Origin of the sequence: Acinetobacter lwoffii, from assembly GCF_024129735.1 — a bacterium.
GTDB lineage: Bacteria > Pseudomonadota > Gammaproteobacteria > Pseudomonadales > Moraxellaceae > Acinetobacter > Acinetobacter lwoffii_H.
In genome coordinates, this window is the sequence record NZ_JAMXXK010000022.1 from 1 (window position 1) to 50,948 (window position 50,948).

General features: G+C 45.1%; 41 protein-coding genes and 5 tRNA genes. 26 read left to right on the forward strand and 20 right to left on the reverse strand.

Annotated features, from left to right (window positions below; translation table 11 throughout):
• The first annotated feature begins 228 nt into the window (after positions 1 to 228).
• Complete coding sequence (locus NI469_RS07900) at positions 229 to 741, forward strand: hypothetical protein (RefSeq protein ID WP_004281611.1); 513 nt, start codon at positions 229 to 231, stop codon at positions 739 to 741.
• Positions 742 to 790: 49 nt separating this feature from the next.
• Here NI469_RS07900 and dusA read toward each other — a convergent pair whose 3' ends face one another.
• Positions 791 to 1,816 (reverse strand): tRNA dihydrouridine(20/20a) synthase DusA, encoded by a 1,026-nt coding sequence (gene dusA / locus NI469_RS07905; protein WP_420909177.1) that lies wholly within the window; start codon positions 1,814 to 1,816, stop codon positions 791 to 793.
• Between the two features lie 274 nt (positions 1,817 to 2,090).
• Here dusA and NI469_RS07910 point away from each other — a divergent pair, with 274 nt between their 5' ends.
• Positions 2,091 to 2,735 carry a hypothetical protein gene (locus NI469_RS07910; RefSeq protein WP_253174791.1) on the forward strand — a complete coding sequence of 215 codons (645 nt, stop codon included), beginning with the start codon at positions 2,091 to 2,093 and terminating at the stop codon, positions 2,733 to 2,735.
• Positions 2,736 to 2,750: 15 nt separating this feature from the next.
• Here NI469_RS07910 and NI469_RS07915 read toward each other — a convergent pair whose 3' ends face one another.
• Positions 2,751 to 3,938 (reverse strand): MFS transporter, encoded by a 1,188-nt coding sequence (locus NI469_RS07915; protein WP_253114066.1) that lies wholly within the window; start codon positions 3,936 to 3,938, stop codon positions 2,751 to 2,753.
• Between the two features lie 982 nt (positions 3,939 to 4,920).
• On the opposite strand from NI469_RS07915, the gene NI469_RS07920 reads away from it, so the two are divergent.
• The 3 genes from NI469_RS07920 to NI469_RS07930 are packed head-to-tail and all read left to right on the forward strand — an operon-like array spanning position 4,921 to position 7,832.
• Positions 4,921 to 6,048 (forward strand): Re/Si-specific NAD(P)(+) transhydrogenase subunit alpha, encoded by a 1,128-nt coding sequence (locus tag NI469_RS07920; RefSeq protein WP_004645141.1) that lies wholly within the window; start codon positions 4,921 to 4,923, stop codon positions 6,046 to 6,048.
• Positions 6,049 to 6,059: 11 nt separating this feature from the next.
• Positions 6,060 to 6,383 carry a proton-translocating transhydrogenase family protein gene (locus NI469_RS07925; RefSeq protein WP_004281642.1) on the forward strand — a complete coding sequence of 108 codons (324 nt, stop codon included), beginning with the start codon at positions 6,060 to 6,062 and terminating at the stop codon, positions 6,381 to 6,383.
• A 3-nt stretch (positions 6,384 to 6,386) separates the two neighbouring features.
• The gene (locus NI469_RS07930; protein WP_253174793.1) at positions 6,387 to 7,832 is read left to right on the forward strand and encodes an NAD(P)(+) transhydrogenase (Re/Si-specific) subunit beta; all 1,446 of its coding nucleotides are present in this window, start codon (positions 6,387 to 6,389) and stop codon (positions 7,830 to 7,832) included.
• A 270-nt stretch (positions 7,833 to 8,102) separates the two neighbouring features.
• Here NI469_RS07930 and rsfS read toward each other — a convergent pair whose 3' ends face one another.
• From rsfS to NI469_RS07955, 5 genes are all read right to left on the reverse strand, one after another.
• Entirely contained in the window at positions 8,103 to 8,510 is a 408-nt protein-coding gene (gene rsfS, locus NI469_RS07935) for a ribosome silencing factor (RefSeq protein ID WP_004733726.1), read from the reverse strand.
• 81 nt (positions 8,511 to 8,591) lie between these two features.
• The gene (locus NI469_RS07940) at positions 8,592 to 9,380 is read right to left on the reverse strand and encodes a hydroxypyruvate isomerase family protein (protein WP_253174795.1); all 789 of its coding nucleotides are present in this window, start codon (positions 9,378 to 9,380) and stop codon (positions 8,592 to 8,594) included.
• 39 nt (positions 9,381 to 9,419) lie between these two features.
• A complete protein-coding gene (locus NI469_RS07945) occupies positions 9,420 to 10,289 on the reverse strand; it encodes an NAD(P)-dependent oxidoreductase (RefSeq protein WP_253174797.1) in 870 nt (289 codons plus the stop codon).
• Between the two features lie 36 nt (positions 10,290 to 10,325).
• Entirely contained in the window at positions 10,326 to 11,114 is a 789-nt protein-coding gene (locus NI469_RS07950; protein WP_004645147.1) for a crotonase/enoyl-CoA hydratase family protein, read from the reverse strand.
• A gap of 106 nt (positions 11,115 to 11,220) precedes the next feature.
• Positions 11,221 to 14,028 carry a GacS-like sensor histidine kinase gene (locus tag NI469_RS07955; RefSeq protein ID WP_004645149.1) on the reverse strand — a complete coding sequence of 936 codons (2,808 nt, stop codon included), beginning with the start codon at positions 14,026 to 14,028 and terminating at the stop codon, positions 11,221 to 11,223.
• A gap of 362 nt (positions 14,029 to 14,390) precedes the next feature.
• Here NI469_RS07955 and cysM point away from each other — a divergent pair, with 362 nt between their 5' ends.
• From cysM to NI469_RS07980, 5 genes are all read left to right on the forward strand, one after another.
• Positions 14,391 to 15,320 carry a cysteine synthase CysM gene (gene cysM / locus NI469_RS07960; RefSeq protein ID WP_004281649.1) on the forward strand — a complete coding sequence of 310 codons (930 nt, stop codon included), beginning with the start codon at positions 14,391 to 14,393 and terminating at the stop codon, positions 15,318 to 15,320.
• 18 nt (positions 15,321 to 15,338) lie between these two features.
• Entirely contained in the window at positions 15,339 to 16,157 is an 819-nt protein-coding gene (locus NI469_RS07965) for a 3'-5' exonuclease (protein WP_005101819.1), read from the forward strand.
• Positions 16,158 to 16,163: 6 nt separating this feature from the next.
• The gene (gene rlmD, locus NI469_RS07970; RefSeq protein ID WP_253174804.1) at positions 16,164 to 17,552 is read left to right on the forward strand and encodes a 23S rRNA (uracil(1939)-C(5))-methyltransferase RlmD; all 1,389 of its coding nucleotides are present in this window, start codon (positions 16,164 to 16,166) and stop codon (positions 17,550 to 17,552) included.
• A gap of 32 nt (positions 17,553 to 17,584) precedes the next feature.
• A complete protein-coding gene (locus tag NI469_RS07975) occupies positions 17,585 to 19,894 on the forward strand; it encodes a RelA/SpoT family protein (RefSeq protein ID WP_004733739.1) in 2,310 nt (769 codons plus the stop codon).
• Between the two features lie 100 nt (positions 19,895 to 19,994).
• Positions 19,995 to 20,678 (forward strand): S24 family peptidase, encoded by a 684-nt coding sequence (locus NI469_RS07980; RefSeq protein WP_216986292.1) that lies wholly within the window; start codon positions 19,995 to 19,997, stop codon positions 20,676 to 20,678.
• Between the two features lie 24 nt (positions 20,679 to 20,702).
• Here the strand turns inward: NI469_RS07980 and secF are convergent, their stop codons facing one another.
• From secF to queA, 8 genes are all read right to left on the reverse strand, one after another.
• Entirely contained in the window at positions 20,703 to 21,677 is a 975-nt protein-coding gene (gene secF / locus NI469_RS07985; RefSeq protein ID WP_171260795.1) for a protein translocase subunit SecF, read from the reverse strand.
• Positions 21,678 to 21,685: 8 nt separating this feature from the next.
• The gene (gene secD, locus NI469_RS07990) at positions 21,686 to 23,584 is read right to left on the reverse strand and encodes a protein translocase subunit SecD (protein ID WP_064095204.1); all 1,899 of its coding nucleotides are present in this window, start codon (positions 23,582 to 23,584) and stop codon (positions 21,686 to 21,688) included.
• A gap of 51 nt (positions 23,585 to 23,635) precedes the next feature.
• A complete protein-coding gene (yajC, locus tag NI469_RS07995) occupies positions 23,636 to 23,965 on the reverse strand; it encodes a preprotein translocase subunit YajC (protein WP_004645158.1) in 330 nt (109 codons plus the stop codon).
• A gap of 100 nt (positions 23,966 to 24,065) precedes the next feature.
• Positions 24,066 to 25,196 carry a tRNA guanosine(34) transglycosylase Tgt gene (tgt, locus tag NI469_RS08000; protein WP_005252828.1) on the reverse strand — a complete coding sequence of 377 codons (1,131 nt, stop codon included), beginning with the start codon at positions 25,194 to 25,196 and terminating at the stop codon, positions 24,066 to 24,068.
• Between the two features lie 118 nt (positions 25,197 to 25,314).
• Positions 25,315 to 26,169: a DUF4303 domain-containing protein gene (locus NI469_RS08005; RefSeq protein WP_195725605.1), complete on the reverse strand. Its 855-nt coding sequence runs from the start codon at positions 26,167 to 26,169 to the stop codon at positions 25,315 to 25,317.
• A 113-nt stretch (positions 26,170 to 26,282) separates the two neighbouring features.
• Positions 26,283 to 26,852, reverse strand: a complete 570-nt coding sequence (locus tag NI469_RS08010; protein WP_004645163.1) for a LemA family protein — start codon at positions 26,850 to 26,852, stop codon at positions 26,283 to 26,285.
• Between the two features lie 49 nt (positions 26,853 to 26,901).
• Positions 26,902 to 27,930: a hypothetical protein gene (locus NI469_RS08015; protein WP_253174806.1), complete on the reverse strand. Its 1,029-nt coding sequence runs from the start codon at positions 27,928 to 27,930 to the stop codon at positions 26,902 to 26,904.
• 16 nt (positions 27,931 to 27,946) lie between these two features.
• A complete protein-coding gene (gene queA, locus NI469_RS08020; RefSeq protein WP_153566544.1) occupies positions 27,947 to 28,981 on the reverse strand; it encodes a tRNA preQ1(34) S-adenosylmethionine ribosyltransferase-isomerase QueA in 1,035 nt (344 codons plus the stop codon).
• A gap of 168 nt (positions 28,982 to 29,149) precedes the next feature.
• Here queA and NI469_RS08025 point away from each other — a divergent pair.
• Positions 29,150 to 29,236, forward strand: a tRNA-Leu gene (locus NI469_RS08025).
• A gap of 256 nt (positions 29,237 to 29,492) precedes the next feature.
• Here the strand turns inward: NI469_RS08025 and NI469_RS08030 are convergent.
• Positions 29,493 to 31,724 carry an NADP-dependent isocitrate dehydrogenase gene (locus NI469_RS08030; RefSeq protein ID WP_253174808.1) on the reverse strand — a complete coding sequence of 744 codons (2,232 nt, stop codon included), beginning with the start codon at positions 31,722 to 31,724 and terminating at the stop codon, positions 29,493 to 29,495.
• Positions 31,725 to 32,208: 484 nt separating this feature from the next.
• Here NI469_RS08030 and NI469_RS08035 point away from each other — a divergent pair, with 484 nt between their 5' ends.
• Together NI469_RS08035 and NI469_RS08040 are read left to right on the forward strand one after the other, a co-directional pair.
• Positions 32,209 to 32,718: a DUF1543 domain-containing protein gene (locus NI469_RS08035; protein WP_253174810.1), complete on the forward strand. Its 510-nt coding sequence runs from the start codon at positions 32,209 to 32,211 to the stop codon at positions 32,716 to 32,718.
• 138 nt (positions 32,719 to 32,856) lie between these two features.
• Complete coding sequence (locus NI469_RS08040; RefSeq protein WP_253174819.1) at positions 32,857 to 33,849, forward strand: DUF2804 domain-containing protein; 993 nt, start codon at positions 32,857 to 32,859, stop codon at positions 33,847 to 33,849.
• Between the two features lie 62 nt (positions 33,850 to 33,911).
• On the opposite strand, the gene NI469_RS08045 is transcribed toward NI469_RS08040, so the two are convergent.
• Positions 33,912 to 34,790: a metal-dependent hydrolase gene (locus NI469_RS08045; protein ID WP_004281665.1), complete on the reverse strand. Its 879-nt coding sequence runs from the start codon at positions 34,788 to 34,790 to the stop codon at positions 33,912 to 33,914.
• 142 nt (positions 34,791 to 34,932) lie between these two features.
• Here NI469_RS08045 and NI469_RS08050 point away from each other — a divergent pair, with 142 nt between their 5' ends.
• Positions 34,933 to 35,970: an AraC family transcriptional regulator gene (locus NI469_RS08050; RefSeq protein WP_195725612.1), complete on the forward strand. Its 1,038-nt coding sequence runs from the start codon at positions 34,933 to 34,935 to the stop codon at positions 35,968 to 35,970.
• Positions 35,971 to 36,018: 48 nt separating this feature from the next.
• Here NI469_RS08050 and NI469_RS08055 read toward each other — a convergent pair whose 3' ends face one another.
• Complete coding sequence (locus NI469_RS08055) at positions 36,019 to 37,353, reverse strand: Na+/H+ antiporter NhaC family protein (protein WP_253174821.1); 1,335 nt, start codon at positions 37,351 to 37,353, stop codon at positions 36,019 to 36,021.
• Positions 37,354 to 37,718: 365 nt separating this feature from the next.
• On the opposite strand from NI469_RS08055, the gene trpA reads away from it, so the two are divergent.
• The 4 genes from trpA to NI469_RS08075 are packed head-to-tail and all read left to right on the forward strand — an operon-like array spanning position 37,719 to position 41,735.
• Positions 37,719 to 38,522, forward strand: a complete 804-nt coding sequence (gene trpA, locus NI469_RS08060) for a tryptophan synthase subunit alpha (RefSeq protein WP_253174822.1) — start codon at positions 37,719 to 37,721, stop codon at positions 38,520 to 38,522.
• The gene (gene accD, locus NI469_RS08065; RefSeq protein WP_004645174.1) at positions 38,519 to 39,415 is read left to right on the forward strand and encodes an acetyl-CoA carboxylase, carboxyltransferase subunit beta; all 897 of its coding nucleotides are present in this window, start codon (positions 38,519 to 38,521) and stop codon (positions 39,413 to 39,415) included. Before trpA ends, accD begins: the two co-directional genes overlap by 4 nt.
• The gene (gene folC / locus NI469_RS08070) at positions 39,412 to 40,695 is read left to right on the forward strand and encodes a bifunctional tetrahydrofolate synthase/dihydrofolate synthase (protein ID WP_253174824.1); all 1,284 of its coding nucleotides are present in this window, start codon (positions 39,412 to 39,414) and stop codon (positions 40,693 to 40,695) included. The genes accD and folC overlap by 4 nt, the downstream gene beginning before the upstream one ends.
• On the forward strand, positions 40,692 to 41,735 hold the full coding sequence (locus tag NI469_RS08075; protein WP_004281671.1) for an SPOR domain-containing protein: 1,044 nt from the start codon (positions 40,692 to 40,694) through the stop codon (positions 41,733 to 41,735). Before folC ends, NI469_RS08075 begins: the two co-directional genes overlap by 4 nt.
• On the opposite strand, the gene NI469_RS08080 is transcribed toward NI469_RS08075, so the two are convergent.
• Both NI469_RS08080 and NI469_RS08085 read right to left on the reverse strand, forming a co-directional pair.
• On the reverse strand, positions 41,732 to 42,340 hold the full coding sequence (locus tag NI469_RS08080) for a dual specificity protein phosphatase family protein (protein ID WP_253174825.1): 609 nt from the start codon (positions 42,338 to 42,340) through the stop codon (positions 41,732 to 41,734). The genes NI469_RS08075 and NI469_RS08080 overlap by 4 nt on opposite strands.
• Positions 42,341 to 42,782: 442 nt before the next feature.
• Positions 42,783 to 43,424 carry a peroxiredoxin gene (locus NI469_RS08085; protein ID WP_253174826.1) on the reverse strand — a complete coding sequence of 214 codons (642 nt, stop codon included), beginning with the start codon at positions 43,422 to 43,424 and terminating at the stop codon, positions 42,783 to 42,785.
• A 332-nt stretch (positions 43,425 to 43,756) separates the two neighbouring features.
• Between NI469_RS08085 and secA the strand changes: the two genes are divergently transcribed.
• The 8 genes from secA to NI469_RS08125 all read left to right on the forward strand — a co-directional run bounded on the left by secA (position 43,757) and on the right by NI469_RS08125 (position 50,120).
• Positions 43,757 to 46,483 (forward strand): preprotein translocase subunit SecA, encoded by a 2,727-nt coding sequence (secA, locus tag NI469_RS08090; RefSeq protein WP_004645180.1) that lies wholly within the window; start codon positions 43,757 to 43,759, stop codon positions 46,481 to 46,483.
• 141 nt (positions 46,484 to 46,624) lie between these two features.
• Complete coding sequence (locus NI469_RS08095) at positions 46,625 to 46,978, forward strand: hypothetical protein (protein ID WP_004733779.1); 354 nt, start codon at positions 46,625 to 46,627, stop codon at positions 46,976 to 46,978.
• Between the two features lie 158 nt (positions 46,979 to 47,136).
• Positions 47,137 to 48,357 carry a bifunctional glutamate N-acetyltransferase/amino-acid acetyltransferase ArgJ gene (gene argJ, locus NI469_RS08100; protein ID WP_004645182.1) on the forward strand — a complete coding sequence of 407 codons (1,221 nt, stop codon included), beginning with the start codon at positions 47,137 to 47,139 and terminating at the stop codon, positions 48,355 to 48,357.
• 153 nt (positions 48,358 to 48,510) lie between these two features.
• Positions 48,511 to 49,578 (forward strand): quinolinate synthase NadA, encoded by a 1,068-nt coding sequence (gene nadA / locus NI469_RS08105; protein ID WP_191112616.1) that lies wholly within the window; start codon positions 48,511 to 48,513, stop codon positions 49,576 to 49,578.
• Positions 49,579 to 49,729: 151 nt separating this feature from the next.
• Positions 49,730 to 49,806, forward strand: a tRNA-Pro gene (locus NI469_RS08110).
• 34 nt (positions 49,807 to 49,840) lie between these two features.
• Positions 49,841 to 49,917 (forward strand) — tRNA-Arg (locus tag NI469_RS08115).
• A 33-nt stretch (positions 49,918 to 49,950) separates the two neighbouring features.
• Positions 49,951 to 50,026: transfer RNA gene (locus NI469_RS08120), tRNA-His, on the forward strand.
• Positions 50,027 to 50,043: 17 nt separating this feature from the next.
• Positions 50,044 to 50,120, forward strand: a tRNA-Pro gene (locus NI469_RS08125).
• The last annotated feature ends 828 nt before the right edge of the window (positions 50,121 to 50,948 follow it).

A 50,948-nucleotide genomic window follows, 5' to 3' on the forward strand; every position in this document is an offset into this window, starting at 1 on the left:
GAAGCCTTGTTTTATAACATTTTGTCTTGAGAACCAATATGTTATAAATTCAGGGCTTTTTTTCTACTCTTTTTTATATCGAACTCAGGTTATTTAGTCTTAATCGAAGCGCTGTTTGTTTATTGTTTTTGCAAAAAAGCATAAAATGGGTCACAGAATAAACAAAGATAAAAATACTGCATATATCGACTATAAGCAGGAAGTGGAAAGAAAAAAGAAGGGGGCGCTATGAAAAAAATCATGATGTTATGGATGGTCGCCTGTCTGGCTGGATGCAGTTATTTTGTCTCGATGGATGAACTGGCCAGAAATATTCAAACGCAGATGCAACGTGAATTTAATTCCAATCGAGATTATCAACACTATCGTTTTACCGTGAAAAAGGTCAAAATTGTCCAGCGTCAGGGGAATGAGTTTCAGGCCATTTCTCATCTGAATTATCAGGGTGAAGAATATCCCATTCATGTAAAAGTCTTTAAGGTGGATGGGGGATATAGTTGGTCGATTGAAGATGATGCCTTTGCTTTTATTGATGAAATTGAAATTGAAAAATATCGTCAGCAACTGGATCGGGAATTACAGCAACTGGCCTCAGCCTTGGATGATCTGGAACCTGTAGATGAACCAAACCAGAATGTCTCCGGCTCGCTGATCACACCAGTGGCTGAACCCGCATTACAAGATGTTTCTTATCAAGAAGAGCCGATTCCGGTGGGTAATATTACGGCGTATACGCAATAACTCATGCGCAATCGCTATAAAAAAGCACCGATGATCGGTGCTTTTCTGTTTAGGATTCAACCTGTTGATGTTCACGTACATAATCTTCAGTACGCTGCATCGCTTCCTGAATATTAAAGAGTGCAGTTTCTACATCTTTCAAGGTTTTGGCATTACCACCGCTTAAAGCCTGACGCCATTTACGTGCACCCGGCAAGTTCTGGAATAGTCCCAAAATATGACGGGTAATAATGGATAAAGGTGCACCTTCGGCGATGCGATGAGCAATATAAGGTAGCATCTGTTGCATGATGTCAAAACGGTCTGGTGCATCCAGATTCCACAGTTGGCCCAGTTCAGCCAGTAAGTAAGGATTATGATAGGCTTCGCGGCCAATCATCACCCCATCCACATGTTTGAGATGTTCCAGCGTTTCGGCATAGGTTTTAATTCCGCCGTTGATCTCGATGAGCAGATCAGGACGATCCTGTTTTAAACGGTAGACATCTTCATAACGTAGGGGTGGCACGTCGCGGTTTTCTTTAGGTGATAGACCTTTTAATAAGGCAATCCGCGCATGCACGATAAAATTATTGCAGCCGGTTTTGGCCACGGTATCGACAAAATGCAGCATCTCTTCATAAGATTGCATATCATCAATTCCGATCCGGTGTTTTACGGTCACTGGAATATCCACCGCATGACGCATTTCAGCAATACATTCTGCGACTAGATCAGGCTCCGCCATCAGACAGGCCCCAATTTTATTATTTTGTACCCGGTCACTTGGGCAGCCTACATTTAAATTGACTTCGTTATAGCCCCAGTCCTGTGCCATCTTGGTACAAGTGGCGAGATCTTTTGGATTTGAGCCACCGAGTTGCAACACGATTGGCTGTTCTTCCGTATTAAAGTCCAAATGACGTTTGGCATCACCGTAAATGATTGCACCCGTAGTAACCATTTCGGTGTACATAATCACATTCGGGTTAAAAAGACGTGCAAAGAAACGATAGTCTTTGGTAGTCCAATCCATCATCGGGGCAACACTGATTCGCGGTTGAAGTTTATTTTCAATGGTGGTCAGATCAGTCATTCAAAATCACGCCTTAACGAAATGGAAGAAAGAAGAAGCAATCCATGCGATCACTCAGCTATTGGTTCTTGGCTAAAACCGGAACGGCTGACGTTGCAAAAAGAGGGCGTAATACTAGCATAAAATCAGAAAAACCACCCGGCGAACTTGAGCTAGCCCAGTAAATCCAGGGAATGAAACAAGAAATAAAATTGGAATTCCCAGTCAGGTTGGAATGGTATATTTTGATAGGAGAAAGATGAAGATAAAAATTTTAGAAATAAGGAGAATAATCATGTTGTTATTGGAGGAAATTTATAAAAGCCATAAAGCACAAAATTCGGCACATTTTAATTTAAGAATTCATCGTGGCTTAGGCTGGTTTAAAAAATCGCTAGACCTTGATCAAGATCTAGATTTTAAGTTTATCAGCCTGTGGATCAGCTTTCAGGCGATTTATGCAGATGAGCGTGATCTAGTTCAAGATCAAAGCAAGCTACAGCAGTTTCTGGAAATACTCTGCCAAAAGGATCTGGATCAGAAAATTAATCATATTCTTTGGGAAAAATATAACCAGCCGATCTGCTCATTCTTGGCCAATCCCTATGTGGAACAAAGCTTTTGGGATTATCGCCATCAGAAAATTAGTCTGGAAAGCTGTCAAGCTGATCTGGAAGCACAGAAACAGAATATAGAGAATGCTTTAAAAGAACGAAATTCTGTTGAAATTTTAGCTGGAATATTTCAGCGTTTATCTACCTTGCACCATCAGATAATACAGGGTGGCGCCACGTATCACAGCTCGCTGAATTATAAATCATTAGAGGAGAGCTGCCGAATTCTGGCAGCCTTATTGCCGGTTTTTATCTGTATTTTATTAGAAAACTCACAAACTCTTGATCTGAATAAGCCTTATTATCCGGCGGCGCAAGTCAGCTAGATATAGTCAAAATACTTATGCAGTTATGCGGGCCTGATGCCATTGATCCAGCAGGGCGAACAAGGTAGCGCACAAAGCTAGCCCAAGTCCTGTCATACAGGTCATGCTCCAGCCCCCGTGATGCCAAGCATAAACCCCTAAGGCTGAACCACAGGCACCGCCTATAAAATACAAGGTCATATACAGTGAATTGACCCGTGATTTGGCATCCGGGCGCAGGCGGAAAATCACGTTCTGGTTACAGCTGTGCGTAATCGCGAGCCCCAGATTTATCAGTCCATAACCCAGAATATAACTGAGCAAGGATACCGCACCAAAATATAAAAACAGCCAGCTTCCCATCAGGATAGAACAACCGATCCAGCTCAGTGTTTTGATATGGCCACGATCGGCCCATTTGCCAATGAACTGCGTGGAAAGTGCGCCAAATACACCCACCAGCGTGACCAGTCCGACCATGACATCAGAAAGCTGAAAAGGTTCCTGCGTCAACAGTAGAGCTATGGTGGAGAACAACATACTCATGGCAGCAAAAGCACAGGCGCCTGTAAGTGAACGCAAAACCAGTCGTGGTTCCTGCTTGAGTAATATCCCCATAGATTTAAAAATCGCTGTATAGCTGATTCTCAGACGTGGCAGGCTCGGTAGTTTTCCTCTCAAATAAAAACTTAAGGCCAACATGCTTATGCCACTGAGGATATAAATCATTTTCCAGTGAAACAGGTCGGAAAGTAATCCGGCAATACTGGTCGAAAGTAGAATGCCAACCAGTAATCCGCTCATCAGGAAGCCCACCACTTCTCCAGTTTTTTCCGGTTTGACCGCCATGGTGGCCAAGGGAATCAGAATCTGTGCAGCTACGGAAAACAGTCCGGCAATGATAGTGCCGACCCAGAGCATTGGCAGATTCACTGCACTGGCACAAATAAATAAACCTGCTGCTGCACCCAGCATGAGGAAAGGGATCAGTTTGGTTTTATTCAGCATGTCCCCTAAAGGCACAATAAACAGCAGGCCCAGGGCATAAGAGATTTGAGCAAAAGTGACAGTAAGTGCCACTTGTGATTCAGGTACCTGATAATACTGCTGAATCGATGAAATCAACGGCTGGCAATAATAGTTCGCGCCGGCACATAAACCGCATGCAATCGCCATCAGCCATAATAAGGGCTTATTTTGACTAATATCGAGAGGCGTGTGCATAGGGCTAACCTTGTATTCAGACCGGAAGAATTGAAATGAGGAATAAGAATAATGTTCAAATTGAGGGCACTATAGGCCAGAAGTTCTCGCTTTAAAAGTAGAGAAATATTGCCAGCATTGAAAATCGTTAGAACTCAGGCAGCTTAAAGAAAGAAGTGCAATTTTAAATAGAAAATATGAGTGAATGTTTGCAGAATTTTTTATCTTTTGATAATGGGGTTGCTTCATTAAAGCGCAGCTTGATCTAGAAACAATAAAAAAGAAGCACTCAGCCAAAAAAGTGGAATATTTACTCTATTTTGTTGCGCAAATTTGGTGCAAAAATGGGATTTCCCATTTTGAATCAAGTTCAGTACATTAATATAATAAATAGTACGCAAGGTTTTTTCTACCCTTTATCTGACTGTTTGAGACTTGGGTCTTATAAAATTTTGGCGATTATTTTTTTGTCAGATGTATCAATTATGTCTGATGAAGATCTGCTCAAAACAAATTCTATCATTTCATAAAATACGATTTTAACATCTAAAAACAGTGCTCTTGCTTGAGTACTAAATCTGTCAAAAAAGTCAAAACTAAAAAAACGACGCAGCTAAAGTGCCGCTATCTATAGGGACTAGAGAAATTGAAAGTCTGCTTCTGAATCAAGAAATACAGCAATCATTGTCAGAATCATCAATGTAACAAAATAAATCAGAAAGTCGCGCTTATTTACGCCAGCAAAATCTAGATATTTCATTTAGTGGAATGAATATCGTTTATAAAATCATCGAATATAAATAGCCCTTGAATTAAATAAATGTGCTATTGCAGCATCATTTTTATGAATCATCAGTTCAAAATATAGGTATTTATTAAATAAATAGTAGGTGGTAATTTCAAACAGTTTGATTAGAATCCAAAAATTCAACAAGAACACATCCTGAGGGGAAGCATCGTTTAGGCGATGTTTACTTAAGAAAAATTAGCTTGAGGAACGCTCATGCAGATCGGAATTCCAGCCGAAACTGTTGTCGGTGAAAATCGCGTCGCTGCGACGCCAGAGACAGTAAAGAAATTGATCAGCGCAGGACATAGCGTGATTATCGAACGTGGTGCAGGTGTTAAAGCTGCCTATATCGATAGTGCCTATGAACAAGTTGGTGCCAAAATTACGGATGATGCCTATACCGGCAGTCAGTTGATTTTAAAAGTTCGTGCACCGAAAGGTGAGGAAATTCAAAAACTCAACCCGAATACCACTATCGTGGCAATGTTTGATCCTTACCGTAATACTGAGCTTGACCAATTCGCGGCACAAAACGTGTCTGCATTTGCATTGGAACTTTTGCCACGAACCTTATCTCGTGCGCAGAACATGGATGTCTTGTCTTCTCAAGCCAACCTTGCAGGTTACAAGTCGGTGCTTTTGGCTGCGGCTGAATACCAGCGCATGTTCCCGATGCTGATGACTGCTGCGGGTACGGTTAAACCGGCTCGTGTGGTGATTATGGGTGTCGGCGTAGCGGGTCTGCAAGCGATTGCCACTGCAAAACGTTTAGGTGCCATCGTTGAAGCCACGGACTTGCGTCCAACTGCCAAAGATCAGGTTGAATCTCTGGGCGGTAAATGGCTAGACGTGCCGATGTCTGCTGAAGAGCAGCAAAAAGCTGCAGATGCTGCCAAAAATGGTTATGGCTGGATGCCGGGTGAAGAATACATCCGCGATCAGGCTGCAATTGTTGATAAAGCGGTATCAAATGCTGACATCGTGATTACCACAGCGCTTTTACCGGGCCGTGATGCACCGCGTTTAATCCGTGCTGAAACAGTTGCGAAAATGAAACCAGGTTCAGTAATTTTGGACATGGCAGTAGAGTCTGGCGGCAACGTCGAAGGTTCGAAATGTGGCGAAACAGTCCATACCGACAATGGCGTCAAAATTCTCGGCATTCCAAATATTCCGTCGACTGTATCAACTGAAGCCTCTGCTTTATACGCTCGTAACGTATTTAACTTCGTTGAAACACTATTTGATGCAGATAAGAATTTTGTCCTGAATCAAGAAGAAGAAATTCAAAAAGCCCTACTCGTCACTCATGGCGGCCAAGTGCTGCTGAAACGTGGTTAAGGAGAAGACTCATGGTTGAAACAATTACGATTTTTGTCCTTGCCATTTTCGTAGGTTACTACGTGGTGTGGGGTGTAACACCAGCATTGCATACGCCGTTGATGGCGGTCACCAATGCCTTGTCATCGATCATTATTGTCGGTGCAATGATTCAGACTGTTGGCCTGCCGGTGATTGGCGTTGAAGGTAGCGTGGATTTCCAGACCATTAACGTGGTGAGCGTACTTGGCGCGATTGCAGTATTCCTGGCGAGCATTAATATTTTCGGTGGCTTTGCCGTGACTGCTCGTATGCTGGAAATGTTTAAACCTAAGCAAAAGAAAAAAGAGGGTTAATCCATGGAAATGATTCGAGAGTATGCGGATTGGTTCTACCTGATTGGTGCCGTTCTTTTTATCCTGACGCTACGTGGTTTATCAGGTCCTAAAACTGCGATTGCCGGTAACCGTTACGGAATGATCGCGATGGCCATTGCGGTCATGACCACCTTCTTTGTAGCTGAGAATCCAGTGGTCTGGATGATCATTGGTGCAATGGTGCTGGGTGCAATCGTGGGTATTGCCCGTGCACGTACAGTTCCAATGACGCAGATGCCTGAAACTGTGGCGCTAATGCACTCATTGGTGGGTCTGGCTGCGGTCCTGATTGCTGTCGCTGCCATTATTCACAACAACAAATTGATTGAACTAGGTCCAGACCTGTTGGCTGCCAATGGTGTCAATTTCCATGAAATGAGTCGTGTTCATTTATTTGAACTGTTTGTGGGCTGTTTCGTAGGTGCGATTACTTTTACAGCATCAGTCTTTGCTTACGGCAAACTGGCTGCAAAGAAATGGGCGAAAACCATTTCAGGTGTGTGGGTGAAACCAGTTCAGGCAATCATCTTTATTGCAATGTTAGGTTTTGGGGTTCACTTCTTCCTGACTGGCAATATGACATCGTTCTGGGCGATGACAGGCCTTGCGCTGGCATTCGGCTGGGTATGGATTGCACCAGTCGGTGGTGGTGATATGCCAGTGGTGGTATCGCTACTCAACTCATTCTCGGGTTGGGCAGCAGCTGGTATTGGTTTTACCCTAGAAAACAACATGTTGATCGTTGCAGGCTCACTGGTGGGTTCTTCAGGTGCCATTCTGTCTTACATCATGTGTAAAGCGATGAACCGTTCAATCATCAACGTTTTGTTTGGTGGTGCGATGGGCGGTGCAGCTGCGCCGATAGCAGGAGCAGGTGAACAGGTTCAACGTAATCACCGTTCTGGCTCGGCAGATGACGCAGGCTTCCTGATGTCAAATGCAGACAGCGTAGTGATTGTACCAGGTTATGGTATGGCACAAGGCCGTGCCCAAAATGCGGTAAAAGAATTGGCTAACTTGCTGAAAGAGCAGGGCGTAACGGTTCGTTTTGCGATTCACCCTGTAGCAGGTCGTATGCCGGGTCATATGAATGTATTGCTTGCTGAAGCGGACGTACCGTATGAAGATATCTTGGAAATGGATGAGATCAACTCGGACTTCCCGGCAACAGATGTGGTGCTGGTGATTGGTGCCAACGATGTTGTGAACCCTGCGGCGAAAGATGATCCAACCTCACCAATTTATGGTATGCCGATTCTGGAAGCGCATAAGGCACGTACGATTATGGTGATCAAGCGCTCTATGGCAACCGGTTATGCGGGTCTGGACAATGACTTGTTCTATAACGACAAGACCATGATGATCTTTGGTGATGCCAAGAAAGTGGTGGAAGATATGACTAAAGCCATTAATGGTACAGGTCACTAATCATCTAAATCATTAGAATTCCCCCTAAGTCCCCCTTTAATAAAGGGGGATTTTTTATTTTATATCTTGGAAAAAGGATGATTGAGTGGTCATCGAACGTCTATGTTTATGATGAATTGATCCTAAAATACCAATCAAATCGGTGCATAAGACAAGATGAAAATTAAAGAAAAATAGCGAACAGATTGAGTTGTATTAATGCTTATAAAGTTAGATGAACAGGCAATAAAAAAGCGACCTACACAGGTCGCTTTTTTGAATATTCGGTTTTTACGCTACAGAGTCAGTATCTGTAGGATTGCGCCATAAGCTTTCTAGGTCATAGAATTTACGCGCTGTTGGAAGCATACAATGAACCACAACATAACCAAGGTCGATGAGGATCCATTCAGCATCACGTTCGCCTTCAATACCAAGAGGGCGGAAGCCAGCTTTACGTGCTTCTTCAGCAACGTTATTGGCCAATGATTTGATGTGACGTGTCGATGTACCGCTTGCAATGACCATAGCATCAGCCACATTACTGATACCGCTGACATCAAGCTCAACAATTTCTTTTGCTTTTACATCTTCAAGTGCAGCATGTACGACTTTTAAGCAGTCCTCTACAGCTTGAGAATTTGAATTCATAGTAAGATCGTGAGAATTAGAAGCGCTGGGCGATGGTTCTAAATTCATGGGGAGTGTAATTTCCTAACAATTATGCATGGTCTAATATAGCGGTTTTAGTCCTGAATTTCAAATGAAGCCGCAGTCCACTCAGTCATGCTCCGGAAAGAACTCGGCTTTCCAGCCAAAGGAATCGTTGGAATGTCCGCTAGGTTTATACTCGGCAGCGACATAACCTTGATATTGACTATGTTTTAACCACTGAAATATATCATGATATTGAATAGAGCCCGTATTGGGTTGATGCCGTCCCGGACAATCCGCAAATTGGATATGACCAATCGAGGCAATATTTTCTTGCAAAGTTTCCAGGACATCTTCGCCCATCATTGCCATGTGGTAACAGTCATACTGCATTTTTAAGGCCGGATGATGCACGGCTTCCAGCATTTCCTGTGCCTGAGCAATATTTTGAATCAAAAAACGTGGCATATCGATGCCATTGATCATTTCAAAGACTGGTTCAATTTGATGCTCAAGCAGCATTGAACAGGCCATTTTTAGGTTACTCGCCAGCGTATTCAGGCAGGGTAAGAGATCACAATCCCTAGGCTGTTTTCCTGCCAGAATGTTCACCCGCGGTACATTCAACGCCGTGGCATACTGGATGGTCTGCTCAACAGCATGACGAAACTCGATTTCCTGTCCTGGAATGCCGGCCAGGCCATGACCGCCCTGCATTAAATCGCCCGCTGGCACATTAATCAGGCACAAGTTCAGCCGATGCATGCTGAGCTGGTTTTGAATCTGGCCAATGGTGAGCTCATAAGGAAACTGGATTTCCACATGATTAAAGCCCTGTGCACGAGCCAGCGCGAAGCGTTCGATAAGCGGCACTTCGGTAAAAATCATCGACAGGTTGACAGCAAGTTTAATCATGTCTTTCTCTTCAATATTCAGGGCTGTATAAATCAAGCGTTATGAGTGTTTCAGCTGCTGGATTACAGTGGCCAGATCTGCTTCGGCAAAGCCTTGAGCTTGATGAGCATGTAACTGCGTTAAAGCTTGAGTTGCGACCGGAACATCCAGATCAAAGCTTTGGGCCAGTTGCACGGCATTATTCAAATCTTTGGACAAGGTCTGTACTTTCCATTGCACCGGTTCAAAAGTTTGCGTGGCCATACGCGGTGCCAGAATCTGAAAAGGCTTGGAGTCGGCAAAACCACCTGCCAGCGCTGGTGCCAGTAAACGTGCATCCACTCCAGCAAGGCCAGCCAGAGCTACGGCTTCTGCAATCAGGGTACTATTGGCCGCAACAATCAGCTGATTACAGATTTTAGTCGCCTGACCGGTGCCGGTATCACCCATGCGGGTCACGCGCTGTGAAAGTACTGCATAGATCGGATTAAGATTTTCAATAGTCGCGGCATTACCACCGGCAAAAATCACCAGACTGCCTTGTTCAGCCCCGGTGGTACCGCCTGAAACCGGAGAGTCAATCCAGGTTACTTTCTTGGCCTGTGCTTGTGCTGCAAGTGTTTGGGTTTGCTGTACTGAAAGGCTGGAGAAATCCACAATCACTTGCTCCGCAACCAAATACGGTTCGATCTGAGCAAAAACAGATTGCACTGCATGATCATCTGCCAAGCAGCTGAGAATGACCGGATAATTGGCAATCTGGTCTAAAGACAGCGCAGTCGCGCCCTGATCCAGCAAGGGCTCACAGGCTGCTGGTGTGCGATTCCAGACCGCTACCTGAAAACCTGCCTGAAGCAGACGTGTGGCCATACGAGTGCCCATCAGCCCCATACCTAAAAAGGCAATTTTAGTATCGCGATTCAACTGCATACTTTCTCTTATTCCTTGCTTTGACTCAAACTCGACTTATTTATATTGGCGCGGTACAAACTGAACCTCTGGGTTTTTGTCCTTTTTACGGGCCAATTGACTGTTTTTACCCAGTAATAATTTCAGCTGCCATATTTTTTCCATACGCAAGGATTTATTTGGACGATGCTGCATGGCATCCAGTACAAATTTAGAGGCCATCAGCGCATCTGGAGAACGTTGCAGCATTTCTTCAGCCAAGGCTTGTGCTCTTGCCAGTGGCTGTTCATCGACATGGGTGATCAGACCGATTTCTTTGGCATATTCGCCCTCAAAAATCCGGGCAGTCAAAGTCAGCTCTTTTGCCAGATCAATACCAATCAGGCCTTTCAGTGAGCGGCTGAGTCCCATGTCTGGCACCAGTCCCCAACGGGTTTCCATAATTGACATTTTGGTCTCAGGATGGGCAATGCGGATATCTGCGGCTAATGCCAGTTGCATCCCGGCACCAAAACAGAAGCCCTCCATTGCGGCAATCACCGGAACAGGTAATTCTTGCCAGACCAGAAATGCTTTTTGAAACAGGCTTTGACCCGGACGAATCAGCTCCCAGGCAGCATAAGCACGATTTTTAGGATTATTTAAATCGGCCAGATCAATACCGGCACTAAAGACTTGAGCTTCACCCGTTAAAATCACACATCGGATGCTTTTATCTTTTTTGATTTTTTGTGCAGTCGCGACCAGTTCGCGCAGCAGGGCAAAGCTCATGGCATTGCGTTTATCCGGACGATTCAGTGTAACAGTGGCAATGCCGTTATTTTTTTCCAAGCGCACGAGTGACATGGCATTCTTCCTTATTTTTCCTGGCTTGAGCATAGCATGCAGCCTTTAGGCTTGCATGACAGCTCAGTCACACTTCTTAAGTCATGGACTGAGCCACTTCAGAGGTTTAATTCAAATGTTGCTTCAAAATTTGCTGGGCAGCCTGTTCAACCTGTTCAACCACGGCTTTGAGTTCATCAAAATATTTCAGCACGTCCTGAACAAAGTTTTCATCGGCCTTACGGCGTTCTTTGCGCAGGGTTGAAACGAACTGTTCAAAGCCACCGGTGACTTTCTGTAAAGTCGGTGCACCGACATAGCGGGTCGCGCCGTATAAACGATGCAGCACATGTTCCAGTTGTGGGAAATCTTCCAGTTCAATCAGTTGTTGCATTTCATCGAGTTCATCCGCAAAGCTGTCCACCAGCATGCGTAACAGATCTACCGCCAGATCTTCCTTATTGGCTGCCAGTTGCAGGCTTTGCTGCCAGTCCAGAATATTTGGATCCAGAGCATCAATCACATTGGCGCGTTCTAGCACCGGAATCCGTTTAAAATGCTCGGTGGTCCAGTGCGTCAAAATTTGGATAATCTGCTCGATCTGGATCGGCTTGGTGACATAATCATCCATGCCGTTTTGCAGCAGTTTATGTTTTTCATCAGAAAGTGCATGCGCCGTCAGTGCAATAATCGGCAGGCGGCTATGATTTTCAAAGGTCGATTCCAGCGAGCGAATAGCACGGGTGGTATCGATCCCCGACATGACTGGCATCTGAATGTCCATAAAGACCAGATCAAATGCTGGCTGTTCCTGTTCATAACGGCGCTGAATAATATCGATCGCTTCCTGCCCGCTGAGGGCTTTGGTCGTGGTGACATTGAGTTCACCCAGCAAGGCTTCCAGAACAATCAGGTTGGGTAAGTGATCATCCACGGCCAGAATATGCAGGCCTTGACCATTAAATTCTTCATGCTGTTCCTGGTCGAAGACCGGCTGATTGCCGAGTAACTGAATCAGCGCGCTGCGGCTGAGTGGCTGATGCAGGGCACGGGCACGATGGTCATTGAGCATGCTCGGATCCAGCTGCATCTGATAACCATAGACAGCCAGATGACCCTGATAACGTGAACGGATTTCGCGTAACAAGACTTCACTGTCACCACTATGATCGACGATCAGCCAGGTATTTTCGCTATTCTGTAAATGATTCAGACGGCTAAACAGATCCAGAATTGATGCACATTCAATATGTTTAACCTGATAATTTTCCAGATAATGCCGCAGCACATTCGCAGTTGCCGGATGTGCAAGATAAGACACCACGGTCAATTCGCTAAAATCTGGATGCTCAATCACGGTATCTTCATCGACCAGGAACTGGGCAGTAAACCAGAAAGTAGAGCCTTTTTCGGTTGGAGCACGTTCCTGATTGTCTTCAAAACCAATCTGGCCATGCATCAGGCTGACCAGCTGTTTGGAAATTGCCAGACCAAGACCGGTACCGCCAAACTGACGGGTCACCGAGGTATCACCCTGCGAGAAGGACTCAAACAGCTTTTTACGGTCGGTACCACTCAGGCCAATGCCGCTATCCTGTACACTAAAATGCAGCACACACTGATCCATTCCATCATGTTCCATGCGTGCCCGGACAATGATTTCTCCATCCGGAGTGAATTTGATCGCATTGGAAATCAGGTTGGTCAGAATCTGTTTAAATCGTAGCGCATCACCAATAATGTGTTTTGGCACACCATCTGCATAATAGAAGGCCATATCAATATGTTTTTGTGCTGCCAGAGGTGACAACATGTCCATCACATCAAAAATCGCTTCTTCCAGATCAAAAGGTGCCGTTTCCAGTTCCAGTTTGCCGGCATCAATTTTGGAAAAATCCAGTACATCATTAATCAGCGCCAGCAAATGCGCTGAAGACTTACGAATGGTCTGCAAATACAGGCTCTGCTCGTTGCTGAGATTGCCCTGACGTAACAACAGATGAATAAAACCATCAATACTGTTCAGCGGGGTGCGCAATTCATGGGAAATATTGGCCAGAAACACCGACTTGGCCTGGTTGGCCGAGATCGCCTGGTCGCGTGCCTGACGATAGGTAATATTCTGGACTTCTAAAGTGTCGAGGGTGCGGCGTAAATCGTCTTCGGTCTGTTCGGTATGTTCACGCAGTTCCAGAAAGCTGAAATGCAAACGTTTCACCACATTGGCGATATCACGTTGCAATAAACGCAGCTCGCCGGTGCTGTTAATCACCATATGCTGGCCGAGGGTATCGGCATTCAGGCGTTGCAATTGCATGCGAATCTCATACATGGGGGCGATCCAGCGCCGTGAGTAGAAATTCAAGCAAAGTAATAACAATAATAAGGTCAGTAATCCGGTCGCAATCAGTACGATCAGTACTCGGTAACGGGCAATTGCTAGCGGCTGGTTATCCAGTTCGATCGCCAGCCAGCCGGTAGAAAAAGTGTTTTCATTCACTTTAATGGCATAGATATGATTATCTTGATGCAGAATCGGACCAACAAAATTGCCGCTTTTCTCAAATTCTGGCCAAGGCGCCTGTTCCTGAAAGCCGATACCCAAACGGTTCTTGCCATTTTCGTCTAGAACCGCTGCCCGAACCAGATGCTTTTCATTCAGCATGTTCTGCATGGCATTGTGGGCCTGGTCATATTGCCAGGGATACAGGTTCAAAATATCCAGTGCATATTCTGAAGTACCCTGAAAGCGGGTCAGAATCGCAATGGCCATCTGCTTCTGCTGGGCACGTGCGGCATTCGAGGTCTCAGTCAACACCAGCATGGCACCGACGCAGGCCAAAATGGTAATTGGCACAAAAATCAGCGCAATCAGCTGTCCATAGGCATGATTTAAGTGTAGGCGTTTAAACAGCTTTTTGTTGATCGTTGACATGATTTAAGCAGTATTTTCTTTATGCCTGGCATATTAGCATGCTTTAAATCGACAGTTAAAATTTAAGCACTATTTTTATAAAGCTTCGGATTAGCAGTTAAAAATACAAGAGATTTCAGTTAATTTTGTTCAAGTAGAGCAAGACTAAAGCGTCCGGAATTTCAATCTGTAAAAGTGCCAGACTGAAATAGTATTTTCATCTTCACCAGCGAGCTACTTCACCTGGCTAAATCATCGGGAAATGTAGTTTATGGCTTGATACTGTATGAGTTTTAGTGAGTTTTCTGAAAAAGCCTTGCTAAATGGGTGCAGGGAAAAGCATTTTTTCATACAATAGCCGCACCTCGATATAGGTGCAAATAATGAGTAATACCATCCCTGATTTTCAAGCAGATGAATTTTTGTTAGACCATTATGTAGGCAAAACGCCGCTGGTGCGTTTACAGCGTCTGGCAAGTCACACTCAAGCTACAGTACTCGCGAAACTCGAAGGCAATAACCCAGCAGGTTCGGTCAAAGACCGTCCGGCCTATAATATGATCATGCAGGCCGAGAAGCGTGGGCAGATCAAACCGGGTGACACCCTGATTGAGGCAACGAGCGGAAATACGGGGATTGCATTGGCGATGGTCGCAGCAATGCGTGGCTATAAAATGAAGCTGATCATGCCGAACAATATGAGTCAGGAACGTAAGGACGCGATGCGTGCGTATGGTGCCGAGCTAATTGAAGTAACCAAAGAGCAGGGCATGGAAGGTGCACGTGATCTTGCTGCTCAAATGCAGAATGATGGTGTGGGTCTGGTGCTGAATCAGTTCGGAAATCCGGACAATGTCGAAGCGCATTACCTGACCACGGGTCCAGAAATCTGGCAGCAAACCGGTGGCAAAATTACCCATTTTGTCAGTTCTATGGGTACCACCGGCACCATCATGGGTGTGTCGAAATACCTGAAAGAAATGAATCCTGATATTCAGATCGTCGGTTTACAGCCATCTGATGGTTCAAGCATTGCCGGAATCCGTCGCTGGCCAGAAGAATATCTGCCAACCATTTTCGACCGCAGCCGAGTCGATCGCATTATTGATATTCCACAAATCGAAGCTGAAAAAACCATGCGTAAGCTGGCACAGAAAGAAGGCATTAGTGCCGGAACCTCTTCTGGTGGGGCAGTGTGGGCCTCGATTAAACTGGCGGAAGAACATCCGGATGCAGTGATTGTGTGTATTATCTGTGACCGTGGTGACCGTTACTTGTCTACAGGGTTATTCTCTGTACAAGATCCTGAATAATTATTTGAGCACTGTTTTATGCGCCTGCCTGTTTTAACTTTCGATATTGAAACCCAAACCGATCTCAAATCAGGCGCGCATCTGTTTGGTCTGGACCTGCCCGAAGCAGATCTGGATCAGGCCTTGACCAAATTACGCCGTCAGGATTCAGGCTCGGATTTTCAGCGTTTACCGCTGCATGAAATCGTCTGTATTTCCGGTTTATGGATGGATGAACAGGGTATGAAGCTGTTTTCGTTTAGTCGAGAACAGCATTCTGAAGCAGAAATTTTGAAAAAATTCTTGTCAATTTTTGACAAGCGACATCCGACTCTAGTGAGTTGGAATGGCTCACAGTTTGATTTACCAGTAATTTTATACCGCGCCATGTATCATGGACTCTCTGCACCGAGTCTGTTCGATCAGGGCGAAATTGATACGCAAAAGCGTTATAATAACTACCAGAATCGTTACCATCATCGTCATGTTGATCTGATGGATGTGATGGCCATGTTTCATGCCCGTCATTTCCAGAAGCTGGATGATGTTGCACATTTGCTGGGATATCCAGGCAAGCGCGGTGACGGAGCCTATCGGGTTCCAGAATATGTCCGCAATCAGCAATGGACCGAACTGACGTCGTATTGTGAAGGTGATGTCCTGAATACCTGGCTGGTGTATATCCGCTGGTTGTTGTTAAAAGGCCAGCTGTTACTGCCGGATTATCAGCACCTGCTGCAAAGCACGATTCAATATTTGCATACTCAACCGCAGCATGCGGACTTTTTATCAGTTTGGCGTGAGACTTCGCAACGAACTGAATTTACCCAATTTGATTTTCCCATCTCCACACCCTAGGTTTTCATGAAACATCGAGCACAAGCACGTCCTACCCAGCAACCCGAGTATATTTTTCAGGTTGAGTCACTATCGCATGAGGGACGTGGCATCGCTCATTATGGTTCACATCCGGATCATCCGCAGCATAAACATGGCAAGAAAGTCTTTATCCGTTATGCCTTGCCGGGTGAAACCGTGCGTGCCCGCATTACCCGCGAAGTCAAAAAACTTGAAGAAGCCGACAGTCTTGAATTGTTGAGCGACGCTTCCGAGATTCGCGTGAAGCCGGTGTGTCCGCATTTTGGGATCTGTGGTGGCTGTAATATGCAGCATATTGCTGCGGATGCGCAGATTGAACTGAAACAGAATGTGCTGAAATCGCATCTTCAGCATTTTGCTGGAATCCAGCCTGATCAATGGCTACCGCCTTTACGTTCACAACGTGAAGATTATCGCCGTAAAGCCCGGATTGGGGTGCGTTATCTACCTTCCAAGGATCAGCTGGTGGTGGGTTTTCGTGAGAATCAGTCCAACAAACTGACACCGATTGATCGCTGTATGATCTTGGATCGCGAGTTTGGCTCGGTTACACGTCTTAAACAATTGCTGCAAGGTCTGAATGGTAAGGCCGACATCGGTCATATAGAATTGGCCATGGGGGATCAGGACATTGCGCTGCTGGTGCGTGAAACTGCAAAATTATCTGCCGATGATGTCAACCAATTGCGCGAATTTACGTTACAGAAAGGCTGGCAACTGTATCTGCAGCCTGCCGTCAAAGAAACGCTCTCGCGGATAGATGCTCCAGAAGCATCTGCACGCTTACACTATGGTCTTGATGACTTTGATGTGAAATTCGGCTTTAATCCTCTGGACTTTACCCAGGTAAATTCAAGCATCAATCCGCAAATGGTACGATTGGCATGTGATTTGCTTCAGCTACAACAAGGTGAACGGGTTCTGGATCTGTTTTGTGGATTAGGAAACTTTTCTTTGCCGCTGGCGCGCTGTGTTGGTGCATCGGGTCAGGTGATTGCGGTTGAAGGAAGTGATGAAATGGTTCGACGTGGTGCGGAAAATGCCAAAAACAATGGTATTGCACAAATAGCGTTCTATTCACAAGATTTAACCAAAGATTTCTCGCACCATACTTGGGCAAATCAAGGTTTTGATGCATTATTAATCGACCCGCCACGTGCCGGGGCAGAAGAAGTGATGCATTATCTCCCTCAGTTTGGAGCTAAAAGAATCGTTTATGTGTCATGCAATCCTGCGACACTCGCCAGAGATGCAGGACTCTTGGTACAACAGGGCTATCGTCTCACCCAAGCGGGCGTGATGGATATGTTTACACATACTGGACATGTTGAATCAATCGCATTGTTCGAAAAAGAAAATCAAATAAACGATTAAAGAAATGATGTTTTTAAAAGTAGGAGACGGGTATGGTCACAGTACGTGAGCAACTCCCTGGACGACTCAATGAGTTGTCACAGGAGACGACTGTAGAACATGCCGAACAAGCACACCAGGATCTGACTGAATGGTTGGATCGGGTTCGTGGCATATTAGATGGCGCACCTTTAACGCAGCTCGAAGAAGTCGCCCACTTAACATTAGAAAGAGAGCTGCAAAGTACGGTTCAGCACCGCTCCAATACCTTTTATACTGGTATTGAGATGGCGGATATTCTGGCGCATCTGCATGTCGATGAAGATACTTTGTCCGCAGCCATGCTGTATCGTGCTGTTCGTGAAGGCGTCATGCCACTCAGTGAAGTATTGGAACAGTTCGGCGAACAGGTGCATAGCCTGGTCAAAGGTACGCTTGCCATGGGTAAGCTGTCTGAGCTGATCGAAAAAAATAAACGCCTGGAAGATCATTTCAATAATAACCAGCGTGAACATCTGTCTGGCATTTACAAAATGCTGATCTCGGTCACCGAAGATGTACGGGTTGTTCTGGTCAAGCTGGCCGAACGTACCTATGCCTTGCGTGAACTGGCCAATTCCTCGCGTGAGCGTCAGGAACGGGTGGCCCGAGAAATTCTGACCATTTACTCGCCACTGGCACACCGCTTGGGCATTGCCCAGCTGAAATGGGAGCTGGAAGATCTGGCGTTCCGTTATCTTGCGCCGGAACGTTATAAAGAAATTGCTTCCTTACTGAATGAAAAGCGTCTGGAGCGTGAACAGTATATTCAGTTTGTGATTGATAAATTACGCAATGAATTGGCCGAACATGGTATCGAAGCTGAAATTAATGGCCGGGTGAAACACATTTATTCGATTTATCGAAAAATGAAAAGCAAGAACCTGAGCTTTGACCAACTCTATGATATTCGTGCTTTACGGGTACTGGTGAAAAGTGTACCGGAGTGTTACCACACTTTAGGTATTGTGCATCAGATCTGGCGCCATATTCCGCATCAGTTTGATGACTATATTACCAATCCGAAAGCCAATGGTTATCGTTCTTTACATACTGCAGTGATTGCCGAGAACAAGTCACTTGAAGTGCAGATTCGTACTCATGCAATGCATGACGAAGCTGAACTTGGGGTGTGTTCACACTTTAATTATAAAGAAGGCGCGAAAACTACAGATCGCTCTTTTAACCATCGTCTGCATTCCTTACGTGCGGTACTTGAGCATTATCAAGAACGCAATGAAAGCAGTGCACATAAAGAATCTGAAGATGAAATCGAGAATTTTGAGCATATTCAAGATTTTGAAGGCTTCGAAAAGATCTATGTGTTTAGCCGTGATGGTGATATCAAAGAGCTACCACGTGATTCAAGCGTGCTAGACTTTGCGTATCATGTGCATACCGAAGTCGGGAACAAGTGCTATGCTGCACGGGTAAATCAGCGCTATGTGCCGCTGACCTACACCCTGAAAACCGGTGAACAGGTTGAGATTCTGACCAAAAAAGACCGGGAACCTAATCGGGACTGGTTGGTTAATTCGCTAGGTTATATCAAAACGGCCCGAGCGCGAGATAAGTTGCGTCACTGGTTCCGTCAGCAGGATCGTAGCAAGAACCTGGAAGTCGGCCGTGAAGTACTGAACAAAGAATTGTCACGTCTGGCAATTCACCCGAAATCGATTGATCTGAGTGATTATTGCAACCACTTCAATGTTAAAACCGGTGATGATATTCTGGTCAATCTGGTCAATGGTGATATCAGCCTGCATGCCCTGATTAATCAGGTGAATCGTCACATGCATCTGGATCAGGACGAACCTGAACTGGTGCTAAAACCTGCCCTGAACCCGCGTGCCAGTCATACACTGTCAGCGCACGGGATTCTGATCGATGGTTTGGATAACGTGGAACTACATGTCGCGCAATGTTGCCAACCGGTGCATGGTGAATCGATTGCTGGCTATATCACTCTGAATCGTGGTGTGAGCATTCATAAAGTCGCTTGTCCGGACTATGTGCGCATGATTACCCAAGAGCCTGAACGTGCGGTAGAAGCCGACTGGGAAATGCAGCCGACTCGTGGTCAAAGTGTGCAGATTGTGGTGGAAGCTTATGATCGACGCGGTTTGCTCAAAGATCTGACGCAAGTAATTTTCTCGGATCAGATCAATATCCGTCAGGTGAATACCATTTCGGAAGCGGATGGTATTGCCAATATGAAGCTGTTGATTGAAGTCAAAGGTCTGGCACAACTTTCCAAGCTTTTGGCTCGTCTAGAGCAGCAGCCGGGAATTATCAGCGCACGCCGTCTGGTACAGGGTACTTAATTTCCCTTATGTAAGTTTAAAAAGCCTGCAATTCAATTGCGGGCTTTTTTATTGTAAGGTATTTGAATCACATGCATAAAAAATAGACCAGCAAACCAAGATGAGCGCCACCGAAATATTTGAACGTAGACGAAATAATCTGGCCAAGGTGATTGATCTGCTGATCGAGACGCAGCAATTTAAAACCGGCAAAGAGATCTGTGAGCATTTCGGCTTGTCTGCATCGTATATCGCTCAATTGCTGAATAGCAAACGCCAGATCGGGGAGAAGGCAGCAAGGGAGCTGGAACAACAACTGGGTCTAGATGTGCTCATTCTAGATCAGTCGGCTGAGCCAAAAGTTGAATTAGCTCCAATTCCAGAGCAAGGCGTATTATTTCAGATGCAGGTGGTGCAACAGCAGGCATTTGCACTTATTCCTATAGATTCTGCATTTTCATTCAATCAGGATATTTTTCATCTGCAAGCACAGCATTATGCAATTCAGGTAGCAGGGCCGTATTATTTTCCCAGCTTAAAACCGGGCTGGTGGCTGATCTGTGACAAACAGGTCGAGTTATCCACTGCAGGCATACTCTGTGTGTATCTGGTTAATGGCCTGCAGCTCATTTTGCAGTTGGTGAGCGAAGCTCAAGATCATTATGAATTCCAAAGCCTGGATGAACATCGACAGGTGATTTTCCAAAAAACCGATATTGAGAAAATCCATCCAGTCATTGCGATTATTCCCACTGCCATATATTCAAACGGCAGAAATAATTCAGCCCATCATAAGACGGGCTGAACGATGAACATGAAACAGAACAGATTATGGAATCTGGTTCTCGTCTTCAAATTCTGGCTTCACCTGAACAATAAAGTCCTGACGGTTCAGACCACGCCACAAGGCAAAGGCTGTACCGATATAAATTGAAGAATAGGTACCAACAAAAACACCGACAAACATCGCGATCGAGAACCATTTCAGGCCATCACCGCCCATAACCATCATCGCAACCACAACCAGTAATAAAGTCATGGAAGTATGAATGGTACGACGCAAGGTTTCAGTCAGGGCAATGTTAATGATTTCGACCGGTTCTGCACCACGAATCTTACGGAAGTTCTCACGGATACGGTCAGAGACCACGATATTATCGTTCAGTGAGAAACCGATGATTGCAAGGAGTGCCGCAAGTACAGTGAGGTCAAATGGCCACTGCATCATCGCAAAAATCCCGAGGGTGACGATAATGTCATGGAATAGTGACAACACGGCACCCATGGCCAGCTTGAACTCAAAGCGGATAGTGACATAGACCAGCATCAGCAGGAGTGCCAATGCCACAGCACCACCAGAACGGACATAGAGCTCGTTACCGACCTGTCCACCGACGACATCGACCTTGGGTACTTCTGCCGCATTATTTGGCAGTTGAACCGCTGCTGTAACAGCCTTGGTCAAGTCTTCAGCTTCGATATCTTCCTGAACCGGCATACGCACCATCAGGTCACGTTCAGAACCTAAAGTCTGAACCACAGCATCATTAAAGCCTGCCTGGTTCAATGCCTTGGAGACATCTTCAGGTTTGACCGGATTGGTATAGTTTAATTCGGCTGCCACACCACCGGTAAAGTCTAAACCGAGGTTCAGGCCTTTGGTGGCAATAAAGAAGATACTCGCAACGGTTAAGAGGATTGAAAACAATGCCGCAGGCATCGCAATCTTCATAAACGGAATAATGCGTTCGTCTTCCGGGCGACCGTACTGTTTTTGATTCAGTTGAGTATTTTCAGTCATCATTGATCTCCTTAAATGCTCAACTTTTTCAAGTTACGTTTTTTGCCATAAATGATCTGTACGATTGCACGTGTTACTGTAATGGCAGTAAACATCGAGCAGACAATACCAATCATTAAGGTCACGGCAAAGCCTTTGATCGGACCTGTACCAATCGCGAACAGAATGAATGCTACCAGGAAGGTGGTCAAGTTCGAGTCAAAAATGGTGTTATAGGCCCGGTCATAACCGGCCACAATCGCCTGTTTTGGCGAAGCTCCCCATTTCATTTCTTCCCGTATTCGCTCACAGATCAGTACGTTGGCATCGACCGCCATACCAATGGTAATCACAATACCGGCAATACCCGGCAGGGTCAGGGAAGCACCAATCCACGACATGACTGTCAGAATCATCGCCAGGTTAAATATCAGGGCAAAGTTGGCAATCAGGCCAAACACGCGGAAGAACACCACCATCCAGATGGCAACCAGGAGGAAACCGATCTGAGTTGAAAGCACCCCTTTGTCGATATTCTCTTGACCCAGACTTGGACCAATCACACGTTCTTCAACAAAGTACATTGGCGCAGCCAACGCACCTGCACGAAGCATTAATGCAAGTTCAGCCGCTTCCTGTGGCGAGTCCAGACCGGTAATACGGAACTGAGAGCCCAATACCGCCTGAATGGTCGCAGCATTAATCACGACAGCTTCAGTATATGGCGTACGGACTTCAGTTTGAGTGCCAGTTGCCGGGTCTTCCACATAGTTAATGCGCTGTTTGTTTTCGATGAACAGCACTGCCATACGTTTACCAACCGCATTACGGGTCGCATCCGACATCAGCTTGCCGCCTGCGCTGTCCAGCGTAATGTTCACTTCTGCACCGCCAGTGTCCTGGCTAAAACCACTGGATGCATTTTGAACACGTTCACCAGTTAAAATACGGTTACGGTTCAGAAGGAGCTGACGACCACTGTCCAGTGATTCATAGGCAAAGACTTCTGTGCCCGGTGGTAATGCACCTGTAGCCTGACCGGTATATGGATCGATGTATTGATCATTCAGGTCAGATACCAGACGGAACTCGAGGTTCGCGGTACGGCCAAGGACACGTTTCGCTTCAGCTGTATCCTGCACACCCGGAAGCTCAACCACAATACGGTTACTGCCTTGGGTTTGAACCAGTGCTTCAGCCACACCTAACTCGTTAATACGGTTACGTAAGGTGGTCAAGTTCTGGTTGACTGCATAAGATTCAATTTCTTGCTTACGCACATCGGTATAGTTCAGACGTAAGGTCGAACCGGTACTGGTTGCAACAGCCTGCTGGGTAAACTCATTGCCGTTACGGCGCAAGAAGTCCATCACTGCAGCACGATCATCATTGTTGGCAAACTGCATCACAATGGTGTTGTTGCTTAAAGTCAGGCTATTAAATTTCAGGTTGTTATCACGTAACTGACGACGGAGATCCGTCGCAGAGGTTTCCATACGCTGGGCAATGGCCTTGTCCATATCCACTTCAAGCAAGAAGTGAACACCACCACGTAAATCCAGACCAAGCTTCATTGGCTTGGCACCAATTTTTTGCAGCCATTCTGGGGTGGTTGGGGCGAGGTTAAGTGCAACCACGTACTCATCACCTAAACCACGACGTAAAGCTTCTTTGGCTTTAAGTTGCGCTTCACTTGAATCTACACGTAATAGGGCCGCATTGTTGCTAAAGCTATTGTCATGAGTGGCAATATTTTCAGTTTTTAAAATTTGCTCTGCTTTTTGTACGATGCTTGCATCAATTTGAGTACCGGCTTTGGCACCCGAAATCTGTACAGCAGGTTCATCTGGATACAAACTTGGCAGGGCATATAAAGTACTGATCACCAGAACAACCAGGATCAGTACATATTTCCATGCTGGGTAACGCATTCGTTTTCTTCTTAAAATGAAAAAGTCGTGCGAGGGCACGACTATTTTTGATTAAAGGTTATTTAAAGTGCCTTCAGGTAGGACTGAGATCACACTTGCACGTTGAACTTTGACTTCTACACCACGGCTCAATTCAACCACTGCGAAGTCACCTTCAATCTTGGTGATTTTGCCCATTAATCCGCCTGCAAATACCACTTCACTGCCAACGCCAAGGCTGTCGACCAAAGCACGGTGTTCTTTGGCACGTTTAGATTGAGGACGCCAGATCAAGAAATAGAAGATTGCAATAAAAACAGCAATCATCAAAAGGTTCGCCATCATGCTTGGTTGTTGTGCAGCTTCACCTGCAGCGTGAGCAGTCGAAATAAAAAGGCTCATTACATTTTCCTAAAATAAAAAACTGGTGATCAACTCGATAATAAATTGACATATTCTTGCAATTTACATTGTCTTTTTCCTCAGCGCAAATGCTGATGGATTAATCTTGCGGACAAGGTGGCACTTCCAGGCCACGGCGGGCATAAAAGTCATGAACAAATTCGTCAAATGTACCGTTGTCTAATGCATCACGCATCGCTTCAGTCAAACGCAGGTAATAGCGCAGATTATGAATCGTACCGAGCATAGAGCCGAGCATTTCCCCACATTTCTCAAGATGGAATAAATAGGCACGGGTGAAATTCTGGCAGGTATAGCAGTCGCAATGCGGATCGAGTGGGCTTTGGTCATGACGGTATTTACTGTTACGGATTCGCACCAAGCCGTCTGTCACAAAATAGTGACCGTTACGTGCATTTCGGGTTGGCATTACGCAGTCAAACATATCGACACCACGACGCACCGCTTCCACAATATCTTCAGGCTTGCCGACACCCATCAAATAACGCGGTTTGTCTGCAGGCATTTTCTCTGGAAGATAATCCAGAACCTTGATCATTTCTTCTTTTGGTTCGCCCACGGACAGGCCGCCAATCGCATAACCATCAAAGTCGATTTCAAGCAGGCCTTTTAAAGATTCATCACGTAAATCTTCATACATGCCGCCTTGAATAATGCCGAACAGCGCATTACGGTTTTTCAGCACGTCATGATGCTGGGTTTTACAGCGTTTGGCCCAGCGTAAAGAAAGTTGCAACGATTTTTGCGCTTCTTCATGCGTCGCAGGGTACGGGGTACATTCATCAAAAATCATTACAATGTCAGAGTTCAGCGTGTGCTGAATATCCATTGAAATTTCAGGAGATAAAAATACTTTTGAACCATCGATTGGTGAGCGGAAGGTCACACCTTCTTCTTTGATTTTACGCATTGCGCCCAGACTGAAGACTTGGAAGCCGCCTGAATCGGTCAAAATGGGACTATTCCATTTCATAAATCCGTGCAGGCCGCCATGTTCACGAATTACATCCAGTCCTGGACGTAGATACAAATGGAAAGTATTGCCCAGAATGACTTGAGATTTGATCTCTTTAATGTCGCGTGGCAACAGGCCCTTGACCGTACCATACGTACCCACAGGCATGAACATCGGGGTTTCCACCACACCATGTTCAAGCGTTAAACGACCACGACGGGCACGGCCCGACTGACCTAATTTTTCAAACTTCATAGGAGTTCCACATCAAGGCGAAAAAACAGTTCGCTGATTGTTATAGCTAAAGGGCGCTATTTTCCTTGATTCTTACACTAAACGCCAGCATTGTAGAGCATTCGCTCTGTAATTTTATTTATCGCTGAAGCAAGGGAACATTCGGAGATATTGGGGGATGTGTAGAAAACTGCTGTAAGCGCTGCTGAATATCTTCCCGGCTGAGGGCGCAGCTGCCATCCGGTTCTGAGGCCATTGCAGCGATATGCTGGATCAGTTTCTGGATATAAATATTGCTATCGACAAAGTAGGATTCCAAGGTTAGCAAATAGGCATCTTGCGCCACTTGTAGATAGTCATAAGGCTCCATCACCAGCATCTGCTCTAGATCAATCAAGATATCTTTGTCGTTTTGCGAGAGTTTCAAGCGTTTCTGCATGGCAGGTAAATGAGTAGTTTGTCTGGATGCCAGAAATTTCTGTAAATGAATATGCTCAGGATTAAGTGTCTGTGCAGATTGGCATTCAAATTCGACTTGGGTGGGCAGGCTCATGAAAAACAGGATGCCATCCAGATCCAGACCATAGGCTTCAGAAAGACGATGTTTGGCCTGTTTAAAACTCTCCAGCAATAAATCCAGATGCGTCGCGTGCAGCTGTTTTTGCTGTGCCAATACCGGATGGCCAAAGCTGTGCTGGGTTTTAAAATAATCGGCCAGTAAGGTTTTAAAGGGGATAAGTCCAGAGTCGGGCAAAGCGTGGGCCCGATAACGCCACTTCCGGACATTCCAGCGATCCTGTTCCGCCAGATATTGCTGTGGATTTTCCGGATCTTTAAAAATACTGCGTTCAGTCGAGATGGCCAGATCATCCAGCAGTAAAAATTCGTCAAAGACCAGACTACAGGCATAGATTTGATCATCCTGATAATGGTCGTATAACCGATAAAATTCCTCGACCAGCGTCTGTTGCAAGTGCTCTAAATAATCCAGCATAATTTTTATTCTTTATATTATAAGTTTTAGATAGGTACAGCCGCATCCTTGGCTATTTTTATAATAAGTTAATGCGCCAAGGATGCAAAATTTTATCAGATCTTGCTGTTCACTCAGTGAAAGTTCGGACGGTAATCAAAATTCTGTGTCACGCTTTGATCACGGAATGGACGTACCACTTTTTTTCTGAGTAACATATTATTAATGATGTTGTGCGGAAAAATCTGGATCTGGTTGTTAAACAGCTCGACATTGCGATTATAAATGGTAATCGCCGCACCGACATTTTCATTCTGTTCTTCAATTTCAGCCATCATTTTCAGATAGATGTCATTGGCTTTCAGTTCCGGATAATTTTCAATCACGACATTCAGGCTATGCATTAACTGTTTGTTCAGACTTTCAATGCGTTGTAATTGTCCAATATCGGCATCCTTGATATTCAGGTTCATGATGTTCTGACGCAGTTCGGTGACTTTTTCTAGCGTGCCTTTTTCAAAACTCGAGTATTGCTCGACCAGCGGTTGCAGCCCATCCAGAATTTTCAGTTTTTGCCGTTCATAACTGGCGACATCCGACCAGGCGCGAATCGTGGCGTTGTGATGACGGACAATACTGTTGCGGATCATGATAATCGTGACAATCAGCGCCACAATGATCAAACATAAAATCAAAAATCCCATCCGAGATCTCCCCAAGCTATATCTATATTTTAAAAATGATGCGAAAAATTTATTTTAAAAACTGCAGCAGATCATGTTGTAAGTTTTCGAGCTGTTTTAATTTAAACGTTCTCAGGTGGCCGCGCAATGTGGAAATATCGCTAATATTCTGCTGCTTGCTCGATACCTGAAATAAATCATGGGGCCCTAGATAGCACAGCATCTTATTTTCTGGGTGAAACAGTAAATCCCCCTGACGCTGTTCAAAAAAGTCGGCCAGTCGCAGCACAAAACCCGGACTGAGTAATTTGGCAGTTTGCAGCATATCGCTGCCATAAAAGCTTAAGCGCTGATTGGTGCGAATATCGCTGCTGTGCCAGGGATGGCTATAAGGATAATAAAATTTCTTTCTGGAAGTCGTAACGGCCAGTCCCTGAATCTGGATATCAAAAACAAACACGCCCCACAGGTCTTTATGGACCTGCATCAGTTTGACTGGCTGGCCTTCCTTGTTTCGGGCCTGCACTTCATCAATATAGTGGTATTGGAAGAGTAGTACCTGATGTTGCTGGCCGTTTTCGTCTTCCCATACCGTGCTGGCATAACGCTGAATTTCATTACTCAACGAACCTTGGTTGAATACTGGAAATAATTGTTTTAAATGCCGGATAAAGTGTAGGGGATTAAGTGGCATAGAAATATGCTGTGGCTGTTTTTGAAAGGCAAGCTGATATTTCTTGGCCAGTGCTTGTTCTTCCAGAAAAGCAATGACTTCCTCTAAGGGCTGCTGCTGTTCGTAGCAAATATAAGCCCAGAAAATGCAGAGACAGCCGAGAAAAACACTGCTCTGAATCCAGATATTTCCCGGCGCAATAAAAATGCTGCCAATCAGAAAAAGCCCAATTCCGGCAAGCGCAAGCGGCAGGTTATTTTCAAACTTGAGCGTAATCGGGCCATTCCAGGGATGCAGCCCGTTCAGCAGTTGCTGATGTGTTTTTGCCTGTTGACCCAGATCCCAAAGCCGAGCGATATTCTGAAACACCACTGCATTCTTCTTGCGGCGAATATGAATGGACTGTTGTACAGACTCGATCGGCATGGGCAATGGTTCTCGCTTATTTCGCCTGATCAACCAGCATGGCATCGCCATAACTGAAGAAGCGATATTTGCTGTCTACTGCATGCTTATAAGCATTGAGAATATTGTCACGGTTGGACAAGGCAGACACCAGCATTAACAGGGTTGATTCTGGTAAATGGAAGTTGGTGATCAAACGATCGACCACTTTAAACTGATAACCTGGATAAATGAAAATCTGGGTATCACCTGTCCAGACTGCCAGTTCACCGTTATGTGCTTGCGCTGCACTTTCGACTGCACGGGTGGCAGTTGTGCCTACGGAAATAACTTTATTGCCACGCGCTTTGGTCTGGCGAATCATCTCGACCGCAGTTTCAGGGACATCGCACCATTCGCTGTGCATGATGTGATTTTGAATATCATCGGTACGCACTGGCAGGAAAGTACCTGCGCCAACATGCAGGGTTACGAAAGTTTTTTGAATGCCTTTGGCTTCCAATTTTGCCAGCAGATCGGCATCAAAATGCAGGCTGGCAGTAGGTGCTGCAACGCTGGCCAGTTTGGTCGGGTCATTAAATACAGTTTGATAACGTTCAGTATCAATCTCTTCCGCTTCACGGTTGAAATAAGGCGGAATTGGCAAGGCGCCGTATTGATCCAGCACATCTAGAATTGGTTGTGAAAATTCTACTATAAACAAGTTTTCATGACGGCCTTGTACCGTGACTTTAACAGCATCTGGGCCAATAAAAAGTTCTGCACCGGCTTTCGGAGTGTTACTGGCCTTGATATGGCAGTAGGCAATAAAGCGATCTTGCATACGTTCAACCAGCACTTCTACTGCACCGCCTGAAGCACGTTTACCTTTTAAACGGGCCTTCATAACTTTGGTGTCGTTTAATACCAATAAGTCGCCGTCTTCAAGTAAATCCAAAATGTCGGTAAATTGATGGTCATGATATTGACCTTGAGCATCGAGGTGCAGCAGGCGAGAGGCACTGCGTGTTTCCAGTGGATAGCGAGCAATCAGCTCATCAGGGAGATCAAAATTAAAATCAGAAAGTTGCATGATGATTTACGCTAAAAAAAACTGCGGCTAGTATAAACTTTTTTCTTTTTTATGGCGGGAATTGCTCGATTTTAAAACGAAAAAATGCGATTTGTTTTAAAAATAAACAAATGCAAATATTCTGCGTTGACAGTGCTGAGAAATCGCGTATTATACCTTTCATCCACTCCCGAGGTGGTGAAATTGGTAGACGCGGCGGACTCAAAATCCGCTGTCAGAGATGACGTGTCGGTTCGAGTCCGACCCTCGGGACCAAAATTCTAGAAAACCCCAAGCACATTCAGTCTTGGGGTTTTTTATTGCCTGTATAATAATCACCCGTTTCTTTTTCTATCCGCTTTCAACATATTATCTGTTTGATTTGAATAAATAACTCGCGAAAATAACGTTGTATCGCACCGTTCGAGAAATGGATTGATTAGGTGATTGTGCTACATGAATCAGGCATAAAAAAACCGGCGCCTAGACGCCGGTTTTTTTAACTTACTGACTGAGTCAGTTTTGCAAAAGCTTAGATCGTTTCAAGCGCTGCATTTAAAGTAGCACTTGGACGCATCACTGCATTTACTTTTTCTTGATCAACTGCGTAGTAACCGCCGATGTCTACTGATTTGCCTTGAACTTCTGCAAGCTCAGCAACGATTTTATCTTCATTTTCAGCTAAAGTTTTTGCAAGTGGTGCAAATTTCGCTTTCAATTCAGCATTTTCGTCTTGAGCAGCAAGTTCTTCAGCCCAGAATTTCGCCAGGTAGAAATGGCTACCACGGTTGTCCAATTCGCCAGTACGACGAGAAGGAGACTTGTCGTTATCTAGCAATTTACCAGTCGCTTGGTCTAAAGTTTTAGCAAGTAACTTGATGTCGTCATTGCCTTCTTTAATACCCATTTCTTCTAAAGATACCGCCAACGCCATGAATTCACCGAGTGAATCCCAACGTAAGTGGTTTTCTTCAACTAACTGCTGTACGTGCTTAGGAGCAGAACCGCCTGCACCTGTTTCGTACATGCCGCCACCCGCCATTAACGGCACGATAGACAACATTTTCGCAGATGTACCCAATTCCATGATTGGGAACAAGTCAGTCAGGTAGTCACGCAGGATGTTACCTGTTACAGAAATAGTATCTAGACCGCGCGCAACACGTTCAAGCGTATAACGCATTGCACGTACTTGTGACATGATCTGGATATCAAGACCAGTCGTGTCATGATCTTTCAGGTATTTTTCAACTTTCTTGATCAGTTCGTTTTCGTGTGGACGGTACGGGTCAAGCCAGAAGATTGCCGGCATGCCAGAGTTACGTGCACGAGTAACTGCAAGTTTCACCCAGTCGCGGATCGGTGCGTCTTTCACCTGACACATACGCCAGATATCGCCTTCTTCCACGTTTTGTGACATCAACACTTCGCCAGTTTCAAGATCAACGATGTTTGCAACACCAGCTTCAGAGATCTCAAAAGTCTTGTCGTGTGAGCCGTATTCTTCAGCTTTTTGCGCCATCAAACCAACGTTCGGTACAGTACCCATGGTTTTTGGATCGAAATTGCCATTCCACTTACAGAAATTGATCATTTCCTGGTAAATACGTGCGAATGTAGATTCAGGCATAACTGCTTTACAGTCGTAAGGTTTGCCGTCAGCACCCCACATTTTACCGCCACCACGGATCATTGCAGGCATAGAAGCATCTACAATTACGTCGTTAGGAGAATGGAAGTTAGTGATGCCTTTTGCTGAATCAACCATTGCCAATGCTGGACGGTGTTCTTGGCAAGCATGTAGATCACGGATGATTTCTTCACGTTGAGAAGTTGGAAGCGCCTCGATCTTCTCGTAAAGACCGGCCATACCGTTATTGACATTAATGCCAAGCTCATCAAAAAGCTTGCCATGTTTTTCGAATGCTTCTTTGTAGTAGATTCTTACACAGTGACCAAAGACGATTGGGTGAGACACCTTCATCATGGTTGCTTTAACGTGTAAAGAGAACAGAATGCCTGCTTCACGACAGTCTTCAAGTTCTTTCTCGTAGAAGTCGCAAAGTGCTTTCTTGCTCATGAACATTGAGTCGATGATTTCGCCGTCTTGAAGCGCAACTTTTGGCTTAAGAACAATGGTTTCACCAGACTTGGTGATCAATTCCATTTTCACATCACGTGCGCGGTCTAAAGTCATTGACTTTTCGCCGTGGTAGAAGTCACCTTCGTCCATGTGTGAAACGTGAGTTTGCGACCACTGTTTCCACTCGCTCATAGAGTGCGGGTGTTTTTTCACGTAGTTTTTAACGGCAGCAGGTGCACGACGGTCTGAGTTACCTTCACGTAGAACAGGGTTTACTGCTGAACCAAGACATTTGCTATAACGTGCCTTGATTGCTTTTTCTTCTTCAGTGGTCGGGTTTTCAGGATAGTCAGGGATTGCATAGCCTTTAGACTGAAGTTCCTTGATACACGCTGTTAGCTGGCCAACAGAAGCACTGATATTTGGGAGTTTGATAATGTTCGTGTCTGGATCTTGTGTAAGACGACCTAGCTCAGCTAGAGTGTCAGGCACCTTTTGCTCTTCGCTTAGGTAATCTGTAAATTCGGAGAGCACGCGCACAGCTACAGAGATGTCACTTTTGACGATCTCAACGCCAACTGGCTTAGTAAAGGTCTCAATGATCGGCAGCAGAGAATAAGTCGCCAGTAATGGCGCCTCGTCGGTCAGTGTGTAAATGATAGTTGACTTTCCACCAGCCATATATAGCCCCTTGCGTTGGATTGAGTTTCTGAGGACCGAACTTTTGGCCCAGCCTCTTTGAACCGATTTGCTTAAATAAAAACATTGAGAGTATCGTCTTTCAGCGCATTTCAGTCAACGAAATATGCCTTTAGATTGAAATTTGGGCGAAAATTTGTACAGATTTGTGCGGTTTAGCCGTGTTTGTATTTTGTACAAAAAAATAATCATCTTCCGCTGTAAATTCTGATGAAAATGATCGGAAATGATTTGCTAGTCAATTGTATTCACTGAAAATGGTTTTTTGATCCTGACACAAGCTTAAACTGATCCTCGATATGGATATCGATACAGAGTGACTGGATGCGGTTTTGCGCAAATTTAGTCAGGCTGACGATGCAAATTTGTCCTTGGCAGATGGCTACATCATCATGGAATAGCTTTGCGCTATACTGGAAAGCATCAATGAAATGATCTTATAGATTGACGCTAACAAGGAAATGTAATGCCTAGCCTGTTTATTGTAATGCTCGGTGGTCGTCATGCCCGTGCCAATACAGAAGTTCATGATGTGGTTTTGGCAGTAGGAGAGAGTCTGGAAGACACCTATCCGCAATTGAAAAATGCCTGGTTTGCTGAGCAGCAAGGCCTGCATATTGATGCCTGGGCGCAAATCAACGGGCTAGAGTTCGAGGGCAAGTCCTATGCGCTGCAATTTACTGATGCACAGCCACAGCAATCCGATGAAAAACTTTGGCTGATTAATCTGGGTGGTTATGATCCACGTGAGTTTGGCGAGTTGCATCGTTATGTGTTGGTGGTTGCGCAGAATGTTATGGTGGCCAAACAGCGTGGTAAAGTTTACTTCGCCCGGCACTGGCAAAAACAGCATACTGACCGTGTGCTGGATGTAGATGACTGTATTGCCATCGATCAGGTCTATGGCCGCTATGTCCAACTGCTAGAGGGCAGTTTTAGTGACAATTACTGGGAAAATACCTATCTCACGATTTAAAGCAGTTTGCGATTGAATTAAACCTGTGCCCGGCTGGATGATTCGATAAGCGGTTTAAAAAATATCTTTATCAAAATTTAATAATTGGCATAATACTGTCAAGGAAAAAACAGTTTTGACTGAGATGGAATGTCTTAAATGGATTTAATTCAGGCAAATGGACAACCGCGTTATGGACGTTTCAAGGAGCTTCCAAAAAGTATTGACTATCAGGCATATCAATACAAGAATCCTTATGGTCATGTGCTGTCAGGCTGGCGTAAGCATCTAAAATATAAAAAATTCAAATTCTGTAGTATTCAGCACGAGCATTATACGATTGGACTGGCAATTGCCGATATTGCATGGGCAGGGCATGGTTTTGTCTATGTCTATAACCATATGAGCAATGAAGTGCTGGAATGGAATGCGATTAATTTCCTGTCCCGTAACACGGTGCTGGACGAGCAGCCACTGTTTAATCATAGTTATTTTCACAAATCACCTTTTCAGATCGATATCCAGCATGCTAACGGCGTGCGTTATATCAATGTCAGAAAATATGGCGAGATTAAACTCAGTGCACGAATTTTCTGTGCCGGAACCGATCCACTGAGTATGTGTAGTCCGACCGGTATCAATGGCTGGACCTATACTCAGAAATTAACTACTTTGGGCTGTGAAGGTTTTTTCATTAACAAGCAAGGTGAAACCATCCAGTTTAATGAACGCAGTTTTGCCTCTCTGGATGACACCTGTGGTTTTTTGCGCCCGGAAACGGCCTGGTTCTGGCTGTCCTGTAATTTCTGGGATGTGAACCAGAACCGGATTGGAATTAATCTGGCATCAGGTGTAAATGAAAGCTTTGGCAATGAAAATTGTCTGTGGATCAATGGGAAGATTTATGCATTGGCCGATGTACTGTTCCAGCAGGAATCGGAAAACCAATGGACGATTCAGTCGCTGGATGAAAAATTGAATCTGATGGTGAGTACAGGCTGGCGCCGTTATGAAAATCTGAACCTGCGTCTGGTCGGAAGTCAGTTTAGTCAGTGGCAAGCCAAGGTTTCCGGAACGATTCAGCAGGATGATCAGGAAATTATTTTACTAAATGAATATGCCTTGCTTGAACAGCATTATGCCAAATGGTAAAAGTGCAGGACATAAGACCTAATTTAAAAGCCTTCAATTTTGAAGGCTCTTTTGATTTGAGCTTAATCTTTGGCGGCCTGCCAGAAGGCTTCACCGGCCTGAATTGGATCATTGGTTTCGGCTAAAGTCTTTACCCAGACATCGTATTGCGCAATCACAGGATGCTGGCTGGGATGGAAGTCTTTTTTAAACCAGTCCCGATATTGTGGGCCCATGCGGGTCAAGGTGCCGTTACGGCCAAACAACCAAGGCAGTCCTTTCAGGTTCATTTGCAAACGCTCCAAGACACTGAAGCCATCATGTTTCAGCATGACATTGGCGCGATAGACGGTATAACTAAACATCAAAAATGTCGTGCTGAGCAGGGTCATTTTGCGCATCCATTCAGGTGTTTTCGCGACATCTTTCATCACGTCAAAAGCCACATCACGATGCTCCATTTCTTCAATCGCATGCCAGGCAAACATGGCACGTATATGAGGATGCCCGTCTTTTAAGGTGGATTTCTGACCGTAAAAAGTTTCAGCCATCAGCGCGGTCAAGTGTTCTGCCGCTGCCGTCGTGGCAATATTGAACTGTGCTGAACGATGTTTGAGGTCATAAGCGAACATATTATTCAAACGTTCGATAAAATCATCGACGGGCATGCCTTGTTCACGCATCAGCTGGTTCATTTTTTCATGGGCAATGCCATGCTGTGCTTCCTGACGAATAAAATCTGCCACACGTTGTTGCAGTTCCAGGTCTGTGATCTGATCGCGGAACAGGCGCACACTTTGAATAAAATAACGCTCGCCATCTGGAAAGGTCAGGCTCAAGGCATCGAACATGCGGGTCAGAAAGGGATCGCCGCCAAACCAGTAGCGCGGAATTTCATCCAGTTTAAAATCAAGCTGGGTCCGGACCACGGGCTTTATTGAAGATTTTAATACTGCATTCATCTTAGAAGTTCTTTTTTGTGACGATGCTGAAAGTATGTCGGGGAATGCCGTAATTGTTTTGACAGTGCTTGCCAATTTTTATACATTTTATGCCAAATGAAAATAAAACTGCTTAGACTAAAGCAGGCAGCGGGAAGCGCGCATGCAAGAAATTAAAATATCCAATGGTTATATTCAGCTTTGGGCGACTTATCTGCGCAGTCTGCAAATTGAGCCTTTGGAAGCTGACTTTCTGCAAGATGTACATGAAGCGCTTGTCCCCCTGATTGATCAGCCTTTTGCCACGCAAGTGCCGCTGGAATTATTAAATCAGCTTCTGTTAAGAACCCGGCAACATTTAAACTGTCCACAACTAATTTTCGAGATCGTGCAGGTTATTCGTCCAGAACATTTTGGCGTGCTCGGCTATATGGCTTCGCGAAGCAGCAGCGTTGCGGAAATGATCCGGCATATCATTCGCTTTCAACGACTGGTGATTGATGGCAGTGAGTTTGTACCTTTGCAATTGAAGCAGCGTGAACACAGTCTTGAATTATTTTGGGCCTATCTGGATGAAAAATATAATCTGCTCAATGAGCTGACCATGGCCGCGATGGTGCAATTGGGACGCGTCATTTTGCAGGATCATCAACTGTTACTGCATTGTGTACGTTTTGCCCATGTGCCTGACATGGCGAAAATACATTATCAAAAGTTTTTTGCCAGTGAGGTGAGATTTTCTCAGGACTATTATGGCATAGAGCTGGATTTGCAAGGACTGGCACATGGGTCTGAGCAGGCTGATCCAATGCTGTTGCAGCTACTGGTTCATCAGGCAGAACAGGCGATTGCAGCCAAGCCGCCCCTTGAAAATCATTTGGAACAGGCGCAGCAAATGATTGCCGAACAGCTGCGGACCCAGCATCAGGCCATTAAAGTTGAACAGCTTGCCCGGCAGTTGTTGATGTCGACACGTAGTTTGCAGCGCTTGTTCAGCACTCATGGCACCTCATTTAAAAAACTGCTGGAACAGCAGCGGATTAAACGTTGCGAGCTGTTGTTGCAGCAGGGATTAGGTCTGACCGAGATTGCCGAGCAGCTGGATTATTCTGATCAGTCGGCTTTGGCACGGGCCTATAAGGCAGCCACCGGACAGACCTTGTTAGAGCGAAAAAGGCAGTTACACAAAGCACGAAGCTGAAAAAAGCGACCGGTATCGGTCGCTTTTTTATTTTCGCAGGATGATGGATTAAGTGCTTGCTTTCACCTGAGGGAATCTAAACGCGATCGCAGCAATCGCAAAAATGGCCAGAATCCAGCAATAGTACACACCACCAATCAGTTCAACCGGCGAGATTTTTGCAATGGAACAGGCCAGTAGTAACTGTGCGCCATAAGGAATTAAACCCTGTACCACGCAAGAGAAAATATCCATCAGTGCCGCAGAACGCTTGGGATCCACCCCGTATTCTTTGGCGACTTCACGCGCCATATCACCAGACAGAATAATCGCCACGGTATTATTGGCCACAAAGATATTCGAAAACACCACCAGAAAACTAATCCCGATTTCGCCGGCACGTTGCTTCCCAACTTTAAATAGACGGGTCAGGCTATAAATGCGCTCGATCAGCCAGCGTAAACCGCCTTCTCGTTGCATGATCGCCGACAGTCCACCCAGGAACATCGACAATAACGCCACTTCAAACATGCCGACAAAGCCGTCATAAATTGAAGTATTCAGTTTGAGCAGATCAAATTCAGCTGTGGCAAACAGGCCAAACAAGCCGGAAAGTAGCACCCCAATGCTCAGCACAGCCAGAACGTGTAAACGGCTAAAGGCTAAAATAAATACGGCGATATAAGGTAAGACCAGAAGCCAGTTAAAATCCCTGTATTCCAATGTGTTGCTACTGCCGGTACTCAACACGTAAATCAGAATAGTGACGATTGAGGCTGGAACTGCAATCCAGACATTGACTCTGAACTTGTCACGCAGTTGTACGCGTTGGCTGGTGGTCGCCGCAATGGTGGTGTCTGAAATCATGGACAGGTTATCACCGAACATGGCACCACCGACGACCGCACCAATCGCATAAATCACGTCAATATCGGTCACCTGGGTGAAACCAAAAGCGATCGGCGCACAGGCTGCAATGGTGCCCATGGAGGTACCCATCGCCGTGGCAATAAAGGCCGAAATCACAAACAGCATCGGTAAGACAAAACTCGGAGGAATAACGGACAGGCCCATTTGTACAGTAGCATCTACACTACCAATCGCACTGCTAACACTGGCAAAAGCACCAGCCAGCATAAACACCATGAACATCAGGATCAGGTTGGGATGGCTGGCACCTTTCAGAAATTCTTCAATACCCTGATTGAGTTTGCCACGATACACTAATGCAGCCAAGATAATCGCAGGCAGGGCAGCCACAGGCGCTTTCACCTGATAGAACGCGAACTCGGTTCCGATCAGGGAATGATAGATCCCGCTACCCAAAAATATGGTTAAAAATACAATAAGCGGCAGCAGTGCAATGGCGCGTGCCTGCACTGTAGCCTCAGAATCAGTCTGCATAGGAGATAAAAAAGTAAGAGAATAGGACTAGTATAAAGCAGGTTTTGCAATTTCAGAAAACTTTAAATGAATGCGCTAACATCTGCATTTTTATTAATTTTTATATGATAAAAATAAGTTTATCTAAATATTCAAGATTTTAGGTAATAGCAAAATTAGGCATCTTTGATCATTGTGAAAAAAATCAAAATAATCGTAAATAGACCCTTCCGAATTGTTTTGAAATCTTCGCACAGGAAATGAAGTACTCGAGGTCGGTATCGCAGACTGTTCATTGGACAAAAAATAGCGTTACAATGCGATGTCTTGTATTTCTACATAGTCAATGCCTCAAGTTTGAAACACGTTAAGGAAAATACCACCCTATGTCACGTTTAGCCACACGATTTGGACAACTTAAATCTCAACAGCGTAAAGCTTTAGTTTCTTATGTCATGGCGGGTGATCCGCATCCAGAAGTCACAGTGCATTTGCTGCATGAGATGGTGGAGGCGGGTGTCGACGTGATTGAGCTGGGACTTCCTTTCTCGGATCCGATGGCCGATGGGCCGGTGATTGCGCTAGCTGCTGAACGTGCTCTGGCTGGTGGAACCAATACCTTGGATGCACTGCACATGGTGAAAGAATTTCGCTTGAAAGACCGCGAAACACCAGTGGTGCTGATGGGTTATCTGAATCCGGTTGAAGTAATTGGCTATGAAAAGTTTGTGGCTTATGCCTATGAATGTGGAGTAGATGGTGTACTGCTGGTGGACTTGCCACCAGAAGAAGCACAAGGTCTGGGTGAAGTACTGGAAAAATATGATATGGATCAGATTTTCCTGCTGGCACCAACTTCAACCGATGCACGTATTCAACACGTAGCGAAACAGGCCAGCGGCTTTATTTACTATGTGTCACTGAAGGGCGTGACCGGTGCAGCAACTTTAGATGTCTCTGAAGCCGCTGCACGCATTCAAAAGATTAAAGCTGTGACTGATGTTCCTGTAGGCGTAGGTTTCGGTATCAGTGATGCTGCATCTGCGAAAGCGATGGGTGTTGCTGCCGATGCAGTTATTGTGGGTAGTGCGTTTGTAAAGCAGTTTGCAACGCTCGCACCAGAACAAGCCGTTATTGCGACGGTGAATAAAGTCAAGGAGCTTCGAGCAGCGCTCGATGAGTTAGTATGAGTCAACAAGTGAAATCAGGCAAAATTCTGAGCCCATCGACCCCATGGACGGAGCGTACTGTTCCGGGCATTCAGGTACCCGATGAGCAAACGGCATATAAAGCGACATTTACCGAGCCTACGATTGAGTGTCCTGAATGTCATGCATTGGTGACCCGTACTGCCATGTCATTTAATGCCTATGTCTGTCCGCAATGTGATGAACATTTGCGTATGAAAGCCCGTGAACGTCTGAACTGGTTCTTTGATCAGGTACAAACAGAATTGGGTCAGGAATTTATAGCCAAAGATCCCCTGAAATTTGTCGATAGTAAAGCCTATCCAGACCGTATGGCTGAAGCGCAAAAGAAAACCGGTGAAACTGAAGCACTGGTGGTAATTCAGGGTTTGCTGAAAGGCGTACCGATGATTGCCTGTGCGTTTGAGTTCGACTTCATGGGCGGTTCTATGGGCACAGTGGTCGGTGACCGCTTTGTTCAGGCTGCAGAACATGCGATTGAAGCTCGTCAACCTTTGATCTGTTTTGCTGCTTCGGGTGGTGCTCGTATGCAGGAAGGCATGTTGTCCCTGATGCAAATGGCGCGTACTTCGGCTGCGATCCAGCGTTTAAAAGAAGCAGGTCTGCCTTATGTAGTGGTATTGACTCATCCAGTGTACGGCGGTGTGACCGCATCATTGGCAATGCTGGGTGATGTACATATTGCTGAACCGAAAGCGATGATTGGCTTTGCCGGTAAACGTGTGATCGAACAGACTGTACGTGAAAAACTGGAAGAACCGTTCCAGCGCGCGGAATATTTGCTTGATCATGGGGTAATCGATCAGATTGTTCACCGTCATGCATTACGTGATACAGTTTATCGTATCGTTACGAAGTTGATGAATTTGCATTGAACACAGCACCCTTAGCAACAGATTCTTTAAATACATGGCTCGATTATTGGAGCCATGTTCACGTTACGGGTATTGATTTAGGTCTGGAACGGGTTATTCCTGTGGCTGAAAAGCTGGGCGTGACATCTCCAGAGGCCAAAGTGCTAACAGTGGCGGGAACCAATGGTAAGGGTTCGACCACCACCACGCTGGCCGCGATCCTGAATGCGCAAGGCTTTAAGGTCGGGCTATATCAGTCTCCACACGTGTACCGTTTCAATGAACGCGTGAAATTACGCGGCATTGAAGTGGAAGATCGGTTACTCATTGATGCTTTTGTTCAGGTCGATCAGGCTCGTCGTGAATGCGGTTTGAGCCTGTCTTTCTTTGAAGCTACCACACTGGCTGCTTTTGTGATTTTTAAAGATCAGCTGTGTGATGTCTGGGTGCTGGAAGTGGGTTTAGGCGGTCGTCTGGATGTGGTCAATGTGGTCAATCCGGATGTGGCGGTGATTACCAATATTGGTCTGGATCATACTGACTGGCTTGGTGACACCATCGAGAAAATTGCTTTTGAAAAGGCCGGAATTATTCGCCCGGATATTCCAGTCGTGTTTGGTGGACAGCAACAGATCCCGCAAGCCATTCTAAATAAAGCTCAAGAATGTAATGCATCTTTGTATGCAATCAACCGTGATTATTTCTATAAAGCCTTTGAAGATGGCCAAAGCTGGGCTTTTGCTTCATCGGGTACGACCTTAAAACTCCCAACAGGTTCGCTGGCACTGGATAATATTTCTACCGCCGTGGCCGCCATTCTGCTGAGCGGATTAAACGTCAGCCAGCAGGCAATTGCACAAGGCATTCAAACGGCAAAATTGCCGGGACGGTTTGAAATCCGTCAAATCCAGAATAAAACCGTGATTTTTGATGCAGGACACAACCCGCATGGGGTCGAATTTCTACTGAAACAATTACGAGATTATTTAAATTACAATCAAAAATATAATGAAGTCATTTGTGTATTTTCAATGCTGGCAGATAAAGATATAAATTCTGTCGTCAAGTTATTGAAAGACACGGTGCAATTGTGGAAAATTGCACCATTATCCGTTCCACGTGCGGCAGACGTCACAGTTTTGGCTGATGCTTTAAACGGTGAGGCGGTAGAACAATTTGACAATGTAAAATTAGCTTTTAAATCAGCACTGGATCAAACAGATAATAATCAGCTGATTTTGGTATGTGGATCATTTCATACCTTAGAAGCGGTATGGGAGTATTTGGAAGAATGTCAATGAATAACAAACAGCGCTGGATGGGCGGTGTTGTTTTACTCGGTGGTGGTGTTTTATTGGCAGCATTACTCCTGAAAGGCCAAGATGAAATCAATCAGGACCGTCAGCAAAATCCGGCACAGGCTGCGGAAGTTGAAAATAAAGAGACAGGCAATCATTCGCTCGGTTCTTTGACGGTCGATGTGGAAACAGAAAAGCGTTTACTTGAACAGCAACGTCGTGACCGGGAAAAATCGGTTGCAGAACAGGAGGCGCGTGCAGCCGAATTTTTAGCGATGCAACAGCAGGCTGAAGCAGATGCTGCACGTAAAGCGGCTGAAGAATATGCTGCCCTGAATGCACACCGCCTAGGACAGCAAAGTTCCGATAATATTCCACCAGAACTGGTGGAAGATGAACAGGCCAAGCAGAAACGTCTGGCTGAAGAAAAAGCGGTGCAAGAAAAAAAGTTAGCCCAGCAGCAGCTGGTACAACAAAAAGCCAATAGTTCTACTGACGCAGCCAAGAAAGAAGCAGAGCGTAAAGCTGCTGAAAGTAAAGCCGCTGAAGAAAAACGCAAGTTAGAGCAACAGCAAAAAGCCGAAGCAGAACGTAAGGCGGCTGAAGCAAAACGTAAAACCGAGGAAGAGCGTAAAGCGGCTGAAAAGAAAGAAGCTGAACGTAAAGCTGCCGAGGAAAAACGTAAAGCTGACGAAAAACGTAAAGCTGAAGAAGCCAAGAAAAAGGCTACAGCCGAAGAAGCCAAGAAGAAAGCAGAAGCTGAGCAGGCGCGTAAGTTACTGGAAGGTGAAGAGGACAAGCAATGGATGGTACAGGTGGCACTGGCAGCGAATGAAGCCAATGCAGATGCTGTAGCAGCCAAACTGCGTGCCAAAGGTTATAAAGTAACCAAAAGCTCAACGTCTAAAGGTGTACGTATCATGGTGGGTCCGTCCAAAGACCGTGAGACTGCAGATGCACTTCGTAAGAAAATTGCGTCTGATGCCAGCCTGAATATGAAATCAGCTTGGGTGAATGATTGGGTGCCACTGGATAAGCGTTAATTCTTTGCATTAACCAAAGTTTTTGTAGATGGATTCGTGAGTTGCTCGCGAATCCATTTTACATTTTTAGGGGTGAATAGATTGTCAATATTGCGCCAAATGGCATGAAAGCCATAACCGCCATGTTTCATTTCCTGTAGTGCCTGCTCAATCGGCCAATGTTCAAAAATAATCCGGTACATGGCGACACTGGCACCGGTTCGGTCTGAGCCGTGATAACAATGCAGGAGCACCTTTTGATGATTTTGTTGTGCTTGCTGAATCAGTAGCATAATTTTCAATAAATCTTCCCGATCAATTGCCCAGGTATGTATGGGTATATGATGTAGCTGAAAGTTTTCATTGCTCAAAACAAAGCTGTCTTGATCCCGTGAACGTAAATTAATAACTACATCGATTTGATGCTTTTTTAATAAAGGAATGAGTTCAGTTGAAGGCTGCTCACTACGATAGACAAAATTGCTGATTTGATGAAAATTATGATTCTGATGAATGGGCTGTCCCCAATGCTGAGGACGTTGAGGTTCAGGCAGGGCAGGCGTAGTCATGCAACCTGTGGTTAGGAGGTAGCCACTCATGAGGATTGGAAATATACAGATTTTCATACAGAGCATAGATGTTGTTTTTGTTATTTCAAGTTTAAAGTGAATATGAGATTTTGAATATAAAAAAGCCTATCCGAAGACAGGCTGTATCAACAAATCGAATCCGTGACACGTCAATGTCGTATTCGATAAAGCATAAAATCTGGAAAATAGAGTTTCTCTTATCTTTTACTTTGCTTGTCTTGCGAGTACTTAAAGCAGTACTTTAAATTGTCACTCGAAGCATAGCTTCTCACCTTCTTGCGGAATATATTCCTCAGGGCAGAGCAGTGCTCTGCTTGTCTATTACTGCGCACTTCGTTTGCCTTGCGAACAACTAAAGCAGTGCTTTATTTATAACTACGCGCTTCGCTTGTCTTGTGCAAAATTAAAAAGGAGTCCTTTTAATTTGTTGCTCGAAGCATAGCTTCTCACCTTGCGCAAGGGCAGAGCGTTGCTCTGCTTATCCTTGCTCAGGATGTGGCGTTAAGCGCAGGTAAGGCGTGACCGCGGTATAACCTTTTGGAAAACGTTCCTTGATTTCCTCCTCATCCTTCAATGAAGGGACAATCACCACATCATCACCATGCTGCCAGTTCGCAGGCGTTGCCACTTTATGGCTATCGGTGAGTTGCAGGGAGTCTACGACACGCAAGATTTCATGGAAATTACGACCGGTCGATGCAGGATAAGTAATAATCAAACGGACTTTTTTGTTGGGATCAATGACCACTAAAGAACGAACTGTTAGCGTTTCGCTGGCATTCGGATGAATAAAGTCATATAGCTCGGAAACTTTACGATCCTGATCGGCAATGATCGGGAAATTCACCGTGGCGTTCTGGGTTTCATTAATATCTTTAATCCAGCCATGATGCGACTCCACATCATCAACTGACAAGGCAATCGCTTTAACACCACGTTTTGCAAACTCATCTTTCAGTTTTGCGGTATAGCCAAGTTCAGTCGTACATACCGGTGTATAGTCGGCAGGGTGTGAAAATAAAATGCCCCAGCTATCACCCAGAAAATCATAAAAATTAATCAGGCCTTCACTGGATTGCTGTTCAAAATTCGGTGCGGTATCGCCTAGACGTAAACTCATCTTTTTAGCCTCAATTGGTCTTTTAGTGTCGAGATAGGATTTAATATGAACCAATTTTTTTATGATTAAAAATAGTGTTTTTTGCTTTCTTTATGAGTAAATTGCATAAGTAGGATATCCATCTATCCAGAAGCGCAAAAATCAGTCACTTAATTGACTATGTTGCACAGGGAAAATTTGCTACATTACTTTGCCTTAGATCTTAGGGCTAGAACTAAGGATCAGATTTTTTTAGCGGTTTTACAGCAAAACCCTTGTAGTTCAAATTTCTAGCACCATAATAACGACTAAGAACATATTCATTTGACAAGCAAGATTTAGAGAGTCTATTCATGTTGGCAAGTCTGATCGGAGGAATCTTCGGTACCAAAAATGAGCGCGAACTCAAACGCATGCGTAAAATCGTAGACAAGATTAATGTGCTCGAGCCGACGATATCTACCCTTAGCGATGCAGACTTATCTGCAAAAACTGAAGAATTCAAACAACGATATAATAAGGGTGAAACCCTCGATAAATTATTGCCTGAAGCATTTGCAGTCTGTCGTGAAGCGGCGAAGCGGGTGATGGGCATGCGTCATTATGACGTGCAGCTGATCGGTGGTATTACCTTGCATGAAGGCAAAATCGCAGAAATGCGTACCGGTGAAGGTAAAACCCTGATGGGTACTTTGGCCTGTTATCTGAATGCCATCAGTGGTCAGGGCGTGCATGTCATTACCGTGAACGATTACCTGGCGCAACGTGATGCCGAGTTGAACCGTCCATTATTTGAGTTTTTGGGTTTAAGCATCGGCATTATTTATTCCATGCAAAATCCGATGGAAAAGGCGGAAGCTTATCGTGCCGATATTACTTACGGTACCAATAACGAATTTGGCTTTGACTACCTGCGTGACAACATGGTGTTCTCGCTGGCTGAGAAAAAGCAGCGTGGTTTGACCTATGCGATTATCGATGAGGTCGATTCGATCCTGATTGATGAAGCACGTACCCCGTTGATTATTTCCGGTCAAAGTGAAGATTCTTCACAGCTTTATGCAGCCATCAATAATATTCCACCAAAATTACAGGCACAGAAAGAAGAGAAAGTGCCGGATGGCGGTCACTTCTGGATTGATGAAAAACAGCGTTCAGTTGAAATTACTGAAGTGGGTTTTGAAACCATTGAAAGTGAATTGATTGAAATGGGCTTGCTGGCAGAAGGCGAGAGCTTGTATTCAGCGTCGAACCTGAACCTGTTGCATCATGTCACTGCAGCGATCCGTGCCCATTATCTCTATCAACGCAATGTGCAATACATCATCAACGATGGTGAAGTGATTATTGTCGATGAAAATACCGGTCGTACCATGCCGGGACGTCGCTGGTCTGAAGGTTTGCATCAAGCCGTAGAAGCCAAAGAGGGTCTGGAAATCCAGCCGGAAAACCAGACTCTGGCAACCACAACCTTCCAGAACTATTTCCGTCTGTATAAAAAATTATCCGGTATGACCGGTACTGCTGATACTGAAGCAGCGGAAATGAAAGAAATTTATGGTCTGGATGTGGTGCTGATTCCGACCCACCGTCCAATGATTCGTCAAGACCATAACGATTTAATTTATTTAAATCGTGAAGGGAAATATAACGCGATTATTCAAGAAATTCAGCGTGTGCATGAAGCTGGTGTCGCACCAATTTTGATTGGTACAGCCACCATTGAAGCTTCTGAGATTCTGTCGGATAAGCTAAAAGCGGCAGGGATCCAGCATGAAGTACTGAATGCCAAACAGCACGAACGTGAAGCCGATATTATTGCGCAGGCCGGTGCGCCGCGTGCAGTGACGATTGCCACCAACATGGCCGGTCGTGGTACCGATATTCTCTTGGGTGGTAACTGGAAGGCGTTGCTGGCTAAAATTGAAAACCCGACTCCTGAAGATGAAACGCGTCTGAAAGCAGAATGGGATGTTAATCACCAGGCTGTGCTGGATTCAGGCGGTTTGCATATTATCGGTTCCGAGCGTCATGAATCACGCCGTATCGATAACCAGCTGCGTGGTCGTGCCGGTCGTCAAGGTGACCCGGGTGTATCGCGTTTCTATCTGTCACTTGAAGATGACTTGATGCGTATTTTTGCCGGTGATCGCGTAGTCGGCATGATGCGTGCCATGGGCTTGCAGGAAGATGAAGCGATTGAGCACAAAATGGTGTCTCGCTCGATTGAAAATGCGCAGCGTAAAGTGGAAGCACGTAACTTCGATATTCGTAAGAATTTGCTGAAATACGATGACGTCAATAACGAACAGCGTAAGATCATTTATAGTCAGCGTGACGACATTCTGGCAGAAAATTCACTGCAGGATTATATTGAAGAAATGATCCGTGAAGTGATGCAGGGTGTAATCGCCAACTATATTCCGCCTGAATCGATTCATGACCAGTGGGATAGTGAAGGTCTGGAACTGGCGCTGCGTGAAGATCTTTCGATGGATCTTCCTATCGGACAATGGCTGGAACAGGACCGTCGTCTGGATGAAGAAGCTTTGGTGGTGCGCATTACCGATGAAGTACTGAACCGCTACCGTTCACGTCGTGAACAAATGGGTGAAGAATCTGCAGCTTCGCTTGAACGTCACTTTATGCTGAATTCTCTGGATCGTCATTGGAAAGAGCATCTGGCGGCTATGGATTATTTGCGTCAAGGTATTCATTTACGTGGTTATGCGCAAAAGAATCCAGAGCAGGAATATAAAAAAGAAGCTTATAACCTGTTTGTAAACATGCTGGGTACGATTAAGTCCGATGTCGTGACAGATCTGTCACGCATCCACGTACCGACACCTGAAGAGCTGGCGGAAATGGAAGCACAGCAGCAGGCACAGGCTGAGGCAATGCGTTTGCAGTTATCTCATGAAGAGTTTGACGGCTTGCTGGCAGGTGAACATGAGGTGACGACCGAGCAAAATGTTCAGGCGAATCCTGTAGCACCAGTCTTTGAAGCACCGGCAAGTCGTAATGCACCTTGTCCATGTGGTTCAGGCCTGAAATACAAACAGTGTCATGGCAAGATCTAAACAGTGTTAAAAAAAATCAGAGCCACATGGCTCTGATTTTTTTATGTATGAAGATTTTTCAGAAATTGAATACTGTTTGCAGTCTTAGGAATTAAATGCTATTTAATGGCTCATTCAACACCTCAAAGTGGAATAACCTGAATGGAAAAAGTATTAAAAACGCTCATGATTGCCGCTTTGGCAATGCCTGCCTTAAGTTTTGCCCAAACTGCAGCGACCACAACAATTGATAAAGTTCAGCAAGCGGTGGGTACGACTACTGCTCAAGTACAACGTACCGATGCACAAGTGACTGTGGCAAGCCCACGTACCGGCATCCGTTATACCTTTGCCAACCAGAATCGTCCGATTGTGTTGCAGACGGCTGCGATTGCAGCTGCCAATGCGGCAAATGCAGACCGTATTGTTGCTACAAATCCGGCACTTTCTACTGCAAGTCAACAACAGGCGAAACAGGCTTTGCTAAGCGAATCTGGACAACTTGCACAAAATTAAAAATATCTTATTTTAAAAATGTAGAAACCAGTCTTGATGACTGGTTTTTTATTGTGAAAATCCATAACAAATCTCAGGCTGGCTCAGGCTTTGGCTCGATTTTTTGTTGCAGATCAACTAAGCTGTATTTTTCTAAAACTTCAATATTGGACTTTAAAATGGCAGTTGGTGACGTATCTATGCCACAGATGCATGTGGTGAAAGGGGTTAAAATTGGTTCGGCTGAAGCCTATGTGCGCTATCAGAACCGACGTGACCTGGTGATATTTGAACTGGCTGCAGGCTCCAATGTTGCAGGGGTGTTTACCCAGAATGCCTTTTGTGCAGCACCAGTGCATGTATCTAAAGCCCATTTGCAAGCGGGTAATCCACGTTACCTGGTAATCAATACCGGAAATGCCAATGCAGGAACAGGCCCTACAGGCATGGCAAATGCAGAAGCCACCTGTGCCAAGCTGGCTGAACTTGCAGGCGTACAGGCTGCTGAAGTGTTGCCATTCTCGACTGGTGTGATTGGTGAGCAGCTTCCAATGGAGCGTTTGCTTACAGGTTTACAGCCTGCGCTGGATTCATTGCGTGATGATGCCTGGGTCGATGCAGCAACTGGAATCATGACCACAGATACCACCCCGAAAGGTGCTTCAGAACAGTTCGAGCTGGATGGTGTGACTTATACCATGACCGGTATTTCCAAAGGTGCAGGCATGATTCGTCCCAATATGGCGACCATGCTGGGTTATGTTGCGACGGATGCACCGATCAGCCGTGAACTGGTTCAACAGTTATTAACTGAAACAGTCAATGTCTCGTTTAACCGTATTACCATTGATGGCGATACCTCAACCAATGACTCATGTATCTTTATTGCTACGGGTCAGGCCGGTGGTGCTGAGATCACTTCAACTGAAGATCCGCGTTATGCAGTGGTGCTAGACGTATTGACACGTACCATGAAACGCCTTGCGCAACTGATTGTACGTGATGGTGAAGGTGCGACTAAGTTCATTACCGTGACTGTGGAAGGTGGCGGCAATACTCAAGAGTGCTGCGATATTGCCTATAGCATTGCGCATTCACCGCTGGTCAAAACCGCGATTTTTGCTTCTGATCCAAACTGGGGCCGTATTCTGGCTGCGATTGGTTATGCCGGTGTGCCGAATTTAGACGTTGCAAAAATTCAGGTTTGGTTAGATGATGTACAAATCTGTAAAGATGGTGGTGCGGCAGCAGACTATACTGAAGCAGCCGGTGCACGTGTGATGGCCCAGGCTGAAATGACGATTCGTGTTGATCTTGGACGAGGTCAGGCAAAAGATACGGTTTATACCTGTGATCTGTCGTATGACTACGTAAAAATCAATGCAGATTATCGCTCATAATTCAGATCGTTTCTAAAGCCTCCGTTGTGGGGCTTTTTTTATATCTTGTAGTTTTTAATGACTGGTCAAAAATAGCACTTCGCCAGAGCTGACCGGGATGTAGGATGAAAGGTTCATTGAATAGTGAACCATGAGGGTAGAGTAAGAATTGTGATGAATGATGCGACCAAATTAATAGCCAATGAAGCTAAATCGATTGTGCAGGCGCATTTAGATCGTTTGGGTGTTCCTCAAGAACATCAAATGAGCCAGCAGGAAAAATTGGACAAATTTGCACAGATCAAGGCAGAGCTGGAAAAACAGGATGCTGTTTTGGTGGCGCATTATTATTGTGATCCTGAAGTGCAAGAACTGGCTGAACTGACCGGTGGCTGTGTTTCCGATTCACTGGAAATGGCGCGTTTTGGTCGCGATCATCCGGCTTCAACGCTTGTGGTGGCTGGTGTGAAATTTATGGGCGAAACCTCTAAAATTCTTTCACCCCATAAAACCGTGCTGATGCCTACCCTGGAAGCGACCTGTTCACTGGACTTGGGTTGTCCTGTCGATGAATTTACCGCTTTTTGCGATGCGCACCCGGATCATACCGTGGTGGTTTATGCTAACACGTCAGCGGCCGTGAAAGCCCGGGCCGATTGGGTCGTCACTTCAAGCTGTGCAGTGGAAATTATCGAACATCTGGACAGTCTGGGCGAAAAAATCATCTGGGCACCCGATCAGCATCTGGGTCGTTATATCCAGAAAAAAACCGGTGCAGAGATGTTGCTCTGGGATGGCGCCTGTATCGTGCATGAAGAATTCCGTTCACGCGGTATTGCCAATATGAAAGCACTCTATCCAGATGCTGCGGTTCTGGTACATCCCGAATCACCGATGTCTGTGGTCGAGATTGCCGATGCGGTGGGTAGTACCTCACAATTAATTAAAGCAGCACAAACTTTGCCAAATCAGCGTTTAATCGTAGCTACTGATCGCGGTATTTTTTATAAAATGCAGCAGGCAGTGCCGGATAAAATTCTGATTGAAGCACCAACCGCAGGAGAGGGGGCAACTTGTCGTTCTTGTGCGCATTGTCCTTGGATGGCCATGAACGAGCTGGATGGTATCTTGCATGTGTTACAGCATAAAGATCAGGAAGTGCATGTCGATCCGGTACTTGCTGAACGAGCTAAACTGCCTCTAGATCGCATGCTGAACTTTAGTGCCGGACTAAAACGTTAAAATTTGTATAAAAAATGTCTGAAGCGATTGATAAATAAACGCTTGAAGCGTTTTTTCGGTTTTTTTTAAATATAGGTGTTGACGTCTCCGGGCGTCACGCCTAGAATGCACACCGTACCGAACGATGTTCGATACGAAAGCTGAGATGAATCGGAGCATAGCACAGCCTGGTAGTGCACCTGGTTTGGGACCAGGGGGTCGTAGGTTCGAATCCTACTGCTCCGACCAATTCTTCAAGGCAAATGATGTTTGCATCAGTAACGCGCTTGTAGCTCAGTTGGATAGAGCATCCGCCTTCTAAGCGGATGGTCACAGGTTCGAATCCTGTCAGGCGCGCCATTTGGTCGCTTGATGTTAAGAATCAAAATGATGGTGGATGTAGCTCAGTTGGTAGAGCCCTGGATTGTGATTCCAGTTGTCGCGGGTTCGAATCCCGTCATTCACCCCAACTTTTAAAGTTGAAATCGGAGCATAGCACAGCCTGGTAGTGCACCTGGTTTGGGACCAGGGGGTCGTAGGTTCGAATCCTACTGCTCCGACCATCTCCTTCAAGATGGTCGAGATAAAAGATACCGCGTTAAGCGGTTTTTTTATGCCTGAAATTCAATGTGAATAAAAAATATACAATTGTTATCGGTGGCTATCATGATGAATGCTCGAATTCCTATTAAATTATTTTTCATCTAATAAAACTGTGCATTGAAGATTGCTTTCTTCTCGCATTGCTTCACTCTTAATTTTAATCATTCAACAATTTAACCAGAGTTTATCTATAGAGTGATTATCTTGTTGAATGGAATTTTAATGGATGGATGAGGATTATATTTTTAAAATGGGTAAGGGATTCCATAGTAAATCTATTTTATTAACTCATCGTTGTGTTTGATCTGAAATAAAGACAATAAAAAATTTTTAGATAGATATAGCAATTAAATTAACTAGAAATACCCATTGATAAGTAAATAAACTACTTTAAAACATCAATAATTGAATAAATTTTGAGTGAAAAATAGAAAAACCTGTATTTTTTGTAGAATAAATAAACAGTCGTGATATTTTTGCTGAATTATTTAAGAATAGGGGTTGTATTGGGTCGGGAATCCTGTAGAATGCACATCCATCGGCGGTGATGAAGATTAAAACTTCTGATAAAACAGTGACTTAGTTAAGTTTGATTAAGTTTGGTTTTAGAAAGAAAGTTTAAAAATAGTTTTCATTACTGGTTGACTTTCTAGAGATAGAGAGTAATATAGCCGACCTAGCTTGCTGGTGACGAATTAGCAAGAAGATCATTAAGAGATTATGAAGAACAACTTGTGTGGATTTTTACTGGTTGATTGATCGAAATTATTTTCATTGATTGATGGTAG

Bases quoted from the DNA above. Each gene is read 5' to 3' on its own strand.
- NI469_RS07900 (WP_004281611.1), top strand. From the start codon at position 229: ATGAAAAAAATCATGATGTTATGGATGGTCGCCTGTCTGGCTGGATGC.
- dusA (WP_420909177.1), bottom strand. From the start codon at position 1,816: ATGACTGATCTGACCACCATTGAAAATAAACTTCAACCGCGAATCAGT.
- NI469_RS07910 (WP_253174791.1), top strand. From the start codon at position 2,091: ATGTTGTTATTGGAGGAAATTTATAAAAGCCATAAAGCACAAAATTCG.
- NI469_RS07915 (WP_253114066.1), bottom strand. From the start codon at position 3,938: ATGCACACGCCTCTCGATATTAGTCAAAATAAGCCCTTATTATGGCTG.
- NI469_RS07920 (WP_004645141.1), top strand. From the start codon at position 4,921: ATGCAGATCGGAATTCCAGCCGAAACTGTTGTCGGTGAAAATCGCGTC.
- NI469_RS07925 (WP_004281642.1), top strand. From the start codon at position 6,060: ATGGTTGAAACAATTACGATTTTTGTCCTTGCCATTTTCGTAGGTTAC.
- NI469_RS07930 (WP_253174793.1), top strand. From the start codon at position 6,387: ATGGAAATGATTCGAGAGTATGCGGATTGGTTCTACCTGATTGGTGCC.
- rsfS (WP_004733726.1), bottom strand. From the start codon at position 8,510: ATGAATTTAGAACCATCGCCCAGCGCTTCTAATTCTCACGATCTTACT.
- NI469_RS07940 (WP_253174795.1), bottom strand. From the start codon at position 9,380: ATGATTAAACTTGCTGTCAACCTGTCGATGATTTTTACCGAAGTGCCG.
- NI469_RS07945 (WP_253174797.1), bottom strand. From the start codon at position 10,289: ATGCAGTTGAATCGCGATACTAAAATTGCCTTTTTAGGTATGGGGCTG.
- NI469_RS07950 (WP_004645147.1), bottom strand. From the start codon at position 11,114: ATGTCACTCGTGCGCTTGGAAAAAAATAACGGCATTGCCACTGTTACA.
- NI469_RS07955 (WP_004645149.1), bottom strand. From the start codon at position 14,028: ATGTCAACGATCAACAAAAAGCTGTTTAAACGCCTACACTTAAATCAT.
- cysM (WP_004281649.1), top strand. From the start codon at position 14,391: ATGAGTAATACCATCCCTGATTTTCAAGCAGATGAATTTTTGTTAGAC.
- NI469_RS07965 (WP_005101819.1), top strand. From the start codon at position 15,339: ATGCGCCTGCCTGTTTTAACTTTCGATATTGAAACCCAAACCGATCTC.
- rlmD (WP_253174804.1), top strand. From the start codon at position 16,164: ATGAAACATCGAGCACAAGCACGTCCTACCCAGCAACCCGAGTATATT.
- NI469_RS07975 (WP_004733739.1), top strand. From the start codon at position 17,585: ATGGTCACAGTACGTGAGCAACTCCCTGGACGACTCAATGAGTTGTCA.
- NI469_RS07980 (WP_216986292.1), top strand. From the start codon at position 19,995: ATGAGCGCCACCGAAATATTTGAACGTAGACGAAATAATCTGGCCAAG.
- secF (WP_171260795.1), bottom strand. From the start codon at position 21,677: ATGATGACTGAAAATACTCAACTGAATCAAAAACAGTACGGTCGCCCG.
- secD (WP_064095204.1), bottom strand. From the start codon at position 23,584: ATGCGTTACCCAGCATGGAAATATGTACTGATCCTGGTTGTTCTGGTG.
- yajC (WP_004645158.1), bottom strand. From the start codon at position 23,965: ATGAGCCTTTTTATTTCGACTGCTCACGCTGCAGGTGAAGCTGCACAA.
- tgt (WP_005252828.1), bottom strand. From the start codon at position 25,196: ATGAAGTTTGAAAAATTAGGTCAGTCGGGCCGTGCCCGTCGTGGTCGT.
- NI469_RS08005 (WP_195725605.1), bottom strand. From the start codon at position 26,169: ATGCTGGATTATTTAGAGCACTTGCAACAGACGCTGGTCGAGGAATTT.
- NI469_RS08010 (WP_004645163.1), bottom strand. From the start codon at position 26,852: ATGGGATTTTTGATTTTATGTTTGATCATTGTGGCGCTGATTGTCACG.
- NI469_RS08015 (WP_253174806.1), bottom strand. From the start codon at position 27,930: ATGCCGATCGAGTCTGTACAACAGTCCATTCATATTCGCCGCAAGAAG.
- queA (WP_153566544.1), bottom strand. From the start codon at position 28,981: ATGCAACTTTCTGATTTTAATTTTGATCTCCCTGATGAGCTGATTGCT.
- NI469_RS08030 (WP_253174808.1), bottom strand. From the start codon at position 31,724: ATGGCTGGTGGAAAGTCAACTATCATTTACACACTGACCGACGAGGCG.
- NI469_RS08035 (WP_253174810.1), top strand. From the start codon at position 32,209: ATGCCTAGCCTGTTTATTGTAATGCTCGGTGGTCGTCATGCCCGTGCC.
- NI469_RS08040 (WP_253174819.1), top strand. From the start codon at position 32,857: ATGGATTTAATTCAGGCAAATGGACAACCGCGTTATGGACGTTTCAAG.
- NI469_RS08045 (WP_004281665.1), bottom strand. From the start codon at position 34,790: ATGAATGCAGTATTAAAATCTTCAATAAAGCCCGTGGTCCGGACCCAG.
- NI469_RS08050 (WP_195725612.1), top strand. From the start codon at position 34,933: ATGCAAGAAATTAAAATATCCAATGGTTATATTCAGCTTTGGGCGACT.
- NI469_RS08055 (WP_253174821.1), bottom strand. From the start codon at position 37,353: ATGCAGACTGATTCTGAGGCTACAGTGCAGGCACGCGCCATTGCACTG.
- trpA (WP_253174822.1), top strand. From the start codon at position 37,719: ATGTCACGTTTAGCCACACGATTTGGACAACTTAAATCTCAACAGCGT.
- accD (WP_004645174.1), top strand. From the start codon at position 38,519: ATGAGTCAACAAGTGAAATCAGGCAAAATTCTGAGCCCATCGACCCCA.
- NI469_RS08075 (WP_004281671.1), top strand. From the start codon at position 40,692: ATGAATAACAAACAGCGCTGGATGGGCGGTGTTGTTTTACTCGGTGGT.
- NI469_RS08080 (WP_253174825.1), bottom strand. From the start codon at position 42,340: ATGAAAATCTGTATATTTCCAATCCTCATGAGTGGCTACCTCCTAACC.
- NI469_RS08085 (WP_253174826.1), bottom strand. From the start codon at position 43,424: ATGAGTTTACGTCTAGGCGATACCGCACCGAATTTTGAACAGCAATCC.
- secA (WP_004645180.1), top strand. From the start codon at position 43,757: ATGTTGGCAAGTCTGATCGGAGGAATCTTCGGTACCAAAAATGAGCGC.
- NI469_RS08095 (WP_004733779.1), top strand. From the start codon at position 46,625: ATGGAAAAAGTATTAAAAACGCTCATGATTGCCGCTTTGGCAATGCCT.
- argJ (WP_004645182.1), top strand. From the start codon at position 47,137: ATGGCAGTTGGTGACGTATCTATGCCACAGATGCATGTGGTGAAAGGG.
- nadA (WP_191112616.1), top strand. From the start codon at position 48,511: ATGAATGATGCGACCAAATTAATAGCCAATGAAGCTAAATCGATTGTG.